Raw genomic sequence first — 57671 nt, forward strand, 5'->3', positions numbered from 1 at the left:
AACCAGTACTAATTGCCCGTGCGGCTTGATCCTATAACCGGTATGTTTCCGGCTGGGTCTGCCTTGTGCCTGATACACAAGCACAACCCCTACTACATTCCCATATTGGCGGCGTTGACACAAAGTCAGCGACGCGACAAGTCATAGCCTGGTGACCATAGCGAGTCGGTACCACCCCTTCCCATCCCGAACAGGACCGTGAAACGACTCCGCGCCGATGATAGTGCGGATTCCCGTGTGAAAGTAGGTCATCGCCAGGCTCTCCATCTAAACACCCCAGCTCCAACACAGAGCTGGGGTGTTTGCCTTTGCGCGCTCCGATTCGATATCCAGCTCCTCCTGGCGTACCCGAATCCCGGAGCCAGAGCCCAAACCTCCCTGCCAAATCCCATTTAAAAGTGATCTTTACGCCAATTTTATTGGCAAGGGAAAGACCATCACTTTTCGCGATGTTCGTTTTGAATCACCTCGATGCCAATGCTTGAGGTGGGCTATCGCTGGCTCGCGACACATTCGCAAAACTAGGCTGCGTTGAAGAAAAGTTGTGATACTGTATATTTATACAGTATTCATCACTTGCCTTGGCGTTTCCATGTTTGCGTTGTCCCCGTCTCTTTCCATCGCCGAAGGTGTGGCGGAATATCCCGTCGCCGCTGGGCACATGGCGCCTGCCTCTCGTCCGGCTGCACGGAAAGCTCCGGCGGTGTTATTGCCAGAAACGCTGCATCCGGCGTTGTGGAATGCAGGCCATCTGGCGCGAGGCGACGGACGCGTTCTGACCACTGGGTATGACGCGTTGGATGCCGAGCTACCTGGCGGTGGTTGGCCCCTCGGTGGATTGATCGAGTTGCTGTGCCCGCAATCCGGTATTGGTGAGTGCCGATTGCTGCGCCCGGCGCTGTCTACGCTCAGCATGAACGGCCGCCGCATTGCGCTGGTCGCGCCGCCGCATCTGCCGAATGCAGTGAGGCTGGTGGGCTGGGATTTTTCTCCTGAACAAATCGTCTGGGTGCGTGCTGGCGAGTCGGCTGATCTTCTATGGGCCGCCGAGCAGCTTCTACGCAGCAAGGCTTTCGATGGTGTGCTGATCTGGTTGAGCCGGGCACGTCCAGGAGCGTTGCGCAGGTTGCAAGTGTTGGCACAGGCCGGCGAGAGCGCCATCTGGGTGTTTCGGCCGACTCATGCGCAACGAGAGTCGTCGCCGGCGGTGCTGCGGCTGGGGCTGGAGCCGGCTGGCGCCGATGCCCTGTCCATCCTTTTTCATAAGCGGCGCGGGCCGTTGCGTGAATCTCCGTTGCTGTTGCCATTGGCGGATCCGCTTCGGGCCGGTCGCGCCTCCGTGCGTCCGTTGCCTGTTCCGCCCGCCGAACCCTTCATCATGGATCCGGCCACGGCGAAATTGCTGGCCGCACTTTCGTCTCCTTCGTCTTCTGTGGCGTTTGACGCTTTGTCGGACGTTTCCGATCCAAACACTCCCGATCATGCCGTTCTGGATCGCGGTGCATCTGCCCCGTCTCCCTCTCGACGCGCTTCGACCCCGGTGGTCTGATCCGGCCGCGCTGCCGTTGCCGGTGGTGGTGCTGGAGCAGGAGCGCGTGGTGTCGGCCAACCGTTTGGCGATGCGCGAAGGCGTACACGCGGGCCTGCGTCGGGCGGGTGCCCAGGCGCTGGTGCCGCACGCTATACAGCTTGATCGTGACATGGCGGCCGAGACGCGGTTGCTGCAATCGCTGGCGCTGGCGCTGCTGGCATTCACGCCGCATGTCACGTTGGACGTGGCGGATGAGGCGACTGTGTTGTTGGAGGTGGAGGCCAGCTTGCGCCTGTTCGGTGGACATCGCGCGCTGTGTCGGGCAGTGAAGTATTGCGCGGTTCGGTTGGGCGCCATGCCGCAGCTTGGCACCGGGCCGACGGCACGCGGCGCGGCATGGCTTGCCAGTGCGCGGCCGGCGCCGATGCGTGGCCGTCGTCGCACGGCAGGGCGTCACGGGCGCCCGAGGAGGGCGGTTCGGCAGGAGCGGCTGTCGGCGTTGCTTGATCAATTGCCGATCGATGCGGTGGCGAGACTCACGCGGCCCGATTGGCTTGAAGGCCTCGGCTGCCGCACGCTGGCCGATTTGCGGGAGTTACCACGTAGCGGCCTGCGGCGGCGCTGCGGGCCGTTGCTCGTAGATACGCTCGACGCGGCGTATGGCAACGGGCACGAAAGCTTTACCTGGTTTACCGCGCCGTTGCGCTTTGATGTGCCGTTGGAATTGTCTGGCCGCATCGATAACGCGGAAGGTGTGCTGGCCGCCGCGGAGCAGTTGTTGTTGCAGCTGGTCGGTTGGCTGTCGGCGCTTCAACTGGGCGCCAAGACGTACCGACTCACGCTGGAGCACGAACGCCGGCGCGGCCGGAGCAGTGAAGATGCCGCCTCCTGCACGCCGGTGGAGATCGCGCTGGCGCAGCCGGTTCGCACGCTGGCGCACTTGTCGCGGGTGCTGCACGAGCGCGTGCATCGGCTCACGCTGATCGCTCCGGTGGTCGAGCTGCGTCTGACGGTGACCGACGCTACGCCGCTCGCGCCCCCTACGGAATCGCTGTTTCCCGAGCCCGGTGGTCGCGCTGAAGACGCTGCACGCCTGATCGACACGCTGATCGCTCGGCTGGGTGCCGAGAACGTACTTCACCCGCAGCCGTGTGCCGACCATCGCCCCGAGCGTGCCAACCACTGGGTCGAGGTGAATGCCGCGACCACCGCGCAGAGCCGTGCCGCCGCGCGTCAGGCATTGGCGCAATGGCATGCGCAGCAGCCGGAGCGGCCGCTGTGGCTGCTGGAGAAGCCGATCCCGCTGCTGACACGCCAGCATTATCCGTATTACCGCGGGCGGTTGCGGCTGGTGTCGATGCCTGAGCGTATTGAATCCGGCTGGTGGGACGACGATCTCATCAAGCGCGATTACTTCATCGCCGAAGGAGGAAAAGGCGAGCGTTACTGGGTGTATCGCGAGCGCGTTTCCGCAAGCCAGGCCAACACGGGAGACGAAGACGCCCGCTGGTATCTGCACGGTTTATTCGGCTAAGCAGTCATGACTTCGGCCACGCCATTTCCCACGCTGCCTGCCTATGCAGAGCTGCATTGCATCAGCAATTTCACGTTCCTGACCGGCGCGTCGCATCCGTACGAACTGGTGGAGCGTGCCAAGTTGTATGGTTATCAAGCGCTGGCGCTGACCGACGAATGCTCTGTAGCTGGCACCGCGCGAGCGCTTGTGGCCTCCAAGGAGTATGAGCTGAAGCTCATCATCGGCAGCCGCTTTACGGTGCGTAATGCCGATGGCGAACCCTGGCTGCGGCTGGTGCTGCTGGCACAAAACATCGAGGGTTACGGCAATCTGAGCGAGATCATTACGCATGCAAGGTTGGCCGCGCCCAAGGGCGAATACCGCTTGTTGGCAGACGATTTGGCCGCGCCTAAAGGCGAACTTGCCCACCTGCGCGGCGTGCCCGATTGCCTGGCGATTTTGTTGCCCGATTACGATCCTGATCCGCAGCAATTGCTGGCGCAGGCGTGGTGGTGCCAGCGCGTGTTCGGTGACCGGTTATCGATTGCGCTGGAGCTGCCGCTGCGGCACGCGGATGATCGCCATCGCGGCACGGTCGGGGCGGTGTCGGAACAAATCGATGTGCCCATGGTTGCGACCAGCGGCGTGCAGATGCACACGCGCCAACGCAAACCGCTGCACGACGTGCTGACCGCCATCCGGTTGTCCAAACCGCTTTCCGAGTGCGGTTTGGAACTTGCGCCCAGCGCTGAACAGGCGATGCGCACGCGCGTGCAACTCTCGTACCTCTATCAAGGCGAGCGTGGGAAGAGGATCCTGCGTCGGACGGTGGAGCTGGCGGCGTTGTGCAATTTCTCTCTCGACGAGATCCAATACGAATATCCAAGCGAAGTCGTACCGGAGGGCATGACACCGGCCGAATACCTGCACGCCGAAACGCTCGCTGGTGCCGCACGACGCTATCCAAATGGTGTGTCGGAGAAGGTGCGCGAGCAGATTCAGGAGGAACTCGGACTGATTGCCGAACTGGGTTACGAGCCGTTTTTCCTGACCGTCTATGACGTGGTGAAGTTTGCGCGCAACGAGGGGATTCTCTGCCAGGGGCGCGGCTCGGCGGCCAACTCGGCGGTGTGTTATTGCCTGGGGATTACCGAGGTGAATCCGGACAGCGGCAACACGCTGTTCGCACGCTTTCTTTCGCGGGCGCGCAATGAGCCGCCCGACATCGACGTCGATTTCGAGCATCAGCGTCGCGAAGAGGTCATCCAGTACATCTACAAAAAATACGGTGTGACACGCACCGCGCTGGCAGCTGCGCTCATCACCTACCGCACGCGTAGCGCATTGCGTGACGTTGGCCGCGCGCTCGGCATCGACCTGGGCATCATCGAGCAAGTTGCCAAGGGGCAGGCGTGGTGGGACAGCCGCAAGGAATTTGTGCAGCGCGCCGGCCAGCAAGGTCTGGATCCGGAATCGCCGCTGGTGCTGCGCTGGGCCCAGCTGGTGGATCAGTTGCGTGGTTTTCCGCGCCATCTGTCGCAGCACGTGGGCGGGTTCGTGATTGCGCAAGGCAAGCTTTCGCGCCTGGTGCCGATCGAGAACGCAGCGATGGAAAACCGCCGCGTCATCCAATGGGATAAAGACGATCTCGAGTCGCTGCGCCTGCTGAAGGTGGACGTGCTGGCGCTGGGCATGCTGACGGCCATTCGCCGCACGCTCGATATGGTGGATGCGTTGCCCGGACGGCGCGAGCACTACGGCGCGACGACCAAGCTCGCCATGCAGAACCTGCACGATGGCGACAAGAAAACCTACGACATGATCTGCCGCGCCGAGACCATCGGCGTGTTCCAGATCGAATCGCGCGCGCAGCAATCGATGCTGCCGCGTCTGCGCCCGCGCGAGTATTACGACCTGGTGATCCAAGTAGCGATTGTGCGGCCTGGGCCGATCCAGGGCGGCATGGTCCACCCGTATCTGCAGCGTCGCGAGGCAAAGCGCAATGGCAACACCGATTGCGTGACTTACCCCGGCCCCGAGGTGAAAGCCGTGCTCGAACGCACGTTGGGTGTGCCGATCTTCCAAGAGCAGGTGATGGAGATCGCCATGAAGGCCGGCGATTTCACTCCAGATGACGCAGACCGCCTGCGCCGTGACATGGCTGCCTGGAAGCGCAAGGGCAATCTCACGCAGCATCAGGAGCGACTGGTGCATGCGATGGTCGAGAAGAGGGGCTACGACCCTGCCTTTGTCGAAGCGCTGTGCAAACAGATGGAAGGTTTTGCCGAATACGGCTTCCCCGAAAGCCACGCGGCAGGCTTTGCCAAGCTGGCTTACGTCAGCAGTTTCCTGAAATGCCACGAGCCGGCGGCGTTTTTTGCGGCGTTGCTCAACAGTCAGCCGATGGGGTTCTATTCACCGTCGCAACTGGTGCAGGAGGCGCGGCGCAGCCATGTGCGCGTGCTGCCGGCGGACGTGACGGCCAGCGTTTGGGACAGCACGCTGCATCTCCGCGCCGATGGCGAGGTCGGTGAGAATGGCCTGGTGCAGCCCGATATCCGCCTCGGGTTGAATCGCATTCGAGGCATGCGCAAGCCGGCTGCCGAGCGCATCGAAGCGGCTCGCGCCCAGGCGCCATTCACCAGCGTGGAGGATCTCGCCCATCGCGCCGCGCTCGACCGTCACGACCTGAACGTGCTGGCCGCAGCCAATGCGCTGAAGTCGCTGGCCGGCCACCGCCGTCAGGCGCTCTGGCAAACGCTCGCCCTGCAGGAGCCCGGCCACGATCACGCGCTGCTGCGCCAGGCCCGTCCGGTGGAGGCGCCGCTCGAGCTACCCGCGCCGCCCATTGGTGAAGAGGTGATGGCTGATTACGGCAGCCTTGGTTTGTCACTGCAGAGCCATCCGCTAAGGCTGCTGCGCGCACGGCTCGAACGTATGCGATTTGCCACTGCGGCCACGCTGGCCGGTTACCGCAACGGACAATTGGCGCGCGCTTGCGGCATTGTCACGGTTCGGCAGCGACCAGGCACAGCCAACGGCACGATCTTCGTTTCCATTGAAGACGAAACAGGTGCCATCAACGTCATCCTCTGGCCTCACTTGATCGAGCGTCAGCGACGCGAAGTGTTGAACGCCCAACTGCTCGGCGTCTACGGCAAGTGGCAATGTGAGCGCGAAACCCGTCACCTTGTCGCCCAGCATCTGGTGGATCTGACCCCACTTTTGGGACGGCTCGCCACTTCTAGCCGCGATTTCCATTAATCCGGCCCCTCCCACAACTGCCCGTCGCATCACCTCCGGCACGGCAATTGCGTGATGAGAGGCACGCGCCGTCGCCTGCCCGTGACGCAGGAGGCTCAAGCGGTTCTCTCCCGCCGAGCCCCCTCCGATTGGTGGATAGGGCAAGCGCGGATCGACGAAACGTGGTGCGGGTGCAAGGATTTGCGCTTGAGGGATCACAAAAACGGTCTGCCAAGCGAAGAAAGCGGCATCTACGAGGGAACTGACCCTCAAGCCGCCTTGTCACCATAAACATGGTGGATGAGATGCGCTTTCATCACGCGTCGATATTGGGTGCAGTCGAAATTACGTCTACTCTGTAGAAAACACATCACGGAGGCCACCCCCCAAAAACGTGTGCAACGGCGTGCATAGATCAGACGCATGCCGTCGTCGCGCTGTGTATGACGGCGGATGAAGGTGCAGTTCAACCCAATCCGCATATTTTCAGCCCATCGTTCGGGTCCAGACCCGGCGGTGTTTCCCATCTCAGGTGCAGGAGCGAACAGATGGAACAGCCTTTCAAGCAGTTACACAGTCTGCGCAAGTCGCGCAAGCTCAAACAGGAAGATGTCGCCAAGATGGCCGGTATCTCTCGCGAAGCGTATCTGCGCGCGGAATCCGGTCGTGCCGATCCCCGCCTGTCGACGCTGATGGCCGTGGCCGGTGCGCTGGGGCTGGAGGTCGTTCTGGCTCCGCGCGAAGCCGTCGCCGAAATTGAGCGCGTGATCGCCAATCACCCGGCTCAGCCGACGCAAGGTGGCGGCGGGGCGGATGCCGGCCACGAGCGATCGGAGCACGGCTCGGTGGGCGGCACGGGCGGCGGTCATGGCCTGGCTGGCCAATATCGCGGGCCGGAGCGCCATCCGCAGTCGGCGTATCATCCGGGCGCCTCGCATAGCCAGGCTGGCCAGCAAGGCGCACCGCATGCAGGCGGCAGCGCAGAGGACCGCTCTCGCATGACGTCCTCGGACCGGCCAGGTGCAGGCGGTTCGTCGGGTGGCTCAGACCGTCCAGGCGGTTCGGGTTCGCGCGAATCGTAAGCAAAGTCCTTTGGTAGGCGGCCGGGCACGTTAGCGCGCGCCCGGCTCGCGATTGAGCGCAAGAGGCAGCCGCTCTACAATCGGCCTGCAAACTGCGCTCCGTTGGTTTGTGCGCGCCCGCGCCAACGTTTCCTTTTTCTTCTCGTATGCACGGCGATCCGCCACGCAAGCACATGGCGCAAGCCGTGCCCCAACACCCGCCGTTCTGGCACAACCTCAAGCAAGACGTTTTCTTTTGGGCGCTGCTCGTCATCTGCGGCGTGCTGACCCTCGTAGCGCCCAAGCGCATCGTTGAATATCCGTCGCTGATTGACTGGCACACCATTGCGGCCTTGGCCGGCTTGCTCATCCTGACCAAAGCGGTTGAGGCCAGCGGCATGCTTCAGTTGCTCGGCCGCCGCCTCGTCGAAGTGGTCAGCAGCCAGCGTGTTCTGGCCCTCAGCCTGGTCGCGGCTTCGGCCGCGCTGTCGACCGTGTTGACCAACGACGTGGCGTTGTTCGTGATCGTGCCGCTCACCGTCGGTTTGCGGCAGGTGGCCAGCCTGCCGGTGGCGCGGCTGGTGATATTCGAAGCGCTGGCGGTCAACGCGGGCTCGGCGCTCACGCCGATCGGCAACCCGCAGAACCTCTTCCTGTGGCATCAATCGGGGCTGTCGTTTGGTGCGTTCGTCTGGCAGATGGCGCCGATGGTCGTACTGCTGATGGCCTTGCTGCTGGCGGCGACGTGGCTGGCCTTTGCCTCGCACGAAATCCACCTGCATGCCGAAACCGCCGACGTGGAATTGCACAAGCGCCTGTTGGTGCCTGCGCTCTTGTTGTACGTGCCGTTTCTGGTGCTGACCGATCTGGGCCACCCGTTGGTGGCGGCAGCCGGGTTGATCGTCCTGTACCTCATCGGCGCGCGTTATGTGCTGGCGCGGGTGGACTGGGGCCTGCTGCTCGTGTTCATGCTGATGTTCATCGACCTGCGGCTGGTGGCGCAGCTTGGCATCGTGCGGCAGGCGCTGGATGCACTGGCGTTGAGCAATCCGATGCATCTGTATTGGGCCGGCATTGGCGTGTCGCAGATCATCAGCAACGTGCCGGCGGCAATCTTGCTGGCCGAGTATTCGCATGACTGGCCGATGATTGCCTTTGCGGTGAGCGTGGGCGGCTTCGGCACGCTTATCGGGTCGTTGGCCAACCTCATTGCGTTGCGCATGCTGGGCGACCGCCGTGCGTGGTGGGTGTTTCACGCGTACTCGATGCCGTTTCTACTGGCTGCGGCGGGCATCGTGTACGCGTGGCTGATGTGGCTGCGTTAGGCCGGCACGGCATCCCAATCCGGCGCAAAGGCCGGTTGGACGTAACGCAGCGTCTTTGGCAAGGCGGCAATGGCGGCACGATCGGCGTCGTCCAGGCGCAGCCGCAGTGCGTCGTGGTTCGCCTGCTGGCTTTCGCGACGCTGGGCCTTGGGAATGGCGATCACATTAGGCTGTTCCAGCAACCATGCAATAGCCACCTGTGATGCCGACGCGCCATGCTTGCGGCCAATCGCCTGCAGCGTGGCGTCTTCGGCCGCGCGCCCCTGGGCCAGCGGCGCGTAGGCGGTCAGCGGAATGCCCTTGCCGCGCAGGTAGCCCAGTAGCGCCGATTGGTCCAAAAACGGGTGGTATTCCACCTGCACGCACGCGAGGGGCGCTCCGATCGTGTCGATGGCGGTTTTGAGCATCGGCAGGTTGAAATTACACACGCCAATGGCCCGCACGCGGCCGCTTTCACGCAGCGCCATCATCGCTTTCATCGTTGCCGCCATGTCCATGCCGGGCGCGGGCCAGTGGACGAGATACAAGTCGACGTAATCGAGTTTCAGCTTGGCAAGGCTCTGCTCCAACGCCAGAGGAACGGCGCGCGGCGCCAGCTGGTCATGCCAGACCTTGGTGGTGACGAACACCTCTTCCCGCGGCAGGCCCGAGGCAGCGATGGCCGCGCCGACAGCGTCTTCGTTGGCATACATCGCGGCGGTGTCGATGTGTCGATAACCGAGCGCGAGCGCGCTCTCGACGGCGGGTTGGCACACGTTGCTGGCCATGCGGAATGTGCCGAGCCCCAGCCGGGGAATGGAAACACCTTGCGTCTTCAATGCGTGTTGCATGTGCAGCTCCTTCGGTTGTCATGAATGACGGACGCCATGGTGCCGATTGCCGATCTTTGAATAAAGTGCGTACCATGCAAATCATTCGTGAAAAAACTCCCGTAATAGCTGCGGAAGGGAAGGGATTGCATGACGTTTGATGGGCAATTGTTCTCCGGCATTACGCTGCTGGCGGCCGTCGTGGAAAGCGGCAGCTTCGTGCGCGCGGCCGATGCGCTCGCGTTGTCACCGTCTGGAGTGAGTCGTGCCGTCAGCCGGTTGGAAGCGCGCATCGGCGTGCGGCTGATTGAGCGGACGACGCGTTCGCTCACGCTCACCGACGAAGGCCGCCGCCTCTACGAACAGGTCAGCCCACACCTGACGGGCATCGCCGACGCCGCAGCGATGGCCTCCGGTGCGGTGGGGGCGGCGGGTGCGGTGCGAGGGCGCTTGCGCGTGAATGTCGATCCGTTTTTCTCGCGGATGGCCCTCGCGACGCCGGTGGCCGGTTTTCTGGAGCGCCATCCGGACTTGTCGCTGGAACTCATCATGCGGGACGACGTCGGCGATCTGGTTGCCGACGGGTTTGATCTGGCCATCCGCTTCGGGCCGCCGCCCGTGGGTTCCTTCGTGGCGCGCAAGCTGGTCGAGACGCGCATCGTGACAGTGGCATCGCCGGATTACATCGCGCGGCGCGGCAAGCCGGCGCACCCGCGCGATGTGCCCTCACACGAGCGCATCCTGTTCTACAACCCGGTGACGGGGCGTCCGTACGAATGGGAGTTCTGGCGCCAGAATGAACGCATCGAGATCCGGCCCGCCGGGCGGTTGATGGTGTCGGACGTGCGCACGATGCACGCAGCATGCGTCGCCGGCGCCGGCATCGCCCAGGTGATGGCGCTCGGTACAGAAGCGTTGCGGCGCAGCGGTCAGCTGGTCGACCTGTTCCCTGATTGGCCGGATGAGCGCTTTGCGTTGTACGCGCTGTATCCGTCGCGCCGTTACCTGCCGGCGAAGGTGCATGCGTTTATCGACTTCTGCGTCGAGAACCTGCCTGCGGACTAACGCACAAAGCACTGCGGCCGCGCTAGGCGGCCGCAGCAGATCAAGCAAAAAAACGTCAGACCTTCTTGGCTGCCATCACGGCTTCCGACACGTTGCGCGGTGCTTCCGCGTAGTGCTTGAACTCCATCGTGTACGTCGCGCGGCCCTGGCTGAGCGACCGCAGGTTGGTGGAGTAGCCGAACATCTCGGCGAGCGGCACCTCGGCGTGCACGACCTTGCCGCCGCCGCCCGGAATGTCTTCCGTGCCTTGCACCATGCCGCGCCGTGACGACAGGTCGCCGATCACGTTGCCCATGTAGTCTTCCGGCGTTTCCACTTCCACCGCCATCATCGGTTCGAGCAGGATGGGACCGGCCTTGCGCATGGCCTCTTTGAAGGCCATCGAGCCCGCCATGCGGAACGCGTTTTCGTTCGAATCCACATCGTGGTACGAGCCGAAAGTCAGACGCACCTTCACGTCCACCACCGGATAGCCCGCCAGCACGCCCGTGTTGAGCGTGTCACGAATGCCCTTGTCCACCGCCGGGATGAACTCGCGCGGGATCACGCCGCCCTTGATCTCGTCGACGAACTCGTAGCCCTTGCCGTCGTTGGGCTCCAGCGTGATGACCGCGTGGCCGTACTGGCCCCGTCCGCCCGATTGTTTGACGAACTTGCCTTCGACGTCTTCCGCGGCCTTCTTGATGGTTTCGCGGTAGGCCACCTGCGGCTTGCCGACGGTCGCTTCCACGCCAAACTCGCGCTTCATGCGGTCGACCAGGATTTCCAGGTGCAGTTCGCCCATGCCCGAAATGATGGTCTGGCCGGATTCCTCGTCCGTCTTCACGCGGAACGACGGGTCTTCCTGCGCCAGTCGGTTCAGGGCGATGCCCATCTTTTCCTGGTCGGCCTTGGTCTTGGGCTCGACAGCCTGGCTGATGACGGGCTCAGGAAATTCCATGCGCTCCAGCACGATGACGTGCTCCGGATCGCACAGCGTTTCGCCGGTCGTCACATCTTTCAGGCCGACCGCAGCCGCGATGTCGCCGGCCAGCACTTCCTTGATCTCTTCGCGCTGGTTGGCGTGCATCTGCAGGATCCGGCCCAGGCGCTCGCGCTTGCCCTTGACCGAGTTGTAGACCGTGTCGCCCGAGTTGATCTTGCCCGAGTACACGCGGAAGAACGCGAGCTGGCCGACGAACGGGTCGGTCATGATCTTGAAGGCGAGGGCGGCGAAGGGTTCGGTGTCGCTGGCATGGCGCTCGAGGGGTTCGTCCTTCTCGCCGTGGCCCTGGATGGATGGAATGTCCACCGGAGACGGCAGGTAGTCGACCACCGCATCGAGCATCGCCTGCACGCCCTTGTTCTTGAACGCGGAGCCACAGAGCATCGGCACGATCTCGCCGGCGATGGTGCGCTGGCGCAGGGCCCGCTTGATCTCGGCCTCGGAGAGCGTCTCGCCGCCAAGGTATTTGTCGAGCAGGGCCTCATCGGCCTCGGCAGCGGCTTCGACCATCTTGTCGTGCCATTCCTGCGCGGTGGCCTTCAGCTCTTCGGGAATGTCGGTGTACTCGAACTTGACGCCCTGGCTGGCGTCATCCCACACGATGGCCTTCATCTTGACGAGGTCCACCACGCCGCGGAAACCGTCTTCCGCGCCAACGGGAATCTGGATCGGTACCGGGTTGCCCTTCAGGCGATCGCGCATCTGGCGCTCAACGCGGAAAAAGTCCGCACCGATGCGGTCCATCTTGTTGACGAACGCGATGCGCGGCACCTTGTACTTGTTGGCCTGGCGCCAGACGGTTTCCGACTGCGGCTGCACGCCGCCCACGGAGTCGTAGACCATGCACGCGCCGTCGAGCACGCGCATGGAGCGCTCCACCTCGATGGTGAAATCGACGTGGCCGGGGGTGTCGATGATGTTGATGCGGTATTCCGGGCGGTCCCCCGCCATGCCGCGCCACATGCAGTGCGTCGCGGCGGACGTGATGGTGATGCCGCGCTCCTGCTCCTGCTCCATCCAGTCCATCGTGGCCGCGCCGTCATGCACCTCGCCTATCTTGTGATTGACCCCGGTGTAGAACAGGATGCGCTCGGTCGTGGTGGTTTTGCCGGCGTCGATGTGCGCCGAGATGCCGATGTTGCGATAGCGCTCGATGGGGGTCTGGCGGGGCATGATGTTTCTCTTCCGTTGAAGGACACTCGCATCGCCGACTCCGCACCATGCGAAGGGCGAATGTGCGAGTGGGAACACATTATAGGATCGGTCCTAACCCATCGCATGTAGGGGTATTGGACGAAATTTCACCCCCTGTCCATCTCATATCCGAGCTGGTGGAGGCGCGCAAAGTCCAGCAGTTCGATTTCTCCGTAGGCCAGCCTGAGGATGCCGCGCGCTTCGAAATCCTTCAAAACCTGGTTCACGGTCTGACGGGACAGGGAGAGCAACTGCGCAAGCTGCTCCTGTGGCACGTGCAGCACACGCCGCGTGCCGAGGCGCAGGTCGCCGTAGCCGTCGGCCATCAGTAGCAGGCGCCGCGCCACCCGCACGGGGGCGGGCAGGAGGGCGGTTTCTTCCAGCACGATGAATGTCAGGCGCAGCTTGTGAGTCAGCAGCAGGGCAAACGCATGCAGCAGCGCGGGCGAGCCGTCCAGCAGGGCAATCAGCGCCGCCTGCGGCATATGGAGCAAAGTCGTAGGCCCGTCGGCGCGGGCGTCATGCGTGCGGGGCTGCCGGTCGAATACGCCGATCTCGCCAAACCAGTTGACCGGCTCCAGCACGGCCAGCAAGGCTTCGCGCCCGTCTGCGCTGGTGGCGCCGATCCGGATCGTGCCTTCCACCACGCAGTACAGACCGTCAGGCGCGTCGCCACGCTGGAAGAGAATCTCCCCGGCCCCCAGGCGCCGCACGGTGGCAATGTCGATCAAAGCGTCCTGCAAGGTGGCGTCGAGCGTGCCAAACCAACTGCTGGCGTGCAGGCGTTCGCGGTAGGAGTGGGCGTCCAGCGTGCCGGATGGGGCGACGGGGTGGTCCATGGGGGCGGCTGAAGGGCGCTTCGGAAACGTCGAATGTGTCGGCTACGCGACAGAGCGGCGTGCCGTTCACTGACTAGGATGAAACGATCATAACGAGCGTGCGGCTGGAGCGTCCATGCTGCAAACGCACAAAACCGGAGGCCCCATGCGCAACCTGTCTGACCATCTTTCCAACTACGCCGCCTACCACCAGGACGGCCGCAATATCGCCACGCACTTTGTCGGCATCCCGGCGATCGTGCTGGCGGTTGCGGTGTTGCTGTCGCGGCCGGTGCTGGCAGACCTGTCAGGCGTGCCCGTGACACCCGCGCTGATCGTGCTGGCGCTGACGACGCTGTTCTACCTGCGTTTGGACGCGATGTTCGGCGTGGTGATGTTCGGGCTGATCGCCGCGTGCGTTTGGGTCGGCAACCATGTCGCCGCGCATTCGACGGCGGCCTGGTTGTCAGTGGGTATCGGCCTGTTCGTGATCGGCTGGATCATCCAGTTCGTCGGCCACTATTACGAGGGGCGCAAGCCGGCGTTTGTCGATGATCTCGCAGGTCTGGTGATCGGCCCGCTCTTCCTCGTGGCCGAGACGGCGTTTGCCTTGGGTTTGCGCGCCAAGCTGCGTGACGAGGTGGTCAGCCGCTCGCACGCCATGCGCGCCGCGATGGGCGTCAAGCACGCCACCGCCTGAGCTGCCAGCGTCAGGCTATTTCTCGTTTCTATTCAGACTTCGCGGCCGGCTGAAAAACCGGTGCGCGATTCTGCATGCCGGCCAGCACCGCCTCGCGCTGATTGGCCGTGCCGATCAGCCGGTCCTGCTCGACCGACTCGGCCAGCAGAATGGCAGCGGTGTCGCCGTCTTCCGCAACGCGCATCAAGCGCTTGCCCGCGCGAATCGCGTCGGGACTCTTCTGGGCAATGTCGCGCGCCGCCTCCAGCGCCGCCGTGCGCGGATCGTCCACCACGTGCGTCGCCAAGCCCAGGGCGCAGGCTTCTTCGCCGTGGACAATGCGGCCGCTGTAAATCAGCTCGCGCAGCCGATCCGGACGGACCAGCCCGCGCATCAGCGCCATACCGCCCATGTCGGGCACCAGGCCCCATTTGATTTCCATGATCGAGAGGCGCGTGTCGGCGGTCACGTACCGCACGTCCGCGCCCAGCGCGATCTGCAAGCCGCCGCCGTACGCGACACCATGCACCGCAGCCAACACCGGCACCGGAAGATCGCGCCACACCGTGCAGGCGTACTGCGGCAGATTGGCCACGCCATGCGTGCGCTTGGCAAGACGGCCGGCGCTGATGTCGGAACCTGCATCGCTGCTGCCCAGGCTCGCCATGCTGCCCATATCCAACCCCGCGCAGAAGGCGCGACCCTCGCCTGACAACACCACGGCACGCACATCCGGCTCGCTCATCAGGCGTTCCCCCACGGTGACGAGCGCTTCGAACATGGCCGGGTCGATGGCGTTCATCTTCTCGGGCCGGTTGAGCCGGACTTCAGCCACGCCGGCGTCGATGCTGAGCAGGATGCGGTCAGTCATGGAGAGGTGTTCTGTGTGAGGTCAACGTCGAATCAATCGGGAGCGATGACCAATGCGTCGCGCTTGTCCTTCACCTGCGCCCAGTGCGCATGATCGGGCAGCGGCGGTTGCACCTTGGTCAGGCGGGGCCAGTCGGCGCGGCGCGAGAGCTGTGCATTCAGTGCGATGAAGTCCTGCTGATCGGCCGGCACCTCGGCTGCCGGATAGATGGCGCCCACCGGGCATTCCGGCACGCAGATCGAGCAATCGATGCATTCATCCGGGTCGATGACCAGGAAATTGGGACCGGCGTGGAAGCAGTCCATGGGGCAGACGGCGACGCAGTCGGTGTATTTGCATTGGATGCAGGATTCGGTGACTACATATGGCATAACTACGCGGGGTGTTCAAAACCTGTTCAAAATTCGTTCAAAATTATGCAGCATCAATCTGAACTCTGACAGAGATCAGGCCGCTTGAGTTTGCATTGAGGGCGGCCATTTCGTCGGAGGTGTGACCCGGGGGCGGGGCTGCCTTTTGGTATAGGTTTAGCAAGTATCCCGACGGCGTAGAGCAAAGCAAAAGGCAATCAGATTGGTAGGAGAGCACGCGAGTCAGGCCCACGCCGGCCACCGCCGCGTCGATTGCGGCTTCGGCAGTGCTCACCACCGGCTGGTGGGCCATCAGCTTTCCGATGGCGGCCTTCGCAAGTGCCGCGGTGAAATACTCGATGTTCGTCCAGGCTTGGCCCGTGACGTTGATTGCGATCCTCCTCCTTGCCATGCTGAGCATCGCGATCGTGGTTCTTTTTGTCAAAACCCTGCACATGCTTCTCAACGGGAAGCTGCTGGCCGGCTGAGGTAGCCACCGCACCGGCGCCCGTGCAAAGTCAGTCAGCGCGTAGGCGGGCTTGGGTCGTATGCGCTATGTAACGGCTCCTAGCTTTTCCTTCCGGGCGCCGCGATCGGAGCAAGGTCTTCGGCGACTTGCTTGCCCAGCAAAATTGCGGCGCTCAGCGCCATTCCTTCGGTGATGAATCCCTCCGGCGAGCTTGCCGGCATCCATTCGGTGGGTGACGCTCCTTCGGGCACGTACCTGAATTCGCTGTCACAGCGCTGACCCTCACGGCGGTGCGTGCGCACCTCCACGTGCCCACTTTTTGCCTTCACAATCAATTCCACGTGTACCCCCAAGGCTCAAGTTTCTCCCGCCCCGTTTTTTTATCGAGTGGCGCCTTTCTGATGCAGTGCACACTACGCGTACAAAATAGAAACGATCGATTGCCTTGTCCAGAGAACCACGCTGTACACGGTTGGATAGCCGCACGGAGCGTGCGTAAGCGGCCGATACGGAGAAGGCGGCCGACCGCTACTTGCTGTGGCAATTCAAGGATCTGACGGCGCAAGCCTGTGTGCGAAATAGAGACTTGGCCGATCTTCCAGAATCGCGTCGGGGGCTTTCAAGTCATGTTCGGCAGGTTGCAGCCACGTGTCGACGTTCTCGGGCTTGACTGGAGGCAGCACGCGGTCGTGCCCGGTTGCCGCAATTTCCTCGGCAGATTCTCGGTGATGATGGCGAACGAAAACGGCTCCTTCTCGCCGGACTTGGCCGCGCGCCAGTGTGACCACACGCAGGCGACGAGCAGCGTCTGCGGTGGGTCGCGGCGGCATTCGAGGATGGCGTTTGTGCTCCGCTGCGAAAAGAGCGACCAGCGTGTCAATGCCACAGACCGCGTCGACCCGAACCACGCCGTCGTAGAAAACAGGCTTTCCGAACTCTTGCCTTGGGCCTGCTGCGCCTGTGCGAGCTGGCCCTGCGCGGTTTCAATCGCTGCCGATACCGTGCTTCCCTCCGTCGGCAGTGCCTCAAGTTTGGCGGCCGCCTCAGTGTCGGCACTGATTTGTTTGGATGCGGGTCCTTTAGACGAAAGACGCTCTAACCGTTTGATGTACATGCGAAAAATCAGGGTCGCCAAACATTATTGAAAGCCGGGGAGGGCCGGTTCGCAAGCTTGACTCTTATATAAGATATAAGACATTTGACCGTGAAGGGTATTGCGATTAGAATCGCGCCCAAGCGGCGCCCGGAACAGCCTCGGGGTGCCCGAAAAGATTCCCCTGTAACGTCATCTCAGCAGGTCTTCCATGCTTGAAAACTATCGCGCTCACGTGGCCGCTCGCGCCGCGCTCGGTATTCCCCCGTTGCCGCTGACGGCTCAACAGACCGCCGAACTGGTCGAACTGCTGACCAATCCGCCCGCTGGCGAAGAACAGACGCTGGTCGACCTGATCACCCATCGCGTGCCCGCAGGCGTGGATGAAGCCGCTCGCGTGAAGGCCGGCTTCCTGGCCGCCGTGGCCAAGGGCGAGACCGCCTGCGCGCTGATTTCGCGTGCCCACGCCACCGAGCTGCTCGGCACGATGCTCGGCGGCTACAACATCCAGCCGCTGATCGAGCTGCTGTCCGACGCCGACGTCGGCGCGACGGCCGCAGAAGCGCTGAAGAAAACCCTGCTGATGTTCGACCAGTTCCATGACGTGAAGGAACTCGCCGACAAGGGCAACGCGAACGCGCGCGCCGTGCTGCAAAGCTGGGCCGACGCCGAATGGTTCACGAGCCGTCCGGAAGTGCCGGAAAGCCTGACCATCACTGTGTTCAAGGTCACGGGCGAAACCAACACCGACGACCTGTCGCCGGCACCGGACGCCACCACCCGGCCGGACATCCCGATGCACGCACTGGCGATGCTGAAGAACGCGCGCCCTGGCATCACGCCGGAAGAAGACGGCAAGCGCGGCCCGGTCAAGTTCATCGAATCGCTGAAGGAAAAGGGTCACCTGGTCGCCTACGTGGGCGACGTGGTCGGCACCGGCTCCTCGCGCAAGTCGGCCACCAACTCGGTCCTGTGGTTCACGGGTGAAGACATCCCGTTCGTCCCGAACAAGCGCTTTGGCGGCGTGTGCCTCGGCGGCAAGATCGCCCCGATCTTCTACAACACGATGGAAGATGCCGGCGCGCTGCCGATCGAACTCGACGTGTCGCAGATGGAAATGGGCGACGTGGTCGAACTGCGCCCGTACGAAGGCAAGGCACTGAAGGACGGCAAGGTCATCGCCGAATTCCAGGTCAAGTCCGACGTGCTGTTCGACGAAGTGCGCGCCGGCGGCCGCATTCCGTTGATCATCGGCCGCGGCCTGACCGCCAAGGCGCGTGAAGCGCTGGGCCTCGCACCGTCGACGCTGTTCCGCCTGCCGCACCAGCCGGCCGACAGCGGCAAGGGCTTCTCGCTGGCGCAGAAGATGGTCGGTCGCGCATGCGGTCTCCCAGAAGGCCAGGGCATCCGTCCGGGCACGTACTGCGAACCGAAGATGACGTCGGTGGGCTCGCAGGACACCACGGGCCCGATGACCCGCGACGAACTGAAGGACCTGGCGTGCCTCGGCTTCTCGGCCGACCTCGTGATGCAGTCGTTCTGCCACACCGCCGCGTATCCGAAGCCGGTGGACGTGAAGACGCACCAGACGCTGCCGAACTTCATCAGCACGCGTGGCGGCATCGCGCTGCGCCCGGGCGACGGCGTGATCCACTCGTGGCTGAACCGCATGCTGCTGCCCGACACCGTCGGCACCGGCGGCGATTCGCACACGCGCTTCCCGATCGGCATCAGCTTCCCCGCAGGCTCGGGCCTGGTCGCCTTCGCGGCCGCCACCGGCACGATGCCGCTGGACATGCCGGAATCGGTGCTGGTCCGTTTCAAGGGCAAGATGCAGCCGGGCGTCACGCTGCGTGACCTCGTCAATGCGATTCCGCTGTACGCCATCAAGCAAGGCATGCTGACGGTTGCCAAGCAAGGCAAGAAGAACATCTTCTCGGGCCGCATCCTCGAAATCGAAGGCCTGCCTGACCTGAAGGTCGAGCAAGCGTTCGAACTGTCGGACGCCTCTGCCGAGCGTTCGGCTGCCGGTTGCACGGTGCACCTGAACAAGGAACCGATCATTGAATACCTGAACAGCAACATCACGCTGCTCAAGTGGATGATTGCGCAGGGCTACCAGGACGCCCGCAGCCTGCAGCGCCGCATCAAGGCCATGGAGCAGTGGCTGGCCGACCCGCAACTGCTTCAGCCGGATGCCGACGCCGAGTACGCGGCCGTCATCGAGATCGACCTGGCTGACATCCACGAGCCGATCGTCGCTTGCCCGAACGACCCGGACGACGTGAAGACGCTGTCCGACGTCGCCGGCGCGAAGATCGACGAAGTGTTCATCGGCTCGTGCATGACCAACATCGGTCACTTCCGTGCCGCGTCGAAGCTGCTGGAAGGCAAGCGCGACATCCCGGTCAAGCTGTGGGTCGCGCCGCCGACCAAGATGGACCAGAAGCAGCTGACCGAAGAAGGCCATTACGGCGTGTTCGGCACGGCCGGAGCACGTACCGAAATGCCGGGCTGCTCGCTGTGCATGGGCAACCAGGCACAGGTGCGCGAAGGCGCGACGGTCATGTCGACGTCGACCCGTAACTTCCCGAACCGTCTGGGCAAGAACACGAACGTGTATCTGGGCTCGGCCGAACTGGCGGCGATCTGCTCGCGTCTGGGCAAGATCCCGACCAAGGAAGAGTACATGGCCGACATGGGCGTGCTCACCGCCAACGGCGACAAGATCTACCAGTACATGAACTTCGACCAGATCGAAGACTTCAAGGAAGTCGCCGACACCGTGCAGATGTAAATGCGTTGTCGCAGCTGCGTCGGGTCGTTCCTGACGCGCTGATGTGTGATGTGAAAAAGGCGCCGTGGGTTGAATGCCCACGGCGCCTTTTTCTTTTGGATGCGTCGCTGGATTCCGCCGCTCGGCGGCACCCGAAAGGGGAGCAGACTCCCTGAGCCTGCGTGGTGTCAGTGGATGATGATCGACACCGTGGAATACGCCGGCACCGTGATCGTCTCGCTGTACGTGCCGGCCTTCGTGCCGCGCGCCACCGGGAACTGGCCGAAGCCTTGCAGCGTGGCCGGCACGGAGGTCGGCATCGTGCGCTGGCTGCTGTAGCTCGGGCCATTCAGCGCGGGGATCGAGAAGCCGCTGTCCGAGCGCGCCGGATACGCGAAGCCCGACGGGCTGCCCGGCACCGGCAGCAGCGCGACCGCCGTGCCCCAGCGGCCCGTTGCATCGCCCAGGCCCGCACCACCGCCGGCCTGGATGGCGTTGTTCAGGACCGCAGTCGAATCCGTCGACGAGAAGTTCTGCAGCAGATTCGTGTAGTACGCAATGCCGTATTGGCGCAGCAGGAAGCCACCCAGGCTGCCCGAAATCGGATACCCGGGGCACGACGACGACAGCGACGGATCGAACGCCGTCAGCGAGCAGTCGTACGCGCTTTGCAGCCAGGCCGGGAAGCGGCTGTCGCGCACGTTGTTGAAGCTCGGGTCGATCTGGCTGGAGAGGACATCCTCCATCGTCATCGCCGTCATTTCTTCCAGCCACGTGCCGTACATGTACTGCGAGCCGTGCAGTACGCCGCGCTGATAGAAGTTGGCCATGTGCGTGAACTCATGACCGAGCGTCGAGATGACGGTGTTCAACCCGTTGGTGCCGCCCAGGTAGATGGTTTCCGAATCGACATAGAGCGACAGCGACTGGTTCGACAGCGGCTGCGAGCTGGTGGTGAAGTTGTTGCGCGCCCAGAAGTAGCCCACGCGGCCATAGGCCTGGCCATCGGGCTGGATGTTCAGCACCACGATGTCGAGCGCCTGGTTCGGATCGATCAGGCTGGCCGAGCTGGAGTAGCTGCCCCACGGCTGGCCGACCAGCGAAGTGGCCAGCGTATAGACCGACTGCGTGCCCGAAGCAAACTTGGTGATGAGCGTGTTGATGATGCCGTCGCTGATCTTGCTGGAGCCGTATTCGGTGTTTTCCACCCACAGGTTGACGATGCGGCCGTCGGTGGCGGTGGCTTGCTGGCGCAGCGTGGCCGTGCGCACGGTCGCGGTGCCGTCCGGCTGCTGGTGGTTCCACGTGCGCTGTGTGCCGACGCTGGCGACAGACTGCGGGCGCAGCACCGTATCGTTGGAGGCGCCTTGCGTCTTGAGCGGGCCGGCGCCGGTGGCGTAGCCGTCCAGCGCATGGATGTTGAAATCGGAAAGCTGCCGGTCGAACGCCGCGTTCGCGTCATTGCCTGCCACGTCGGCGGCAGTCTTGGGGACCGGCGTGCCGGTGGTGCTGAGCAGCCCCAGGCCCGAGAGGGAGACGGACGGCATCGGCTGCGCCGCCGCGCTCTGGTTGGTGTAGACCAGCGTTACGCTCTGGCCCGTCAGCCCCGCGATCGACACCGGCACCGTGCCGGCCGATCCGCCCGTATTGGTCGCTTGCCACACGCCCACGCCCGAGCCGGCGTAGGTATTGCCCAGCGCGCCGCAGTTCGACCCGCTGCATGCCGATGCCACGGTGATATTGGCGGATGAGCTTTGCGTCGCCGCCGGGGTGGCCCCCGAACCGCCGCCACCGCCGCCACCGCCACATGCGGCCAGGGCGCCTGCTGCTGCCACCATCATCGCGATGGTCCATTGTTTAGTGCCGCGTACGTTGTTGCTGCTGCGTTCCATCCACTTCTCTCCAAATCCGCAAATACCGAATGCCTGCGCGAGCGCGGCTCGTGACCGCCCAGACGCAACACGCGGACGGATTCTCAAGGCGAAGTGGCGGATTCGATCCGTGGAAATGACGGCTTCACAGCCCTCAATTCCCCCCGATGTGGGGGTACGCAAAGTTTGCGTTGTCGAAAAGGTTGAAAAAGTCGTAGCTGCGGGATGTAGAAGCAGAAAACGGACGAGGGCGCCCGAAGCCACTTTGGCGGCGGGGCCGTCCGCTAGAATGGGCCGCCCGCTCATTCACAGCGCCGCATAGGCGCTCCATACGTCACCCGCCGATGCTCGTCGCGCAGCTCAAATCGTTCTTCATGGTCGCCCGCCTGGGCAGCATCACGCTGGCCGCCAAGCAGCTTGGCCTGTCGCAGCCGACCGTGACTTCGCAGATCCGCGCCCTGGAAGAGGCCTACGGCGTCGAGCTGTTTTACAGGGGCGGGCGCCGGCTGGCGCTGTCGGACGCGGGCGTGCGGCTCATGCCGCTGGTGGACCAGCTCGTGCGCCAGGAAACTGAGATCGACTTCTTCCTGCGCAACTCCGGCGACATGGGTTCGGGCCACCTGCGCATCGGTGCCACGGCGCCGTATTACGTGCTGGACATCGTGGATCGCTTCTGCAAGAGCCATCCCGGCATCGACGTCAGCATCGAAGCCGGCAACTCGGTGCAGATGCTCGAGGCGCTGCAGGAGTACCGGGTGGACGTGGCGTCGTCGTCGCAGCGCGTGGACGACGCGCGCTTTCTGCGCATTGAACTGGCGCGCGATCCGCTGGTGCTGGTGGTGCATCGCAACCACGCGCTGGCCGACCGGACGAGCGTGCCTGTGAGCGTGCTGTCGCAATGCCGGCTGCTGGTGCGCGAAGTCGGGTCGACCACCCGCGCCATGACCGAAACGATGATGGCCCAGGCAGGCGTCACGCCGGCTTCCACGGTGGAGATCGGCAGCCGGGAATCCATCCGCGAGGCCATCACGCGCAACCTGGGCGTGAGCGTCATCGCCCGCCAGGAAGTACCAAGCCACGCCGATCTGCGTGTGCTGCCGTTCGAAGGCGGCGCGCCGGAGCTGAGCGAATACCTGTACTGCCTGCAGGATCGGCGCGATGCGCGCTTGATTGCCGCCTTCCTGAGCGAAGTCCGGCCCGTCGCGTCATAGACCGAACCAAAATCCGGAAATGCGCGCATTGGCGTTTTTGGGGTAACTGCCACAAGGGGTACATGTCGGCTGGCTACAGTGGCGACCGTTTTTGCCACTGTCTGCGCCCCCGTGCCCCTACCTCAGCCTGTTACCAATCCCGCCTCGGGTTCCGCCGCGCCGTTCCTGTCCGTGCGACACGTCTCGCGCCGCTTTGGCGCGTTCACGGCGCTCGATGGTGTATCGCTGGATGTCGCGCAGGGCGAATTCGTCTGCCTGCTGGGCCCCTCGGGCTGCGGCAAGACGACCTTGCTGCGCATCATTGCCGGGCTGGAGGCGCACGACGGCGGCCAGATCGTCGCCGGTGGCCGCGATATTTCCAACCTGCCGCCGCGCGAGCGTGACTACGGCATCGTCTTCCAGTCGTACGCGCTGTTCCCCAACCTGAACGTTGCGCAGAACGTCGGTTACGGGCTGGATGCCAGCAACGGCAACCGTGCCCGCTTGCAGACGCGGGTCTCGGAGATGCTGGCCCTGGTCGGGCTGGCCGGCAGCGAGGCGAAATACCCGTCGCAGCTGTCGGGAGGCCAGCAGCAGCGCGTGGCACTGGCCCGCGCGCTGGCGCCCGCGCCGTCGCTGTTGCTGCTGGACGAGCCGATGTCGGCGCTGGACGCGCAGGTGCGCGAACACCTGCGTATCGAGCTGCGACGCCTGCAACGCAAGCTGAACGTCACTACGCTGATGGTCACGCACGACCAGGACGAGGCCATGGCGATGGCCGACCGCATCGCGGTCATGTCCAACGGCCGCATCGAGCAGACCGGCTCGCCGGCGGAGATCTATTCGCGGCCCGCGACCGGGTTTGTCGCCGGGTTTGTCGGCCAGGCCAACTGGCTGCCGCTGGAGCGCGCCGAAGACGGCACGCCCACGCTGGCCGGTCAACCGCTGCTGCTCGATCCCGCTTTCGCAGACAGTGCTTCGACGCCAGGCCGGCTCTTCTGCCGCCCCGAGGCCGTCACGCTGCATCCCGACGACGACGCCCCCAACCGCCACCTGGCCCGCGTGGTCGACCAGATCTACCTGGGCAGCCGCACGCGCGTGACGCTGTCGATCGATGGCCTGGCCGATACACCGCTGGTGGCCGAAGTGGCATCGAGCGCGCTGCAAGCCGGCCGCAGCGGCCTGGGCGACAGCAAGCTGTGGATTGCGCTGGAGCGCGACGGCCTGCGCGTGTATGCCTGAGGCCACGATGTCAATGCTGCCTCCCGAGACCAACGTGGTTGCGGCCACGCAATCCGAACCGGTTCGCGCTGCGAGCCGGCCATTCTGGCGTACCGATGCGCCGGTGCTGACCGGCATGAAGCTCGGCTGGTTGCTGTTGCTGACCCTCGGCCTGCTGCTGCCCACCGCGATGATGCTCTTGCAGGCCACGGGCCTCGTTGCCAGTGCCCGGAGCACGGACGAGCATGGCTTCGCGCTGGTCGCGCACGTTGTGCAGGGGCCGAATTTCCTGGCCATGGTGGGGCGTACGCTGGCCGTATCGAGCGCCGTGGCCGCGATTGTGGTGCCGCTGGCGTTTGCCCTTGCCTATGCGGTGCAACGCACGCGCATGCCGTTGCGCGGCACGATGCGCACGCTGGCCATGCTGCCGCTGTTTGCGCCGTCGCTGCTGCCGGGCATTGCGCTCGTCTACCTGTTCGGCAACCAAGGCCTGTTCAAGGCGTGGATGAACGGCGGCAACATCTACGGCTTCTGGGGCATCGTGCTGGGCGAGGTGTTCTACACCTTCCCGTATGCACTGATGCTGCTGCTGGCGACGCTTACGCTGGCAGACGGTCGTTTGTATGACGCCGCACGTGCCATGGGCGCAAGCCCTTGGCGCACGTTCCGCACGGTCACGCTGCCCGGCGCGCGCTACGGCTTGTTCGGTGCCTTTGCGCTGGTCTTCACGCTGGTCGCGACCGACTTTGGCGTGCCGACCGTGGTAGGTGGCAGCTACCAGGTGCTGGCCGTGGAGGCCTACAAGGCGGTGGTGGGGCAGCAGCAGTTTGCGCGCGGCGCCGTCATCGGCTTGATGTTGCTGCTGCCTGCGCTGCTGACCTTTGCGGTAGAGCGCCTCGTGCAGCGTCGCCAGCACGCCGCGCTGGCCAGCCGCGCACAACCCTATCACCCGCAGCCGGATCGCCTGCGTGACGGGCTTTTCCTGTTGCTGAGCGCGTTGGTGGTTGGCGGGATTCTGCTGATGCTGGCCACCGCCGTAGGCGCGTCGCTGGTGAAACTCTGGCCGTACAACCTCGAGCTGTCGCTGCGCAACTACGACTTCGACAACATGGACGGCGGCGGCTGGCTCGCGTATCGCAACAGCCTGAAGCTGGCCGCGCTCACCACCGTGTTCGGGACTGCGCTGATCTTTACCGGCGCCTGGCTGGTCGAAAAAACGCGCGCCGCAGGGTGGCTGCAATCGTGGCTGCATTCGGCCATCCGCTTTGCAGTGCTGTTGCCGATGGCGGTGCCCGGCCTCGTGCTGGGTCTGGGCTACGTGTTCTTCTTCAACCATCCGGCCAATCCGCTCAACGGCCTGTATGGCGGCATGGCGCTGATGGTGCTCTGCACGATCATGCACTGCGCCACGGCAGCGCACCTCACGTCGGTGGCCTCGCTCGGGCAGCTCGATCCGGTGTTCGAGGCGGTGTCGGCCTCGCTCAAGGTGTCGGCGCTGCGCACGTACTGGCGCGTAACGCTGCCGATGTGCCTGCCCGCCGTCCTGTCTTGCGCGCGCTACTTGTTCGTGTCGGCCATGACGACCGTGTCGGCGGTGATCTTCCTCTACAGCCCGGACACCGTGTTGGCGTCCGTGGCCGTGTTGAACATGGACGACGCCGGCGACATCGGCCCCGCTGCGGCCATGTCCACGCTCATTCTCGTCACGTCGATCGTCGTATCGCTGCTGCTGGAGCTGGCTATGCGCGGCATCGTGCGCCGCACGCAGGCGTGGCGCACGGCGGCGCATTGAATTCGCAGTCCGTCATTCGTAGTCCGTCATTGCAACAGCAGAAAGGAAGCAAGAACATGGGTGATTCCTCCCCAATCACGGCGCGCCAGGCGGGCGCAGACCGCCTCAATCCCGGCAGCACGCCGTTGCGGCTGGAAGCTGCGGTGCTCGACTGGGCCGGCACCGTGGTCGACTTTGGCTCGTTTGCGCCCACGCAGATCTTCGTGGAAGCGTTCGCGGAATTTGGCGTCGCCATCACGCTGGACGAAGCGCGCGGCCCGATGGGCCTGGGCAAGTGGGACCACATCCGCACGCTGTGCAACGACGGCGCGATTGCCGCGCGCTTCTCGCTCGCGCACGGTCGCATGCCCACCGATGACGATGTCACCGCCATCTACAACCGCTTCATGCCGCTGCAGATCGAAAAGGTCGCCGCGCATTCCGCACTGATTCCGGGCGCGCTGGACACCGTCGCCGCACTGCGCGAAGCGGGTTTGAAGATCGGTACGTGCTCGGGTTACCCGCGCGTGGTGATGGACCGCGTGGTCGATCTGGCTGCCAAGGCCGGCTACACGCCCGACTGCGTGGTCGCTTGCGACGAAGTGCCCCGCGCCCGCCCGTGGCCCGCGCAGGCCCTGCGTTGCGTGGTCGATCTTGCGATTGGCGATGTGGCTGCCTGCGTAAAGGTCGACGACACCGTGCCCGGCATCGAAGAAGGCCGCCGCGCCGGCATGTGGACTGTTGCGCTGCTGATGTCGGGCAACGCGCTGGGCCTGCCGTACGCGGAATACGCCGCGCTGTCTGCGGATGAGCGCGCGCGGCATCGCGTTGCCATCTCGGCCGGCTTTGCCGCCTGCCGCCCGCACTACGAGATCGACACGATTGCCGATCTGCCTGAAGTCGTGGCCGATATCAACCGCCGCCTCGCGCGCGGTGAGCGCCCGCAGTGCATCTGAGTTTGCTGTTCTGTTTGTTGTCTTTTCCGCTGCATCACACCATACCGAGGAAACCATGACCGCACGTCTTTCCCTGCTGGCCGCTGCAATCACGTCGGCAACGATGGCGTTTGCCACGTCGGCGTTCGCCAAGACCACGCTGACCGTGTACACGGCGCTGGAAGCCGACCAAGTGAAGGCGTATCAGGATGCCTTCGAGAAGGCCAATCCGGACATCGAAATCAAATGGGTGCGCGACTCCACCGGCGTCGTCACCGCCAAGCTGCTGGCCGAGAAGAACAACCCGCGCGCCGACGTGGTGTGGGGTCTGGCTGCATCGAGCCTGGCCATCCTGGACAAGGAAGGCATGCTGACGCCGTACGCGCCGGCCGATCTGGCGAAGATCGGTGCAACGTACCGCGACAAGGCCAACCCGCCGGCCTGGGTCGGCATGGACGCCTGGGGCGCCGCCATCTGCTTCAACACCGTCGAAGCACAGAAGCAGAACCTGCCGAAGCCGACGTCGTGGGCCGACCTGACGAAGCCCGTCTATGCCGGCAAGATCGTCATGCCGAACCCGGCGTCGTCCGGCACGGGCTACCTCGACGTGAGCGCCTGGCTGCAGACGATGGGCGAGCAGAAGGGCTGGGCCTACATGGACGCGCTGCACCAGAACATCGGCCAGTACACGCACTCGGGTTCGAAGCCCTGCAAGATGGCGGCGTCGGGTGAATTCCCGATCGGTATCGCGTTCGAATACCGCGCGGTGAAGTCGAAGAAGGAAGGCGCCCCGATCGATATCGTGCTGCCGTCGGAAGGCCTGGGCTGGGACGTCGAAGCGACCGGCATCATGAAGGGTACCAAGAACCTGGAAGCGGCCAAGAAGCTGGCTGACTTCTCGGCAAGCCCCGCTGCCATGGCGCTGTACGAGAAGAACTTTGCCGTGGTGGCCACGCCGGGCTTCTCCAAGCCGGATCCGCTGCTGCCGGCCGACTACGAAAAGCGCCTGATCAAGAATGACTTCACGTGGGCCAGCGCCAACCGTGACCGCATCCTCGCCGAGTGGACGAAGCGCTACGACGGCAAGTCGGAAAAGAAGTAAGCGATGCAAGCTCCCGTGACTCTTGGGAGCCTGGATGCCAGCACCGACGTCGCCATCGTCGGGGCTGGCATTCTGGGCTTGGCGCACGCGGCCGCCGCCGTCAAACGTGGCCTGCGCGTGACGGTGTTCGAGCGCAGCGACATTGCCGTCGGCGCGTCCATCCGCAATTTTGGGCAGATGCTGGTGACTGGCCAGCCGCCCGGCATCATGCTGGACCTTGCGCGCGAAAGCCGCGCGCTCTATCTCGACTGGTCCGACAAGGCCGGCATCTTTGCGCGCGCCAACGGTGCATTGCTGTTTGCCCGCAATGCCACAGAAGAAGCCGTGCTCGATGAGTTCATGGCAACGCGCGCACCGGCCTTCGGCTACAACGTCAAGCTGTTGCGCAGCGCAGACCTGGCAAATCTCTACGATGGCCGTTTCCTGCGCCACCGCGCGGCGCTCCAGGGCTTTGACGATCTGCAGCTCTATTCGCGGGAAGCGATTCCGGCGTTGGCCTCGTGGCTGGCCACACAAGGCGTGCGTTTCCATTTCGGTACGCTCGTGCGCCATGTGGAAGGCGGCCGCCTGGAGACCACCGCCGGCGTGTGCAACGCCCAGCGCGTCGTCGTCTGCAGCGGTCACGATTACCAGACGCTGTGCGCTGACCACCTTCGGGTTCTGCAACCGCAGGTGTGCCGCCTGCAGATGCTGCGCGTCACGCCCGAAGACGGCTTCCGCCTGGAGCACGCCGTGCTGACCGGCCTGTCATGCACACACTACGGTGCATTTGCGGACTTGCCGACCGCCCGCGCGCTGGCCATGCAGATCGAGCACCAGCGCCCCGAGCTGGCGCGTCACGGCATCCACTTGCTGGTGAGCCCGACGCCGTATGGCGACTGGATCGTTGGCGATTCGCACGACTACGGCCAGGACGCCCGCCCGTTCAATGCCGAGTCGGTCGACAACATCATGCTGGATCTAGCCCGCGACACCTTCGGCAGCAAGCTGCGCGTGGTGGAGCGTTGGCAGGGCGTTTACGGCGCCAAGTGCCATGTGCCTGGCAGCGGCGCATTTTCCATCACCCGCGTCGACGACCGCACCACGGTCGCGCTGATGCACAGCGGCATTGGCATGAGCGTCGGACCGGCGCTGGCGCATCGGCATATGGATGCGCTCGTCGACGGCACCGCGCTGCCGCAGTGGACGCCGCCGGCAAGCACGCCCGCAACAATGGCTGCCTGACGGAGCGTCGTTCAGTGCAGGAACGCCCGCACGGTTCACCCGCGCGGGCGTTTTTGTTTTCATGCAGCAAAGAGTTCGACGATCGGCCAGCCGCGCGATTCGGCCACGGCACGCAAGGTGCTGTCGGGGCTCACGGCCACCGGGTGTGAAACCGCTTCGAGCAACGGCAGGTCGTTGCGGGAATCGCTGTAGAACACGGTGCGCGAGAAGTCCGTCATGCGCTGGCCGCGCTGCGCAAGCCACTCCGTCACGCGCACGATCTTGCCGGCGCCAAACGTGGTCGTGCCGAGCGGGTTGCCCGTGAAGGCGCCATCGCTGTGGCCGTTGACGGTCTCGCCCTCCACCGCCAGCAGATGCGGCACGTTGAATGCCGCCGCGATCGGCTCGGTCAGGTAGCGGTGCGTGGCGGTGACGATGCAGCACAGGTCGCCGGCGCGCAGGTGTGTGTCGACCAGTTGCCGCGCGCGCGGCAGCATGGCCGGCGTGATGATGTCGCGCAGGAACGTGGCACGCCAGGCGTCGAGCCGCGTGCGCGGATGCTGGGCGAGCAGGCCGAGCGAGAAGCGTGCGTGTCGTGCAAAGTCCAGCGTGCCGTCGCGGTATTCCCGCATCCACCGTTCGTTGGCCTGCTCGAAGACGCGTCGGTCCACCGCGCCCTGGGCGACCAGAAAGCGGCCCCATTCGTATTCGCTGTCAATGGGCAGCAGGGTGTGGTCCAGGTCGAACAGGGCAAGCGATTGCATACAGCAGGCGGGCAGGGGCGGTTGAAAAACCGCGAGGTTACGTCCCTAGCGCGTCGCGGCTGTGTCCATCGCCATAACTTTGGCGATGAACGCATCGGCCTTTTTACTGGGTGCCTGCGCAAGCTGGGGGTTCAGGCAGTCGAGGAACGCCCGCACCAGCCGTGCATCCTTGCGCTCCTTCAGGAAGTACAGGTATTCGTGGATGATCGGCGCGTTGTCGGCAAACGGCAGCACGCGCACGTCGGGCCGGCGCGGTGCTTCACGCGCGGGCACGATGCTGCAGCCCAGCCCCAGGCTGATCGCCTCGTAAATGGCTTCGCGGCTGCCGATGATGCTCGTGCTGGCGGGCTCGATGCCGGCCGCAGCGAACGCGTCTTCGGTAACGCGGCGCGTGACGGAACCCGGCTCGCGCATCAGCAGCTGGCAGCCGGTAATGTCGCCCAGCGTAATGCTCGGGCGCCGACCGAGCGCGTGGTCCAACGGCACGACCAGCACCATCGTGTCCTCAGCCAGCGTGATGCGATGCAGGCGTTCGTCATCCACCGCGTGAGACGACACCGCCAGGTCGATGCGCACCTCCGAAAGCGCCTCCAGCATCTGCTGCGAGTTGCCGAATTCGATGGTGATTTCGATGGTCGGATGGCGCGTGCGAAACGCCGCCACGCTGGGCAGGATGTAGTAAGGGCCCGTGGCGCCCACGCGCAGGTTGCCCGTGCGCAGATCGCCGGCATTGCGCAGGAGAAAATCGACGTCGCCTTCCTGCTGGGCGAGGCGTTCGACGATGGGCATGAGGCTCACACCCAGATCGGACAGGTCCAGCCGGCTGCCGCGGCGATGGAACAGCTCCACGCCGTACATCTCTTCGAGCTGGCGGATGCGCCCGGTCACGGTGGGCTGCGACAGGCGCAGGCGCTTGGCGGCGGACGTGACGCTGCCCTGGCGCGCTACCTCGAAGAACGACATCAATAGATCGCCCAGCATGGTTGTGTTTCCCTGATGTGTCTTTTTTTGATCGTCAGGCCGCCCAGTCTAGGCAGCGTTTGTGACGCTACATGCGGTGAAACCTTACGGTCAGCCATGGACAGATGCGCGGGCGGGCGGCCACTGGCGCGTGCAAGTCGGCGTGGCCTGGGCGGCATCGAAAAGGCGGTGCCCGCGAGGACGGCACGGGCGCACATCGTGCTACCGTGTTGGCCTATGCGCGGAACAGAGGAGAGGCCATGCCGGTGCTGAAGGTCGATGTCGTCACGGCAGAAGAACGGCTGTACGAAGGCAACGCCAAGTTCGTGGTGATCCCCGGCACCGAGGGTGAACTGGGCATCCTGCCCGGCCATGAGCGTCTGCTCACGCGCTTGCGCCCCGGCACTGTGCGCGTCACGCAGGAAAACGATGAAGAGGTGATCCTGTTTGTGGCCGGTGGCTTTGTCGACGTGCAACCCGAACAGGTGATCGTCCTGGCGGACACCGCTGTCCGCGCCCACGACCTGGACGAGGCCAAAGCGGAGCAGGCCCGCAAGGCGGCAGAAGAGCACATGCAAAACAGCAGCAGCAAATTCGACTACGCCCGCGCCCAGGCCGAACTGGCGGAAGCCGTTGCGCAGCTGGCCGCCATCGAACGTTTGCGCAAGCGCCGCCGCTGAATTTGCCATCACATCCGCGCTAGAGCGTCGTCCCGTCCTCGGAGGGGTAAAGAACCGCGCCGCGCCTCCGTTTTAAAGCAGAACTATCGAATTCCCGCTGAACGTCCCCCAGAGACGTGATCGGTTCTGCCGGTTCCGCTGATGCCGCCCCTTGTTGTGATTGCCCGTGCGCTTGCGCCGGGCTGCTGGAGACACCCGAGTGCCGAGCACTCAAGCACGTTGCGCAGGCACTTGCCGCGCACGCTGACCGAGCCGAAGCGAATCGCGCAAATGTTTGCGGTGGCGGGTACGTTGCTTTCCACGGGCGCGCTCGCACAGACCGATGTGGCCGACCTCACTGCGTTGCCCATCGAGCAGCTCATGCAGGTGCAGGTCGTCACGAGCGCATCCAAGTACGCACAGGCCGCCAATGAGGCGCCGGCCAACGTTTTGGTCGTCACCGCGGCGGACATCAAAGCCTATGGCTGGCGCACCCTGGCCGACATCCTCGGCAGCCTGCCGGGCCTCTACACCAACTACGATCGCAGCTACAACACGCTGGGGGCGCGCGGCTTTTTGCGTGCGGGCGACTACGACACCCGCTTCCTGCTGCTGATCGACGGCCATCGCACCAACGACCCGATCTTCGACCAGGCGGCCGTCGGCACCGAAGCCATCCTCAACGTCGACCTGATCGAGCGCGTCGAGTACGTGCCCGGAGCGGGCTCGGCGGTGTACGGATCGAACGCGCTGTTTGGCGTGATCAACATCATCACCAAGCGCGGCCGGGACATTGACGGCGTGCAGGCCAGCGCATCGACGGGCAGCGCCAATGCGCGCGACGCCCGTGTGACGTGGGGCAAGCGGGCCGAGAACGGCGCCGAGTGGCTGCTGTCGGCCAGCGTGAACGACGCCCCCGGCTGTGACCTTTACTTTCCCGCGTTCAACCAGCCGGGCGTGAGCGACGGTGTGGCCCGCGGCATGGATTTCGACCGCGCCAAGCGCCTGTTCGCCAAGGGCAGTTTCGGCGAGTTCGGGATGACGTTCGGCTACGTCGATCGCACTAAAGGCGTGCCGACCGCCCCGTACGACCAGAGCTTCAACGACCCGCGCTCGCGCGCCGTCGATACGCGGCACATGTTCAACGGCACCTGGCAGCACGCCGTGGACGACACGACCGACGTGTCGGCCCGGTTGTTCTGGGGGCGGTATGCGTCGCTGGGCGATTACACATACAACCCGCCCCCGGCCGGCATCAACCGCGATGTGTTCGATACCGCGTGGTACGGCACGGAACTGAAGCTGGTGACGCGCCGCATCGAGCGCCACACGCTGGTCATGGGCACCGAGCTGCAGCGCGACTACCGTGATGCAATGCGCAATTTCGATACGGCGCCGTACGTCAGCTACCTGGACGACCATCGCACCAACAACCGCCTGGGCGTGTACGTGCAGGACCAATTCATGCTCCATCCGGATTGGCTGCTGGATACGGGCCTGCGCTACGACCACACGAGCTTCACGCCGGGCATATTCAGCCCGCGCGTCGGCCTGATCTGGCATGCCGCTCCCACGACCACCGTCAAGGCGATCTACGGCATGGCCTATCGCGCGCCGAACGATTACGAACTGAACTATCAGACCAGTGCACCCGGCGGCCAGCAGATCACACACGGCCTGTCGGCCGAACGCATCCGGACGTATGAAACGGTTGTCGAACAGCAAGTTGCCGCGGGCGGCAAGGCCACGTTGTCGGTGTTTCAGAACAACGTTTCCAACCTGATCAGCCAGAGCGAAGACCCGAACACGGGGCTGCTCTTTTTCAGCAACGTGGCGCGCGTGCGCACGCGGGGCGCAGAACTTGGCTACGAACAGAACTGGCCGGGCGGCACGCGCCTGCGCACGAGCTACAGCTTCCAGCGTTCCGAAGACATGGACTCTGGTCAGACGCTGGCCAATTCGCCGCGTCACATGCTCAAGATCAACGCCACCGCCCCCGTCTGGCGCGACGACTGGCGCGCCGGGGTCGAGGCGCGGTACATCAGCAATCGGCTGACGACCACGGGGCAGGTCGGCGGTTACTGGATCGCCAACCTGACCTTGCTGGCGGCGCGGCTGGCACCCAATCTGGAGATGTCGGCCAGCGTCTACAACCTGTTCGATCGACGCTACGCCGATCCGGCCGGGCCGGAGCAACCGCAGTCGTCCATCGAGCAGGATGGGCGTGCCTTTCGCCTGAAATTCACCTACACCTTCCGATGAACAGCTCGCACGGCAGCGTCCGACGCGCACGAAGACGAGGCCCGCGCAGGTTCTGCGCGGTGCTCGGCGCCGTGCTGGCGGGCGTGGCATGCATGGGCGCCACGCAGGCGCAGATGCAGGCCACCGAAGTGCAGGTCAAGGCGGCGTTCATCTACAACTTTGCGCTGTTCACCAACTGGCCGGCCGACGTCATGCAGGCCGATGCCCCGATGGTGGTGTGCGTCACCGCCCAGCACCCGTTGCAGGCGGCCTTGGAAAAACTGACAGGAAAACCCGTGCGCGGACACCGCCTGGAAATCCGAAAGATCAACGATGGCACCGTCGCCGGCTGCCATGTCCTGGTGTTCGACGCGCGCGCCTCGAACGGTGTGCGTGTCGATCCGGCCACGCCCGTGCTGACGGTGTCCGACAGCCCGAAGGGCCAGCGCGCCGCCGGCAACCCCGACCCGATGATCGCGTTGGCGCTGCATGACGATCGCGTGGTGTTCGATATCGATGCCGTGGCCGCACGGCAGGCGCGTCTGCAGCTCAGTTCCCAGCTGTTGCGCCTGGCGAGGAGCGTGCAATGAGCGAGTCCATCACGACCTCTCGGCCGCGCCTGGGGCACTCGGTGGTGCGGGCCAACATGGCCGGTGCCGGTGCGGCGCTGACCATCGCCGGCTTCCTGCTGATCGTGTTCCAGTTCATCGCGCTGCATGCGGCCCTGGTGCGCGACGTGCACGTGCAGGCGCGCATCGTTGGCGCCAACAGCGTGGCCGCGCTGCTCTTCAATGATCGCCGGGCGGCCGAAGAAACGCTGGCCGCGCTGGAGGCATCGCCGTCGCTGCGAGCCGCCGGCATCTTCAGCGCACTGCGCAAGCCGTTGGCGCTGTATCAGCACGGGGACGCCGCACCCGTGCGTGCCCCCGATGCCGCCATGCTGCGCGAGTCGGACGTATCGACGCTCACCACGCTGGAGGTGGTGGAGCCGGTGGAGTCGGAACGCCGCGTGATCGGCTATGTCGTGGTGCGCTCGAGCCTCAGCGAGCTGTACATGCAACTGCTCGGCTATGCGGTGCTGACCGTATCGGTGGGCATCGGCGCGATGGGCCTCGCGTATCTGGTGATCGCACGCATGCGCCGCGCGGTGCTGCAGGCGGAGGCGCATCTGGACTACCTCGCCCATATCGACTCGGTGACGGAACTGCCGAACCGGCACGCCTTCAACGAACGCCTGCAGGTCTCGCTCAAGCGCGCAGGCCAGACGGGTGCGGTGGGGCTGCTTCTCCTGGATCTGGACAACTTCAAGGTCGTCAACGACACGCTGGGCCACAACAACGGCGACCGCCTGCTGCGCCAGGTTGCGCGGCGGCTGAACGACGTGATCGACCAGGCCAACTTGCGTGCCGTGTTGTGCCGCATCGGCGGGGATGAGTTTGCGGTCATCGCAGAACTGTCGGGGCGCGCGCAGATTGCCGAGACGGAAGCGGCAACGCTGGCCGATGGATTGGCCAAGCGCGTTCTGGCTGCGCTGGCGGCGCCGTTTGCGCTCGACCTGCACCAGATCTACGTGACGGCCAGCGTGGGCGTGAGCCTGTATCCGCATGACGCGCGCGACGTGCAGGTGCTGACGCGCAACGCCGACACGGCCATGTACCACGCCAAGAACCGCGGCAAGAATGCCGCTGCCAGTTTTACGTCGGAGATGGACCAGCAGGCGCGCCGCCGCCTGCGCGTAGAAGCCGACCTGCGGCGCGCGCTGGACCGCGACGAATTGCTGCTCGCCTACCAGCCGCAGGTGCGCTTGCGCACCGAAGGCGCACACGACGCAGCGATCTCCAAAGCAAACGTCTACGGCGTGGAGGCACTCGTGCGCTGGCGCCATCCGGAGATCGGGCTGATCGGCCCCGGCGAGTTCATCGCCGTGGCGGAAGAAACCGGTCTGATCGTGCCGCTCGGCCTCTGGGTGCTGCGTACCGCGTGCCAACAGGCGGTGCGCTGGATGCGCGAAGACGGCATCACGCTGCGGGTGGCCGTCAACCTGTCGGCACGGCAGACGCGCGACCCGGCGCTCGTCGAGAACGTTATGGACGTGCTGCGCGAAACCGGCCTGCCGCCGCATCAGTTGGAACTCGAAATTACCGAGAGCGTGCTGATGGAAGACATCGAGGCCAACATCGCGCTGCTCGAATCCCTGCACGCGGCCGGCATCAGCCTGTCCATCGACGACTTCGGCACCGGCTATTCCTCGCTCGCGTATCTGCAGCGTTTCCCGATCCAGAAGCTCAAGATCGACCGCAGCTTCGTGCAGCGCATGCCCGGCGACGGCGAGGCCATTGCCGGTGCGGTGATCGCCATGGCCCACAGCCTGCGCATGCAGGTCGTGGCCGAAGGCGTGGAAGACCCCGAGCAGCTCGCGTTGCTGCGCGACGCCGGCTGCGACCTGGGGCAGGGCTACCTGTTCTCGCGCCCGCAGCAAGCCGACGCGTTGCTGGCGTGGCTCAACCGGCTGGACAGCGCCGAGGATGAAGGCAGCGCCGCGTTTGCCGACGGCGAAGCGGCGCCCAGCGCGTCGTTGCCGTCGTCGTTGGCGGGCTAACTTCTCTCCCAGAAGAACGTTTTCGGAATTGACCTATTTGGTATACTAACCAACTAGGTTAATTTGGCGTGCATGGAAAACGTACGCCACATGCCAAGCTGTCGCTCATTCGTGAACTGATCCGATCGGGCAGCGTACGGGCGACACGCAGTGCATACGAGGGGGCGCTCGAACTCGGCATTACGGATCTGGCGGGCATGTGCGCAGTCGTCATGACGCTCACGCCGCACTGCTTCTACAAGAGCATGACGACCCATGCCGACCACCGCGTGTGGCAAGACGTCTATCACGCCAAGGCGCAGGGCCAAGACGTCTACCTGAAGCTGACAGTTGTCGATGGCGTGCTGATCGTTTCGTTCAAGGAGCTTTGACCATGAAATGCCCGAGCTGCGGTGCCGCCGAGCTGGTTCATGACACCCGCGATGTGCCGTACGCCTACAAAGGCGAGACGACTGTCATCCCGTCCGTTACTGGAGCGTTCTGCCCTGCATGCGACGAGATCGTGCTCGAACGCGGGCAGGGCGACCGGTATGGCGAACTGGTGTCGGCGTTTCAGCGCCAGGTGAATGCCGGCTATGTTGATCCGGCCTACATTGCGGCGGTGCGGCGCAAACTGAATCTGGACCAGCGCGAGGCCGCCGAGATTTTTGGCGGCGGCGTCAATGCGTTCTCGCGCTATGAGACGGGGAAGACGAAACCGTCTCTGGCGCTGGTGAAACTCTTGAAGCTTCTCGACCACCACCCCGATCTGCTGGCTGAAATCAAGACAGCTTGATCGCCCTCCAAAGAAAAAGCCCGCCAATGTGCGGGCTTTTTTTTCGACCACCATCGGGCACGTTCAAGCAGCCGCCCGCCGCGCCGCGCGCGTTGCCCCGGCCGTCAGCACCACCACGGCCGCGAGGATGATGCCCGTTGCGCCCAGCGTCTGCGGCGCGACGACTTCATCCGCCAGCCATGCGCCCATCAGCAGGGCGATGGGCGGGTTCACATACACGTAGCTTGTCGCCATGACGGTGGACACGCGTTCCACCAGCGCCATGTAGGCCGTGAAGGCGATGGCCGAGCCGAACACCACCAGGTAGCCCCACGCAAGCGCGGCATGCATGCCGATGTGGCTGGGCCACGTTTCGCCGGTGAGCAGGCTGAGCACGACGAGTGCCACGCCGCCAAAGGCCATCTCCAATACGAACGCCGTCATGCCCTTGGGCATGTCGATGCGCTTGGAGAGCTGCGAGCCGAACGACCATGACGCGATGGCGGTGGTCAGCGCGAGCACGCCGACCGTGCTGGCCTGGAACTCCGCGCCACGAAACAGCACCGCAATCCCGATGCTGCCCAGCGCGATGGCGCCAATCTCATAGGCCCGCAGGCGGCCGCCGGCCAGCAGCGTCCAGAGCGTGGAGAACAGCGGCATCGACGCGATCATCACCGTGGTCGCACCCGACGAGATGGTCTGCTCGGCCACCGCCGTCATGCCCATGCCGCCCACCAGCATGAACGCGCCGATCAATGCGCAGTTGCGGACTTGTCGCGCACTCGGCCGCTCTTCGGGCTGCTTGCGCTGTCGCAGGATGACGAGCGGGGCGAGCAGCACCGCTGCAGCCAGAAAACGCGAGCCCATCATCAGGAAGGGCGGCAGATCGGTCAGCGCAAAGCGGATGGCGAGATACGTTGTGCCCCACACCACGTAGGTGATGAGCAGGCACAGGGCGATGAAGGGCGACATGACGGAACCTCTGCGAGGAAGTCCCGATGCTACTCAACGCCGGCTTATGCGCAAAACGAGTTTTGTTATCGCTCGTTGTGAGCGGCGTTAGCAAGCAAGTGAACGGAGGCGTATGTGGAGTTCGAGACGCCAATCACGGGGTTCCAGACCTCACGTTCGGGGTTGCGAACCCGGCGTGCGGGGTTTGGAACCCCATGCATGGCGTTCAGAACCTCAATGCTGGCGTTCGGACTACGAGATATCGAGGTTCTGAACGCCTCCGGTCACGTTCCGAACGCCACCGGTGGAGTTCGGAACCTCAAGCGCGGCGTCCGGAACCTCAAGCGTGGGGTGTTGGAACCCCAAGTGTCGAGTTCAGAACGCCAAGCGTGACGTTCCGAACCTTGGCGGCCCCTCAGATGACCCGGAACCCGTGCGTTCCGTCGCGCCGAAGCTGCTCCACCAGCCCGAACTCCCAGTCGAGATAGGCCTGCATGGCGGTGCGCGGCGCGCTCGTGCCTTCATACGGGCGGCGGTAGCGGTCGATGGGGTCTGAGGCCAGGCGGGTCTCGCCGGCTTCAACGGGCAGGCCGGCGGCCACCCATGCTGCGGTACCTCCGTCTAGCACCCACACCTCGGCCTGCGTCAGCTTGGCAAGGTCGGCGGCGGCAAAGCGGGCAAGCTGGCTGGAGCCGCACGTGAGCACATAGCGGCGGGCCGCCGGGATGCGCGCCAGCGCTGCGGGCAAGTCGGAGCGCACGGCAAACCACGCCCCCGGAATATGCCGCGCAACGTAGTTGGCGCTGCGCGTGACGTCGATGACGGCGGTGTCGCCTGCTTCCAGCCAGCCGGCCAGGGCGCGGGCGTCGACCGTGCGCACGGCCGGAGGTTGTGGCGCGGGCGTCTGCCACGTGCCGGTGACGCTGCGCTCGCTGGCGTCGACCGGATCGACGACATAGACCTCCCAGCCCATCTGTGCGAGCCACGAGGCGGACATGTCGGCGCGCACACCGTCGTCATCGGCCAGGACGATACGGGCGCCGCGCACGGCGGCGGTGTGGTCGGTTTCCTGCACGAGCTGGCCGCCGGGCGCGCTGGCAAAGCCGGGCAGGTGGCCGGCGGCATATTCCTCGGGCGTGCGTACGTCGAGCTTGTAGACCGTGCGGTCCGGTGTCTCCAGTTTGGCAACTTCAGCCAGCGCAATGCGCGGCACGTTGGCGCGCTCGGCCACGGCGCGTGCATCGGCCTGGGCCTGCGCGCGCGTTTCGGCAGACACGTCCTGCGGGTGACGGCGGCTGGCGCCATGGTCCAGCACCTGATCGGCCAGCAGCCAGCCGATGGTGCCGTTGCGCAGTGCCGCCACCGGGTTGGGGATGCCGGCATTCACGAGCGATTGCGTGCCGATGATGCTGCGCGTGCGGCCTGCGCAATTAACGATGACCTGCGTGCTCGGGTCCGGCGCCAGCTCGCGGATGCGCAGCACCAGCTCGGCGCCCGGCACGCTCGTCGCCGTGGGGATGCTCATGGTCTGAAACTCTTCATAGCGGCGCGAATCGACGATCACCACGTCGCGCTTGGCATCAAGCAGCGCCTTGACCTCCTGCGCGCTGAGCGATGGCGTGTGGCGATGCGCCTCCACGTATTCGCCAAAGGATTTGCTCGGCACGTTCACGTCCTGGAACACTTCGCCGCCGGTTGCGCGCCAGCCATCGAGGCCGCCTTCGAGCAGGTACACGCGCGTATAGCCGAGTTCAGCCAGCTTGGCCGCCGCGCGCGGGGCGAGGTCCACGCCATCGTGCACGCCGTACAGCACGATCAACGTATCGCGGCGCGGAATGCGCGACCACGCTTCCAGCTCCAGCCGGGAGAGCGGCAGGTTGGCTGCCCACAGCGGATGCGCCTGGGCATACGGGTCTTCCTCGCGGACGTCGACCAGCGCGATCTCCTTGCGGGCCAGCAGGGCGGCGCGCACGTCGGCATACGCCAGTGTCGGGACGTGGGTTTCGGCCAGCGGTGCAGCGACCGGCGATTCGATGGCGTCGATGGTGGTGCTCATGATGCAGGCGTGTCCTTGGAACGGTCCCAGAGATTGGGCAGATGGGTATTCGAATAGCCGGAGACGAAAGGCTTGCGCTGGCCGTCTTCCGTATAGACGGACCGGTGGATGCCGCCGATGTTGCCGCCGTAGACATGGATGCTGATCGACGTGCGATCGTCAAAGGCGTTGTGCACGCGGTGGATGTCCCCCACGCGCGGCGAGACGTGTTCCACAGCGCCCGGCTCCAGGCGGATGGCCGGGCCGTCGGGTTGCGGTTTGCCTTGCGCGTCGAGCTTGAACGGCTGCGAGTATTCAGCGCCGCGCAGCATGCCGATCAGGCCCCACGTGGTGTGGTCGTGAATGGGGGTGCGCTGGCCGGGGCCCCAGACAAAGCTCACGATGGAAAAGCGCTCGCCCGAATCGGCATGCAGCAGGAACTGCTGGAAGTGCTCGGGGTGCGGCTGCGCGTACTCAGCGGGCAACCAGTCGTCGCGGGCGACAAGCGCGCCGAGCAGGGCACCGGCACGCGAGAGGATCTCGGCTTCGGTCGGTTGCTGATCCAGCAGGCGCGACAGCGCAGTCACGAAATCACGCAGCGGTGCGATGGACTGGGTTGCGGGCGCCGCAGAGGAAACGGCAGCGGAAATAGCAGCGGAAGCGGCAGCGAGGGCGGGCGTGCTCATCGGCGGGTTCCTGATGTGGGGTTTCGGTGCATCTTGCTGGACTTGATGGGCGGCGTCCAGCTAAACCCCGAGCGCAGTGCGGCCGGCTGCCAGCAGGATGGAATCGTTCTGCGGCGTGTGGATGCGGCTGCACAGCACATCGCGATAGTGGCGCTCGAGCGGGTTGTGGCGCGACAACCCATGGTTGCCGGACAGCTGCAGCGCCAGCTCCACGGCGCGGATCGCGTTGGTGGTGACGGTGTACTTGAGGAGCCCGCTGTCGGTCATGGAAAGCGGCGAGCCTGCATCTGCCGCTTCGGCTGCGTGATCGAGCAGGACGCGGTTAGTGCGTAGCGCGGCGGCAATCTCGCCCACGGCTTCCTGCATGCGCGGCAGCGTGGCCAGCGGCCCGCCCAGGTTGGCCGGCGCACGCGTGTTCAGGAACGCGACAAGCCAATCGCGCGCGGCCTGGGCCACGGAGTCGTACAGGCTGCCGAGCAGCACGTTCATCCAGGCTTGCTGGTCGAGCTGCGCGCTGGTGTCGGCTTGTGCGGCGCCGTGTACCGGCCATTCGGCAGCAGGGCGGATGTCGACGGCGTGGTCGAGCGGAATCTCCACATCTTCGAGGACGACGTCGTGGCTGCCCGAGGCACGCAGGCCGAGGTGGTTCCAGGTTTCTTCAATGCGGATGCCCGGTGTTTGCGGCAACGGGCGCGGCACGAGAAAGATCCCCACGCGCGGCTCGGCTTCATCGGTGCGGCCCCACACGGCAAGCCAGCGCAGCGCAGGGCTTCCGGTGCTGTAGAGCTTGCGGCCCCGGATGCGCCAGTTGCTGCCCACGCGCGTCGCCACGGTGGCGGGCAAGCCGCCGCGTGCGGGCGTGCCCAGGTCGGGCTCCACGCGCAGCGCGTTGATGAGCGCCCCTTCATTCAGGGCAGTGGCAAACACCTGTTGCCTGACATGCGCCGGCCAGCGTGTATCGGCACGTGCGATGGCGCGATGCTGCAGGTACGTCATCGTCAGCACCAGCGCGGTGGCTGCATCGGCATGTGCGATGGAGGCAATGATCTGCCGTGCCGTCTGCAGGCCGGCGCCACCACCGCCATGCGTTTGCGGGATGACCTGTGCAATCAGGCCCGAGGCGTGCAGCAGCGCGAAGTTGTCGTGCGGGAAGCTGCCCTGCAGATCATGCTCTGCGGCTGACGCGGCCAGCTGCGGAGCAATGGTGGCCAGCACTTCGGCAAGCCGGTCGGGCGGCGTTGGCAGGCGATGCAAGGGAGCAGGCGACATGGCGATGCGATGTGCGAAGCAGGTGACATTGGCGCACAGCGTATCCGGGTTGCCACGCGCCGCGAACGACCTATGCCGTATATGCAGCGTTGAAATTATTCGTTAGTGCAATGCTGGTGGTGACGTAACTTCATTCGCATTCATGGCGGGGCGCATTGCCTCGCAAGTCTTCTAACGATATGCGGAATGGAGCCAGCATGAGCGTCGATTTCATCGGCATGATCCAAAGCCAGAAGCAGTCGGAAATTCACCCGCCCGATCCGAATGGGCCCGTGGTCGACCGCGATTACGTACGTGCCTTTGCACAGGCGCACGAGCAGGCCGGCTTTGATCGCATCCTCGTGCCGCACCATTCAACGGGGCCGTCGGCCACGCTCACGATTTCGTATGCAGCCGCGTTGACGGAGCGCATCCACTTCATGCTTGCGCACCGGCCCGGGTTTACCAATCCGACGCTGGCCGCGCGCCAGATTGCCACGCTGGATCAGTTCACCGGTGGCCGCCTGGGCGTGCACTTCATCTCCGGCGGCTCCGACAGCGAGCAGCGTCGCGATGGCGATTACCTCGACCACGACCAGCGCTATGCACGCACGGACGAATACCTGGGCATCCTGCGGCGCATCTGGACAGAGTCGAAGCCGTTCGACCACGAGGGCACGTTCTATCGCTTCGAGCAAGGTTTCTCTGAAGTGAAGCCCGCGCAGAAGCCCCATGTGCCAATCTACTTCGGTGGTGCTTCGGACGTAGCCGTCGAGGTGGCCGGCAAGCATGCCGACGTGTATGCGCTGTGGGGTGAGTCGCTCGACCAGGTGCGCGATCTGACGACGCGCGTGCGGGCCGAAGCCGCCAAGCACGGGCGCAGCATCCGGTTTTCTGTGTCGTTCCGCCCGATCCTGGCGGAAACGGAAGACGCCGCCTGGGCACGGGCAGAGAACATCCTCGAGCGGACGCGCGCGCTGCGTGTGCAGCAGGGCTACAGCCGAGGCGGCCCGCAACAGAGCGAGGGCGCACGCCGCCTGCTCGCGGCAGCCGAACGAGGCGAGCGCGTCGACAAACGTTTGTGGACGGCCATCGCCAAGGAAACCGGCGGACGCTCCAATTCCACCGCGCTGGTCGGCACGCCGGAGCAGGTGGCCGATGCGCTGCTCGACTACTACGACCTGGGCGTCACCACCTTCCTGATCCGCGGTTTTGATCCGCTGGAAGACGTGCTGGATTACGGCCGCACGCTCATCCCGCGCGTGCGCGAGCTGGTTGCGCAGCGTGATGCGCAGCGCAAGGCCGCGTGAGGCACGGGCATGAGCGCAGTCCTTTCCATCGAGCGCGCGGCATCGTCCACGCTCAAGCTGAACAGCACGCCGCAGCAGAAGTTCTGGTTTGATCCGCCCGCCACGCGGCCGACGCTCGAGGCCGAGCGGCGCCATCGGCAGGAGCGCCTTGCGGGCGCGTTCCGCCTGTTTGCGCGGCACGGCTTCGACCTCGGGCTGGCGGGGCACATCACCGCACGCGATCCGGAGTTGACGGACCACTTCTGGGTCAACCCGCTGGGGGTGCATTTCTCGCGCATCAAGGTGTCGGACCTCCTGCTCGTGAACGCGCGTGGCGAGACCGTCATCGGCAACCGGCCGCTCAACAAGGCGGCGTTTGCGATTCATGCGGCGATTCACGAAGCGCATCCGCACATCGTGGCTGCGGCGCATACCCATTCGACCTACGGCAAGGCGTGGTCGACGCTGGGTCGGCCGCTGGATCCGCTCACGCAGGATGCATGCTCGTTCTATGAAGACCATGCGCTGTTCGACGACTTCACCGGCATGGTGGTCGATTCCAGTGAGGGCGAGCGCATCGCGCATGCGTTGACCAAGCCCGACGGCGGCACGCACAAGGGCGTGATCCTGAAGAACCACGGCATTCTCACGGCCGGCCCGACGGTGGAAGCCGCGGCATGGTGGTACATCGCGCTGGACAACGCTGCCCACACGCAACTGCTGGCCGAGGCCGCCGGCACGCCGCAGCCCATCGATGCCGCCACGGCGCGCCATACACACAGCCAGGTGGGCGGGCAGGAGGGGGCGCTGCACGCATTCGAGAGCCTTTACGCCGGCCTGGTCGCGGCCGAGCCGGACGTGCTCGATTAAGCCGTCGCCTCACACAACACATCGAACACATCGAACACGTCATCACGGGGAGCATTCAATGAGCGAAGAGACCGCGGGCATCTCGCGCCGCAAGATATTGCATGCAGCGGCCGCCACGGCGCTGGCCGCACCGGCATTGATCCTGGGCCGCAAAGCCTACTCGCAACAGCGCAAGCTGACGTTTGCCTGGAACCAGAACTCGTTTTGCCTGACGCCCATCGTGGTGGCGCAGGAACGCGGCTTCTTCGAAAAGAACGGGCTGCACGTCGACCTGATCAACTACAGCGGCTCGACCGATCAACTGCTTGAATCGATCGCCACCGGCAAGGCCGATGCGGCAGTCGGCATGATTCACCGCTGGCTCAAGCCGCTGGAAGCGGGCTTTGACGTGAAGATCATCGGCAGCTCGCATGGCGGCTGTGTGCGGCTTGTGGGTTCCAAGGCGGCAGGCGTCACGAACCTGGCGGCGCTCAAGGGAAAGACCGTGGGCGTGAGCGATCTTGCCGCGCCGGGCAAGCACTTCTTCACCATCTTGCTGGCCAAGAACGGCATTGACCCGGACAAGGACATCACCTGGCGCCAGTACCCGGCTGACCTGCTGGGCGTGGCGGTGGACAAGGGGGAGATCCAGGCGATTGCCGACGGCGACCCGAACCTCTACCTGCTGGAGAAGCGCACGAACGGCGCCTACGTGGAACTGGCCACGAACCTCTCCGGTGAATACGCGCGCAAGGTCTGCTGCGTGATCGGCGCACGCGGCGAGCTGGTCCGCAATGACCGCCCGACGGCATCTGCACTGGCGCGCTCGATTGTGCAGGCCACGGATTTCGTCAACGAAAACCCGAATGAGGCCGCCAAGGTGTTTGCCAAGTATTCGCCCAAGGTGGCGCTGGACGACTTGCGCAAGCTCTACGCCACGCTCACGTACACGCATCACCCGACCGGCGTCGACCTGCGCGACGAGATCGCCTTCTACGCGGAAGACTTCCGCCGCATCGGCGTTATCAAGAAGACCACCGATCCGCAGCGCCTGGCGCAGCACGTGTACGTGAATGTGCTGGCCTGACGCGCGGCGCGTGAGCACGTGAGCACATGAGGAACACATCGACATGAGCACCATCCCGCAAACACTGGAGGCGCCCGCCGCGCTCTCCAACCCATTTGCCGATGCCGCAGAGCGCGGAGGGGCATGGCGCACCGGCGCCGTGGCCGCATTGGCCTGGGCTGCCTTCGGGCTGCTGACGTGGCGCTGGCCCAACCACGTGGTCGGCTTCAGCGATTGGGCGTTCACGGCGGAGCTGGGCATTGCCGCGTTGATCGTTGGCATTGCGCTGTTCGTGGTGGCGTTGGCGGCGGGCCATGTGGCCCCGTTGCGCCCCGTGCAGGAAGCGCTGCAACCGGCCGGGCCATGGCTGATCGCCGTGCCTGCAGTGCTGGCGTTGTGGGAGGTGCTGACGGCCAAGTCCGGCGCATTGCCCACACCGTTCTTTGCGCCGCCGCAGGCGTTGATCGAGGTCTATTCGGAAGACTGGCCGCGTCTGGGCGACAGCGTGTTGAATACGCTCAAGCTGCTCGGCATCGGTTATCTGCTCGGCGCGTTGACGGGCTTTCTGGTGGGCGTGTCGATCGGCTGGTCGCGCGCGGTGGGCTACTGGGTGCATCCGGTGCTGCGCATTCTCGGGCCGTTGCCGGCGACGGCGCTGTTGCCGATCACGTTCTACTTCTTCCCGTCGAGCTATTCGGCGGCGGCTTTCCTGATCGCCCTGGCGGCCGGCTTTCCGGTGGCGGTGCTCACGTGGTCCGGCGTGGCGGGCGTGAGCAAAAGCTACTACGACGTTGCCCGCACGCTGGGCGCATCCAACGCATTCCTGGTGCTGCGTGTGGCGATTCCGGCAGCGCTGCCCCAGGTGTTCGTGGGTCTATTCATGGGGCTGGGCGCGTCGTTCACGGTGCTGGTGACGGCGGAGATGATGGGCGTGAAGTCGGGCCTCGGCTGGTACCTGACCTGGGCGCAAGGCTGGGCATCGTACGTCAACATGTATGCCGCGCTGATTGTCATGGCGCTGCTGTTCTCCAGCATCATCACGCTGCTCTTCAAGGTGCGTGACCGCGCGCTGGTCTGGCAGAAGGGGACGCTGAAATGGTAGCCGTGCTGGAACGCGAGGCACCGCCTGCGGCCACAGCTGGGGCGCGTATCGACGTGCAGGGCGTCAGCCACTGGTTTGGCAGCCGCGCCAATCCGCTGCAGGTGCTCGACGGTGTGAGCCTGACCATCCAGCCGGGCGAGTTCGTTGCGCTGCTGGGGCCAAGCGGTTGCGGCAAGTCCACGCTGCTGCGCCTGATTGCGGGGCTGGAGCCGCCCACGCGCGGCCGCATCCTGCAGGACGATGCGCCCATCAACGCGCCGGACCCGTCGCGTGTGGTGGTCTTCCAGGATCCGACGCTCTACCCATGGCGGCGCGTGTGGGACAACGTCGCGCTGGGCCTGCAAGCGCGCGGCGTGCTCAACGCAGAGCGTGACCGCGTGGACGATGCGCTGGAACGCGTGGGCCTGGGCGGCTTTCATCGGGCGTTTCCGCATGAGCTGTCGGGCGGCATGGCGCAACGTGTGGCGCTGGCGCGTGCGCTGGTCAACGATCCGCAATTGCTGGTGCTGGACGAGCCACTGGGCAAGCTGGATTCACTCACGCGGCTGGCCATGCAGAGCGAGCTGGTGACGCTGTGGCAACGCGCGCGCTTCTCGACCGTGCTGGTAACGCACGATGTGGAGGAGGCGCTGTTCCTGGCGCAGCGGGTGGTCATCTTCAGCCCGCGCCCGGCGCGCATCACGGCGGAACTGACGGTGGATCTGCCTTACCCGCGCCATCGCGGCGACCCGCGCTTGAGCGCGTTGCGGCACGAGGCGCTCGGTCATCTCGGCTTGGGCGAGACCTGGTAGATGGCGGCATCATCATGAGCGGACCGGAAGCGACGGTCTGGCTCAACGCGTTGCTTGGCTTTCTGCAATGGGCGCAGCACGGCGTGCTGGTGCTGCTGCACACGCTTGGGCTGACCGGCGAGTCTCACGGGCAGCCGGCGTGGCCGTGGGACGTGCGCATCGCGGGCGAAACCCTGTTGATCGACCTTGGGCAAGCGCGGCAGCTTGGCCTGACGCTGATTGCCTTGATGCTGGCGTTGCTGGCCGTCGTGATCGCCGTGCTCGTGCGGCGATGGCGGCCGGTGTCATCCGGCGTCGCGGCGGGCCTGCTTGTGGTGGCGCCCTGGCCGTCGGCGGTTGTGGTGGCGCCCGCCGTGCCGACGAGTTTCCATGTGAGCCCAACGGCGTTTTCGGTGGCGTCCATCACGCAGGGCACGCGCATCTACAACGCCGCGTGCGCAAGCTGCCACGGCGCAGACGGCCGGGGCGAAGGGCCCTTGGCCGCCACGCTCACGCGCTGGCCGCCCACGGTGGTCGGCCCGTTGCTTGGCCGTCATGCCGATGGCGAGCTGTTCTGGCACATCGCCCACGGCATGCAGGACACGCAAGGTGCGTCGACCATGCCCGCATTTGCCGGTCGACTGAGCGATGCCGATGTCTGGGCGGTACTCGACGCCATGAAGGTGCTGGCCGCGCGTGGCGGCGTGCGCGCCGGCGGCTGGCCGCTGCCGGTGGCGCTGCCTGCGTTGTCCGTGCGCTGCGGCGACGCGCTGCCGCAATCCCTGGCGACATGGCGCAATGGCCAACGCGTGCGGGTGGTGGCGGTGGATGCGGCATCGAGCACCGACATCCCGCTGGAAGATCCGCGTTTCCAGACGTTGCTCATTACGCCGGATGGCACGTTGCCACCGCCGACGCGCGCGTTCCAGGCGCGTTGCGTGGCGACAGGCGCCGACGCCTGGAGCGTCTTTGCCGCCATCGCCGGTGCTGCGCCGCAAGCGTTCTCCGGCACGCAGTTGCTGGCCGATCGCAATGGCTGGTTGCGCGCACGCGGCGCTCCGGGCACGACGTGGTCCGACGCCGATTTCCTCTGCACCTCGGCCGCACGCGGAACCGCCCGCAGCACAAGCGGCCTCGACTCCTTGATCGCCCGCATGGACGCCGAACCGGTGCGCTATGTGAAAGGCGGCTTCATCCACTGACCCTCGATCGCATCGCTCCATCACCATGCCGCAACATCGACGACGTTTTCTGCAATCCACGCTGGCGCTCGCTGCCGCGCCTGCCTTGTCCATCGCGCAACCCCGCCTCGTGCTCAAGGCGGGCGACCAGAAGGGTGGCCTGCGCGCGCTGCTGGAAGCGGCCGACTCGCTCAAGGGCGTGCAGTACGACATCCAATGGACCGAGTTTCCGGCGGCTGCTCCGCTGGCCGAAGCGCTCAACGCGGGCGCGGTCGACTTGGGCCCGATTGGCGATGCGCCAGCCATCTTTGCCTTGGCGGCGGGTACGCGCATCAAGCTGATCGGCGCTAACCGATCGGACCCGTACGGCACGGCGGTGCTGGTGCGGCCCGATTCTCCGTTGAAGACGGCGGCAGATCTGAAGGGCAAGTCCATCGGTACCAACCGCGGGTCGATCGGGCATTTCGTGGCGCTCAAGGCGTTGGAGTCGGCGGGGCTGGGTCCGGACGATGCCAACTTCCGCTTCCTGCCGCCGGCAGATGCCAAGCTTGCGCTGGTCAACGGGTCGATCGATGCGTGGTCAACGTGGGAGCCCTACACGGCGATGGCCGAAACGGCCAAGCATGCGCGCGTGCTCGTCAGCGGGCGCGGGTTGTGGTCGGGCCTCAGCTACCTGGCAGCGACCGACGCTGCGCTGGCGGCCAAGCGCGACGCGCTGCGCGACTTTTTGCAGCGCGTGGTGCGTGCGCAGGTGTGGTCGTACCAGCATGTCGACAGCTTTTCGGCCACGCTGGCCCGCATCATCGGCATTGCGCCGGAGGCGGCCCGGCTGCAGTTCGCACGTCGACAGACGGTGTGGCGCGCCATCGATCCGCAGGTCATTGCGGAGCAGCAGCGCACGGCCGATTTCTACGTGAAGGTGGGCCTGCTCAAACAGCGGCTGGAGGTGGCCACCACGTTTGACACGGGGTTTCCGCTGATCGCCTAGCGGGCGTTGCCCGAATGGGATTCCGCACTGGGCCGCGAGCCGCCATGCGGGCCCGCCGTACCCGGCGCTTCTGCGACGTTCTTGGGCAGGTTGGTGGCGGGCGTGACCGCGTCTGGCGCGTTGTTGCCGCCCTTGCCAAAGCGCGCCGCCAGGCGGTCCTGCACTTCGGTCAGCTGGGCCTGCTCCTGCGCTTTCTGGGCGCGTTCCGTCTCGGCCTGCTGGGCAGCGGCGGCCTGCTCAGCCGGCGTGGGCGGCGGCAGTTTGCCGTGAGCGGGATGCGGCAAGGCGACCGTGGTCAGGCCGATGGCCGCCGCGGCGAGCCAGATGGCGGTGCGTGGAATGGTCTGTGGTGTTTGCGGCATGGCGGTCTCCGGGGCGGGATCGCCATGGCTGCAGCAAATGCAGTGCCGTGTGAGTTCAGCGCCGCTCGGCAAGCGCGTTGTGGAGCACCGTCTTGAGCACGTTGAAGACGGGGTTGTCGTTGTCCTTGCGATAGGCCATCCAGAGTTCCACCGGCTTGGCCGGCGTCGTGCGCACCGGGCGATAGACCACGCCCTCGAAGTGCAGCATGGCCGCTGCTGCGGGGATGAGCGCCACGCCGATTCCCGCACGCACCAGCGCCAGCATCGAGTGGATCTGGCTGACGTATTCGACGATGTCGGGCAGCACCTCCGCACGCTCCAGCAGGCTGCTGACCATCTGGTGGAAATAGCGCGCCTCGTATGGCGAATACATCAGCAGTGGCTGGCCCTCGCAGTCGCGCAGGCTGGGGCGTTGCGGCCAACTGTCGGCCACCGCTTCCGGCAGGGCGATCACGAGCGCTTCCTGCGAGCACGGCACCGCAATCAGCTCGCCATGCTCCACCGGCGGGCGCAGCAGGCCGACGTCGATTTCACGCGCATCCAGCGCCGCGAGCTGCGCGCCGCTCACCATCTCCTTCAGCGTCAGCCGCACGCCCGGTGAAGCCGCCCGCACGGCGCTCACGAGCGAAGGCAATTTGCCGTAGCCGACCGATGCGGTAAAGCCGATCGCCAACTGTCCGGCCGCGCCCGTCGCCACGCGCCGCGCCGTGGCTGCTGCCTCGTCCGCCAGCCGCAGGATGCGCGAGGCGTCGGGCAGAAAACTGCGTCCGGCCGCCGTCAGCTTGACCGAGCGGCTGTTGCGCTCCAACAGTTCGGTGCCGACCTGATGTTCCAGCAGGCGCACCTGGCGTGACAGCGGCGGCTGCGTCATGTGCAGGCGTTCTGCTGCCCGTCCAAAGTGCAGTTCTTCGGCCACGGCGACGAAGCAGCGGAGTTGGCTGAGTTCAAACATCGATTCAAAACCTGTATGGATTGAGTCAGTGCTTATCTTGAAACGGAAAGATCGCCGGTGCAAGAATCGGCTCGCCCTTCGGCTCGAAGGGCCAATGACAACCATCAGGAGACGAGCATGTCCATGGAAAGCGCGGAAGTTGGCCGTCGCAGGTTTCTCAAGAATGTGGCAGGGGCAGGCCTTGCAGCGGCCAGCGGCCTGGCCGGCGCGCAGAAGATCGAAGGGTTCAAGCCGAACGCGCGCTACCCCGACGTGGCGGTGGAAGTGCTCGACCCGAGCTTCCTGAAATACCGGCTCTACAGCAGCTCGGTAGAGCAGCTCGCCACCGGCATGCGGTGGGCCGAGGGGCCCGTTTACTTTCCCGCCGGGCGCTACCTGCTGGTGAGCGACATTCCGAACAACCGCATCATGAAATACGACGAGACGAACGGCGCGTTCAGCGTGTTCCGCGAGCCGTCGAACTACGCCAACGGCAATACGCGCGACCGGCAAGGGCGCCTTGTCACGTGCGAACACTCGGTCACGCGCCGCATCACGCGCACCGAATTCAACGGCAGCATCACCGTGCTGGCCGATCAGTACCAGGGCAAGCGGCTGAACGCGCCCAACGACATCGTCGTCAAGTCCGACGACAGCATCTGGTTCACCGACCCAACGTTCGGCATCAACGGCAACTGGGAGGGTTTCAAGGCGCAGCCGGAGCAGGCCACCACCAACGTCTACCGGATCGATCCGAACGGCAGCCTCCGCGCGATCATCACCGACCTCGTCAACCCGAATGGGCTGGCGTTTTCGCCCGACGAGAAGAAGCTCTACGTGGTCGAGTGGAAGGGCACGCCGTCGCGCAGCATCTGGAGCTACGACATCGCGCCCGACGGCACGGCGTCCAACAAGACCAAGCTGATCGACGCCAACGGCGCGGGCGCGTTGGATGGCTTTCGCGTCGACAAGGATGGCAACCTCTGGTGCGGCTGGGGCTCGGACGGGCGCGTGGGCGTCAACTCCGCCGACTACGACGGCGTGAAAATCTTCAACGCGCATGGAAAGCCGATCGGCTTCATCCACTTGCCGGAACGCTGCCCCAACCTGACCTTCGGCGGCCCGAAGAACAACCGCCTCTATATGGCGAGCTCGCACTCGCTGTATGCCCTTTACGTGGAGGCCGAGGGCGCGGTGTAAGGCGGCACTGACGGGACGCGGCCGCGCCGTCACGTGCGGTCGCAGCATCGGAATCAGCGACCTAGGGAAGACCCTGTATCAATACAAGTTCTGTATTGATCGAGTTAGTAGTTGGCTTGGACTTGAATCGATCGCGGTGCAAGAATTCGCTCACCAACAACACGCATTCATCACGAGCGAGACATGTCCCGATACAGCCCTAAAGAATTCGCCCAACAGATCGGCTCCGGTCTGCTGTCCTTCCCGATCACGCATTTCAAGGCGTCGGACCTGTCGTTCGACGAGGCAGCGTATCGCGCCAACCTGAACTGGCTGTTCAGCCACGACGCCGCTGGCCTGTTTGCAGCGGGCGGCACGGGTGAATTCTTCTCGCTCACGGCAGCCGAGACCGATCGCGTGGTGCGCGCAGCCGTGGCGGAAACCGGCGGCAAGATTCCGGTGATCGCCCCGGCGGGCCGTGGCACGGCTGAATCGATCGAATACTGCAAGGCCGCAGAAGCTGCCGGCGCCGACGGCATCCTGCTGCTGCCGCCGTACCTGACCGAAGCGTCGGCGGACGGCGTGGCCGCGCACGTGGAGCAGGTCTGCAAATCCACCAAGCTGGGTGTGATCGTCTACAACCGCGCCAACCAGGTCCTCGACGAGAACCACCTCGAGCGCCTGGCCGACCGCTGCCCGAACCTCGTCGGCTTCAAGGATGGCGTGGGCGACCTGGAACTGATGACCCGCATTTACGCCCGCCTGGGCGACCGCTTCACCTACGTCGGTGGCCTGCCGACGGCCGAGACCTTTGCGCTGCCGTACCTGACGATGGGCGTGACGACGTATTCGTCGGCCATCTTCAACTTCGTGCCGAAGTTCGCGCTAGAGTTCTACGCCGCCGTGCGCGCGTTCGACAATGCCAAGGTCTACAAGATGCTCAACGAGTTCGTGCTGCCGTACATCCAGCTGCGCAATCGCAAGCGGGGTTATGCGGTGTCGATCGTCAAGGCCGGTATGAAGGTCATCGGCCGTGACGCAGGTCCGGTCCGTGCTCCGTTGACTGACCTGACCGACGCCGAGATTGCTGAACTGTCGACGTTGGTGTCGCGCATTGCCGAAGTGGAAAAGCTGGCGGCCTGAGCGCAACCGAAAACACAAGGAATCCTTATGCAATTGAGCGGCGAACTGTTGTTGGGTGCCGCCCGCGTAGCGGGTGGTGCCGGCAAGGTTCGCGCCATGAACCCCGCCACCGGGGAATGGCTCGAACCTGAATTCACCCTGGCCTCCAAGGCCGAGGCCGCGCGTGCCGCTGAACTGGCCGCCGCGGCTTTTGACGCTTACCGCGAGACCGCGCCGGAAACCCGCGCTGCCTTCCTGGAAGCCATCGCCAGCCAGATCGAAGCGCTGGGCGATGCGCTGATCGAACGCGCGATGGCCGAGTCGGCCTTGCCGCGTCCGCGCCTGGAAGGCGAGCGTGGCCGCACGTGCAACCAGCTGCGCCTGTTTGCAAGCGTGGTGCGTGCCGGCGATGCCGTGGGCGCGCGGCTTGATTCGGCCTTGCCGGAACGCAAGCCGCTGCCGCGCTCGGACCTGCGCATGCGCCGCATTGCGCTCGGCCCGGTGGCCGTGTTTGGTGCGAGCAACTTCCCGCTGGCGTTCTCGGTGGCGGGTGGCGATACCGCATCGGCGCTGGCAGCCGGTTGCCCGGTGGTCGTGAAGGCGCATCCGGCGCACCCGGGTACGTCCGAACTGGTGGGCCGTGCCATTCAAGCCGCGGTTGCGCAGTGTGGACTGCCGGAAGGCGTGTTCTCGCTCATCCTGGCCGACAACGATGTGGCGGGCGCGCTGGTGGCGGATCCGCATATCCAGGCCGTCGGCTTTACCGGTTCGCGCGCAGGCGGTCTGGCGCTGCTGCGCATTGCGCAGGCACGCCCGCAGCCGATTCCCGTGTATGGCGAGCTGAGCGCCATCAACCCGGTGTTCCTGCTGCCCGATGCACTCGCCAAGCGTGGTGCTGCGCTGGGTCAGCAGTACGTGGCGTCGCTGACGATGGGTGCGGGCCAGTTCTGTACGAACCCGGGTCTGCTGCTCGCCATCGATGGGCCGGAACTGGATGCCTTTGAAGCGGCTGCCGCTGCCGCCATGGGCGATGTGGCTGCACAGCCGATGCTCACCGCCGGTATCCACAGCGCCTACACGCGCGGCGTTGACAAGCTGGCCGCCGAGGCAAACGTGCGCTGCGTCGCGCGCGGGCAAGGCAGCGACCAGCCCAACCGCGGGCAAGCCGGCTTCTACGTGACCGATGCCAAGAGCTTCCAGGCGCAACCGACGCTGCACGACGAGATCTTCGGCGCGACCGGCCTGGTCGTGCGCTGCCGCGATGCAGAAGAGCTGCGCGCGCTGGCCGAATCGCTCGAAGGCCAATTGACCGCCACGCTGCATCTGGACGCGGGCGACACGGCGATCGCACGTTCGCTGCTGCCGATTCTGGAACGCAAGGCGGGGCGCATTCTCGCCAACGGCTGGCCGACCGGCGTCGAGGTGTGCCACGCCATGGTGCACGGCGGCCCCTGGCCGGCAACGACCGATGCACGCACGACTTCGGTCGGCACGGCAGCCATCGAGCGCTTCCTGCGCCCGGTGTGCTACCAGGATCTGCCGGCCGAACTGCTGCCCGAAGCGCTGCAAGACGCCAACCCGCTCAAGCTGCGCCGCTTGGTGGATGGAGGCTGGGCCTGAAGTCGCAACACGCGATTAGCAAAAAACAACACGCCGGGCCGCACAGGACCCGGCAATTTGATCCTGCTGGCACGACGGGTGCCGGCCCCAGGAGGAGACGATGGACATCAAAGCCCCCGCAGTGGGAGCACAGGCCGTGCCGCGCGCTGAGCGCATGAGCCGCGTGCGTTTCGTGATCCTCGCGATGCTGTTTATCGTGACGACCATCAATTATGCCGATCGGGCGACCATCTCCATTGCCGGCTCGGCCATGCAGAAGGAACTCGGCATCGATGCGGTGTCGCTTGGCTACATTTTTTCGGCGTTCGGCTGGGCTTATGTGATCGCGCAGATCCCAGGCGGCTGGCTGCTCGACCGCTTCGGTTCGAAGCGCGTCTACACGTTCAGCATTCTGCTGTGGTCGCTCTTCACGCTGGCGCAGGGCGCGATCGGCTTCTTTACCGGCGCCGCCGCCATCGTCATGGTGTTCTGTCTGCGCTTTCTCGTGGGCGCGGCCGAGGCGCCGTCCTTCCCGGCGAACAGCCGCATTGTGGCAGCGTGGTTTCCGGCCAATGAGCGCGGCACCGCGGCGGCCATCTTCAACTCCGCGCAATATGCCGCCACCGTGGTGTTTGCCCCGCTGATGGCGTGGCTGGTGCACGCGTTCGGCTGGCATCACGTGTTTATCGTGATGGGCGTGATCGGCATCGCCATGGCGATCGTGTGGAGAGCCTTCGTGCACGAACCGAAGGACCACCCGGGCGTGAACCGTGCCGAAATCGAATACATCGAAGCCGGCGGGGGCCTGGTCAATATGGACCGTGCGGGCGTGGCCAAGAACGAGGGTCCGAAACTCGGCTACGTGAAGCAGCTCCTGCAGAACCGCATGCTGATGGGCGTGTACATCGCGCAGTACTGCATCAATGCGCTCACCTACTTTTTCATCACGTGGTTCCCGGTGTACCTGGTGCAGGCACGCGGCATGTCGATCCTGAAAGCGGGCTTCGTTGCGTCGATTCCGGCGGTGTGCGGCTTCCTGGGCGGCATCCTCGGCGGGATCATCTCTGATGCGCTGCTCCGGCGTGGTGCCTCGCTGTCGGTGGCGCGCAAGGTCCCCATCGTGCTGGGCATGCTGCTCTCCATGACCATGGTGATCTGCAACTACGTCGACGCGCAGGCCATCGTGGTGGCGGTGATGGCGCTGTCGTTCTTCGGCAAGGGCCTCGGTGCGCTGGGCTGGGCGGTGAACTCCGATACGGCGCCCAAGCAGATCGCCGGCTTGTCGGGCGCGCTGATGAACACCTTCGGCAACCTGTCGAGCATCACCACGCCCATCGCCATCGGTTACATCGTCAACACCACGGGTTCGTTCAACGGTGCGCTGGTGTACGTGGGAATCCACGCGCTGGTCGCCATCGTCTGCTACCTGTTCATGGTCGGCGAGATCAAGCGTGTGGAACTCAAGCCGCTGTAAGCCACGGGAGCCTCGTAAGTGACGTTGCAATCGATCGAGTCCGGCGCGCGCACCCACACACCGCGGGTGACGGAGATGCAGGTGATTCCCGTCGCGGGCCGCGACAGCATGCTGCTGAACCTGTGCGGCGCGCATGCACCGTTTTTTACACGGAACCTCGTGATCCTGAAGGACAACGCCGGGCGCACCGGCGTGGGCGAGGTGCCGGGCGGGGAGGGCATCCGCCAAGCGCTGGAGCGCGTGATTCCGCTGGTGGTCGGTCAATCGATCGGACGTACCAACGGTGTGCTGAACAGCATTCGCCGCGCGCTAGCCGGCGGCGGCAATGCCGCGCATCAGGCGACGGTGCACCAGGTGACCTCTGCTTCGGAAGCGGCGGTACTGCGCCAGCCGCACGAGATCAACCTGCGCATGGACAACGTCATCACGGCGGTGGAAGCGGCGCTGCTCGATCTGCTTGGCCAGTTTCTGGAGGTGCCGGTGGCAGAGCTGCTCGGTGCCGGCCAGCAGCGCGATAGCGCCCCGATGCTCGCCTATCTGTTCTACGTGGGCGACCGCCGCAAGACCGATCTGCCGTATCTGGATGGCGGGAACGGCACCGACGACTGGCTGCGCCTGCGCCACGAAGCCGCCATGACACCCGCCGCCATCGCACGACTCGCCGAAGCCGCCACCGAGCGCTACGGTTTTGCAGATTTCAAGCTCAAGGGCGGCGTGATGCGCGGTGCGGATGAGATGGAGGCGATTGCCGCCATCAAGGCGCGCTTTCCGCACGCCCGCGTCACGCTGGACTCGAACGGCGCGTGGTCGCTCAACGAGGCGATTGCGCTGTGCAAGGGCCAAGGGCATCTGCTGGCCTATGCCGAAGACCCGTGCGGCCCCGAAGCCGGCTATTCGGGCCGCGAGGTGATGGCCGAGTTCAAGCGCGCTACCGGCATCCCGACGGCCACCAACATGATCGCGACCGACTGGCGTCAGATGGGCCACGCCGTCCAGCTTCACGCGGTCGATATTCCGCTGGCCGATCCGCATTTCTGGACCATGCAAGGCTCCGTGCGCGTCGCGCAACTGTGCGACGAGTGGGGCCTGACGTGGGGCTCGCATTCCAACAACCATTTCGATGTGTCGCTGGCGATGTTCACGCATGTGGCCGCCGCCGCGCCGGGCAACATCACGGCCATCGATACGCACTGGATCTGGCAGGAAGCCGAGGAGCGCCTGACGCGTGAGCCGTTGCGCATCCAGGGCGGCCACGTGGCCGTGCCGGAGCGCCCGGGCCTCGGCATCGAAATCGACATGGAGCGCGTCATGGCCGCCCATGCGCTGTACAAGACCCTGGGCCCCGGCGCGCGTGACGACGCCATGGCCATGCAATACCTCGTGCCGGGCTGGACGTATGACCCGAAGCGCCCGAGCCTGGGGCGCTGAAAAGAAGCCCGTTTGAGTTTGAATCAATCACGGAGTCTGTGATGTCTGAACCGACGCTGGCCCCTGAGGCCGGCAACGCAACTGAAAAGGCGCTGACGATCCGCGTGCACGACGGTGACAACGTCGCCATCGTCGTCAACGCACGCGGCTTGCCCGCCGGCACGGCGCTGGCCGATGGCACGGTGCTCGTCGAAGGCGTGCCGCAAGGCCACAAGGTGGCGCTGGTCGACTTGGCCGAAGGCGACGCGATCATTCGCTACAACGAAGTGATCGGCTATGCCGTGAAGCCGCTGCCGCGCGGTAGCTGGGTCAACGAGCATGCGGTCAAGCTGCCGTCTGCGCCCGCGTTGGATGAA

Annotated in this window: 50 protein-coding genes, 1 rRNA gene and 1 pseudogene (1 of these 52 running past the window's edge); 35 read left to right on the forward strand and 17 right to left on the reverse strand. The window is 65.1% G+C overall.

Features of this window, described 5'->3' with window-relative positions; genetic code table 11:
• The first annotated feature begins 147 nt into the window (after positions 1–147).
• The 6 genes from rrf (at position 148) to N511_RS0108325 (ending at position 8676) form a co-directional block, all read left to right on the forward strand.
• A 5S ribosomal RNA gene (gene rrf / locus N511_RS0108305) occupies positions 148–260 on the forward strand.
• Between the two features lie 332 nt (positions 261–592).
• Positions 593–1549: a translesion DNA synthesis-associated protein ImuA gene (gene imuA / locus N511_RS24865; protein WP_081785335.1), complete on the forward strand. Its 957-nt coding sequence runs from the start codon at positions 593–595 to the stop codon at positions 1547–1549.
• A complete protein-coding gene (locus N511_RS0108310) occupies positions 1482–3065 on the forward strand; it encodes a Y-family DNA polymerase (RefSeq protein WP_027678868.1) in 1584 nt (527 codons plus the stop codon). The genes imuA and N511_RS0108310 overlap by 68 nt, the downstream gene beginning before the upstream one ends.
• Positions 3066–3071: 6 nt before the next feature.
• A complete protein-coding gene (locus tag N511_RS0108315; protein WP_027678869.1) occupies positions 3072–6311 on the forward strand; it encodes an error-prone DNA polymerase in 3240 nt (1079 codons plus the stop codon).
• 527 nt (positions 6312–6838) lie between these two features.
• The gene (locus N511_RS0108320) at positions 6839–7372 is read left to right on the forward strand and encodes a helix-turn-helix domain-containing protein (RefSeq protein WP_027678870.1); all 534 of its coding nucleotides are present in this window, start codon (positions 6839–6841) and stop codon (positions 7370–7372) included.
• Positions 7373–7518: 146 nt separating this feature from the next.
• Positions 7519–8676: an SLC13 family permease gene (locus N511_RS0108325; protein ID WP_027678871.1), complete on the forward strand. Its 1158-nt coding sequence runs from the start codon at positions 7519–7521 to the stop codon at positions 8674–8676.
• Here the strand turns inward: N511_RS0108325 and N511_RS0108330 are convergent.
• Positions 8673–9506 carry an aldo/keto reductase gene (locus tag N511_RS0108330; RefSeq protein WP_037026548.1) on the reverse strand — a complete coding sequence of 278 codons (834 nt, stop codon included), beginning with the start codon at positions 9504–9506 and terminating at the stop codon, positions 8673–8675. The genes N511_RS0108325 and N511_RS0108330 overlap by 4 nt on opposite strands.
• 129 nt (positions 9507–9635) lie before the next feature.
• Between N511_RS0108330 and N511_RS0108335 the strand changes: the two genes are divergently transcribed.
• Positions 9636–10550, forward strand: a complete 915-nt coding sequence (locus N511_RS0108335) for a LysR family transcriptional regulator (protein ID WP_027678873.1) — start codon at positions 9636–9638, stop codon at positions 10548–10550.
• A gap of 55 nt (positions 10551–10605) precedes the next feature.
• Here the strand turns inward: N511_RS0108335 and fusA are convergent, their stop codons facing one another.
• Both fusA and N511_RS0108345 read right to left on the reverse strand, forming a co-directional pair.
• Positions 10606–12708 (reverse strand): elongation factor G, encoded by a 2103-nt coding sequence (gene fusA, locus N511_RS0108340; protein ID WP_027678874.1) that lies wholly within the window; start codon positions 12706–12708, stop codon positions 10606–10608.
• A gap of 128 nt (positions 12709–12836) precedes the next feature.
• Positions 12837–13568 (reverse strand): Crp/Fnr family transcriptional regulator, encoded by a 732-nt coding sequence (locus N511_RS0108345; protein WP_037026550.1) that lies wholly within the window; start codon positions 13566–13568, stop codon positions 12837–12839.
• A 145-nt stretch (positions 13569–13713) separates the two neighbouring features.
• On the opposite strand from N511_RS0108345, the gene N511_RS0108350 reads away from it, so the two are divergent.
• On the forward strand, positions 13714–14247 hold the full coding sequence (locus N511_RS0108350) for an Mpo1 family 2-hydroxy fatty acid dioxygenase (RefSeq protein WP_027678876.1): 534 nt from the start codon (positions 13714–13716) through the stop codon (positions 14245–14247).
• 28 nt (positions 14248–14275) lie between these two features.
• Here the strand turns inward: N511_RS0108350 and N511_RS0108355 are convergent, their stop codons facing one another.
• The 3 genes and pseudogenes from N511_RS0108355 to N511_RS25475 form a co-directional block, all read right to left on the reverse strand.
• Positions 14276–15097, reverse strand: coding sequence for a crotonase/enoyl-CoA hydratase family protein (locus tag N511_RS0108355; RefSeq protein ID WP_027678877.1), 822 nt, complete (start codon positions 15095–15097; stop codon positions 14276–14278).
• 32 nt (positions 15098–15129) lie between these two features.
• On the reverse strand, positions 15130–15468 hold the full coding sequence (gene fdxA / locus N511_RS0108360) for a ferredoxin FdxA (protein ID WP_027678878.1): 339 nt from the start codon (positions 15466–15468) through the stop codon (positions 15130–15132).
• A gap of 199 nt (positions 15469–15667) precedes the next feature.
• Positions 15668–15742: pseudogene (locus N511_RS25475) on the reverse strand (LysR family transcriptional regulator); the annotation flags it as partial.
• Here N511_RS25475 and N511_RS24870 point away from each other — a divergent pair.
• Positions 15735–15935 carry a hypothetical protein gene (locus N511_RS24870; protein WP_231479596.1) on the forward strand — a complete coding sequence of 67 codons (201 nt, stop codon included), beginning with the start codon at positions 15735–15737 and terminating at the stop codon, positions 15933–15935. The pseudogene N511_RS25475 and the gene N511_RS24870 sit on opposite strands and share 8 nt — an antisense overlap.
• 79 nt (positions 15936–16014) lie before the next feature.
• On the opposite strand, the gene N511_RS25215 is transcribed toward N511_RS24870, so the two are convergent.
• Together N511_RS25215 and N511_RS25480 are read right to left on the reverse strand one after the other, a co-directional pair.
• Positions 16015–16257 (reverse strand): hypothetical protein, encoded by a 243-nt coding sequence (locus N511_RS25215; protein ID WP_155954031.1) that lies wholly within the window; start codon positions 16255–16257, stop codon positions 16015–16017.
• A gap of 278 nt (positions 16258–16535) precedes the next feature.
• Positions 16536–17051, reverse strand: coding sequence for a hypothetical protein (locus N511_RS25480; protein WP_231479597.1), 516 nt, complete (start codon positions 17049–17051; stop codon positions 16536–16538).
• 169 nt (positions 17052–17220) lie between these two features.
• On the opposite strand from N511_RS25480, the gene acnB reads away from it, so the two are divergent.
• A complete protein-coding gene (acnB, locus tag N511_RS0108385; RefSeq protein ID WP_027678880.1) occupies positions 17221–19806 on the forward strand; it encodes a bifunctional aconitate hydratase 2/2-methylisocitrate dehydratase in 2586 nt (861 codons plus the stop codon).
• 167 nt (positions 19807–19973) lie between these two features.
• On the opposite strand, the gene N511_RS0108390 is transcribed toward acnB, so the two are convergent.
• A complete protein-coding gene (locus N511_RS0108390) occupies positions 19974–21677 on the reverse strand; it encodes a M30 family zinc metallopeptidase (RefSeq protein ID WP_027678881.1) in 1704 nt (567 codons plus the stop codon).
• Positions 21678–22000: 323 nt separating this feature from the next.
• Between N511_RS0108390 and N511_RS0108395 the strand changes: the two genes are divergently transcribed.
• The 6 genes from N511_RS0108395 (at position 22001) to N511_RS0108420 (ending at position 29099) form a co-directional block, all read left to right on the forward strand.
• On the forward strand, positions 22001–22867 hold the full coding sequence (locus N511_RS0108395) for a LysR family transcriptional regulator (RefSeq protein ID WP_027678882.1): 867 nt from the start codon (positions 22001–22003) through the stop codon (positions 22865–22867).
• 111 nt (positions 22868–22978) lie between these two features.
• Positions 22979–24088, forward strand: coding sequence for a putative 2-aminoethylphosphonate ABC transporter ATP-binding protein (locus N511_RS0108400; RefSeq protein WP_231479598.1), 1110 nt, complete (start codon positions 22979–22981; stop codon positions 24086–24088).
• A 7-nt stretch (positions 24089–24095) separates the two neighbouring features.
• Positions 24096–25859: a putative 2-aminoethylphosphonate ABC transporter permease subunit gene (locus tag N511_RS0108405; protein ID WP_027678884.1), complete on the forward strand. Its 1764-nt coding sequence runs from the start codon at positions 24096–24098 to the stop codon at positions 25857–25859.
• A 56-nt stretch (positions 25860–25915) separates the two neighbouring features.
• The gene (gene phnX / locus N511_RS0108410) at positions 25916–26794 is read left to right on the forward strand and encodes a phosphonoacetaldehyde hydrolase (protein ID WP_037026553.1); all 879 of its coding nucleotides are present in this window, start codon (positions 25916–25918) and stop codon (positions 26792–26794) included.
• Between the two features lie 55 nt (positions 26795–26849).
• Positions 26850–27875 (forward strand): putative 2-aminoethylphosphonate ABC transporter substrate-binding protein, encoded by a 1026-nt coding sequence (locus N511_RS0108415; RefSeq protein ID WP_027678886.1) that lies wholly within the window; start codon positions 26850–26852, stop codon positions 27873–27875.
• Positions 27876–27878: 3 nt separating this feature from the next.
• Positions 27879–29099 carry a TIGR03364 family FAD-dependent oxidoreductase gene (locus N511_RS0108420; protein WP_037026555.1) on the forward strand — a complete coding sequence of 407 codons (1221 nt, stop codon included), beginning with the start codon at positions 27879–27881 and terminating at the stop codon, positions 29097–29099.
• Between the two features lie 59 nt (positions 29100–29158).
• Here the strand turns inward: N511_RS0108420 and N511_RS0108425 are convergent, their stop codons facing one another.
• Positions 29159–29842: an HAD family hydrolase gene (locus N511_RS0108425; RefSeq protein WP_027678888.1), complete on the reverse strand. Its 684-nt coding sequence runs from the start codon at positions 29840–29842 to the stop codon at positions 29159–29161.
• 45 nt (positions 29843–29887) lie between these two features.
• Positions 29888–30823 carry a LysR substrate-binding domain-containing protein gene (locus tag N511_RS0108430; protein ID WP_027678889.1) on the reverse strand — a complete coding sequence of 312 codons (936 nt, stop codon included), beginning with the start codon at positions 30821–30823 and terminating at the stop codon, positions 29888–29890.
• Between the two features lie 239 nt (positions 30824–31062).
• On the opposite strand from N511_RS0108430, the gene N511_RS0108435 reads away from it, so the two are divergent.
• From N511_RS0108435 to N511_RS0108460, 6 genes are all read left to right on the forward strand, one after another.
• A complete protein-coding gene (locus tag N511_RS0108435; RefSeq protein WP_027678890.1) occupies positions 31063–31482 on the forward strand; it encodes a F0F1 ATP synthase subunit epsilon in 420 nt (139 codons plus the stop codon).
• Between the two features lie 270 nt (positions 31483–31752).
• On the forward strand, positions 31753–33723 hold the full coding sequence (locus N511_RS0108440) for a TonB-dependent receptor plug domain-containing protein (RefSeq protein WP_027678891.1): 1971 nt from the start codon (positions 31753–31755) through the stop codon (positions 33721–33723).
• Positions 33720–34292 carry a YfiR family protein gene (locus N511_RS0108445; RefSeq protein WP_027678892.1) on the forward strand — a complete coding sequence of 191 codons (573 nt, stop codon included), beginning with the start codon at positions 33720–33722 and terminating at the stop codon, positions 34290–34292. Before N511_RS0108440 ends, N511_RS0108445 begins: the two co-directional genes overlap by 4 nt.
• The gene (locus tag N511_RS0108450; protein WP_027678893.1) at positions 34289–36301 is read left to right on the forward strand and encodes a putative bifunctional diguanylate cyclase/phosphodiesterase; all 2013 of its coding nucleotides are present in this window, start codon (positions 34289–34291) and stop codon (positions 36299–36301) included. Before N511_RS0108445 ends, N511_RS0108450 begins: the two co-directional genes overlap by 4 nt.
• A gap of 68 nt (positions 36302–36369) precedes the next feature.
• Complete coding sequence (locus N511_RS23860) at positions 36370–36672, forward strand: type II toxin-antitoxin system MqsR family toxin (RefSeq protein WP_037026557.1); 303 nt, start codon at positions 36370–36372, stop codon at positions 36670–36672.
• A 2-nt stretch (positions 36673–36674) separates the two neighbouring features.
• Positions 36675–37076 carry a type II TA system antitoxin MqsA family protein gene (locus N511_RS0108460; RefSeq protein ID WP_027678894.1) on the forward strand — a complete coding sequence of 134 codons (402 nt, stop codon included), beginning with the start codon at positions 36675–36677 and terminating at the stop codon, positions 37074–37076.
• Between the two features lie 63 nt (positions 37077–37139).
• Here the strand turns inward: N511_RS0108460 and N511_RS0108465 are convergent, their stop codons facing one another.
• The 4 genes from N511_RS0108465 to N511_RS0108480 all read right to left on the reverse strand — a co-directional run bounded on the left by N511_RS0108465 (position 37140) and on the right by N511_RS0108480 (position 41996).
• Positions 37140–38027: an EamA family transporter gene (locus N511_RS0108465; RefSeq protein WP_027678895.1), complete on the reverse strand. Its 888-nt coding sequence runs from the start codon at positions 38025–38027 to the stop codon at positions 37140–37142.
• Positions 38028–38421: 394 nt separating this feature from the next.
• Positions 38422–40062: a rhodanese-related sulfurtransferase gene (locus N511_RS0108470; RefSeq protein ID WP_027678896.1), complete on the reverse strand. Its 1641-nt coding sequence runs from the start codon at positions 40060–40062 to the stop codon at positions 38422–38424.
• A complete protein-coding gene (locus N511_RS0108475) occupies positions 40059–40727 on the reverse strand; it encodes a cysteine dioxygenase (RefSeq protein ID WP_027678897.1) in 669 nt (222 codons plus the stop codon). Before N511_RS0108475 ends, N511_RS0108470 begins: the two co-directional genes overlap by 4 nt.
• A gap of 60 nt (positions 40728–40787) precedes the next feature.
• Positions 40788–41996 (reverse strand): acyl-CoA dehydrogenase family protein, encoded by a 1209-nt coding sequence (locus N511_RS0108480; protein ID WP_027678898.1) that lies wholly within the window; start codon positions 41994–41996, stop codon positions 40788–40790.
• 197 nt (positions 41997–42193) lie between these two features.
• Between N511_RS0108480 and N511_RS0108485 the strand changes: the two genes are divergently transcribed.
• The 7 genes from N511_RS0108485 to N511_RS0108515 are packed head-to-tail and all read left to right on the forward strand — an operon-like array spanning position 42194 to position 49220.
• Positions 42194–43285, forward strand: coding sequence for an LLM class flavin-dependent oxidoreductase (locus N511_RS0108485; RefSeq protein WP_027678899.1), 1092 nt, complete (start codon positions 42194–42196; stop codon positions 43283–43285).
• A gap of 9 nt (positions 43286–43294) precedes the next feature.
• Positions 43295–44134: a class II aldolase/adducin family protein gene (locus N511_RS0108490; protein WP_027678900.1), complete on the forward strand. Its 840-nt coding sequence runs from the start codon at positions 43295–43297 to the stop codon at positions 44132–44134.
• 58 nt (positions 44135–44192) lie between these two features.
• Positions 44193–45200, forward strand: a complete 1008-nt coding sequence (locus N511_RS0108495; RefSeq protein WP_027678901.1) for an ABC transporter substrate-binding protein — start codon at positions 44193–44195, stop codon at positions 45198–45200.
• Between the two features lie 43 nt (positions 45201–45243).
• Positions 45244–46281, forward strand: coding sequence for an ABC transporter permease (locus tag N511_RS0108500; protein WP_027678902.1), 1038 nt, complete (start codon positions 45244–45246; stop codon positions 46279–46281).
• Positions 46275–47072, forward strand: a complete 798-nt coding sequence (locus tag N511_RS0108505) for an ABC transporter ATP-binding protein (RefSeq protein WP_027678903.1) — start codon at positions 46275–46277, stop codon at positions 47070–47072. Before N511_RS0108500 ends, N511_RS0108505 begins: the two co-directional genes overlap by 7 nt.
• Before the next feature lie 14 nt (positions 47073–47086).
• Positions 47087–48253 carry a c-type cytochrome gene (locus N511_RS0108510; protein ID WP_027678904.1) on the forward strand — a complete coding sequence of 389 codons (1167 nt, stop codon included), beginning with the start codon at positions 47087–47089 and terminating at the stop codon, positions 48251–48253.
• Positions 48254–48278: 25 nt separating this feature from the next.
• The gene (locus tag N511_RS0108515) at positions 48279–49220 is read left to right on the forward strand and encodes an ABC transporter substrate-binding protein (RefSeq protein WP_027678905.1); all 942 of its coding nucleotides are present in this window, start codon (positions 48279–48281) and stop codon (positions 49218–49220) included.
• Here the strand turns inward: N511_RS0108515 and N511_RS0108520 are convergent.
• Together N511_RS0108520 and N511_RS0108525 are read right to left on the reverse strand one after the other, a co-directional pair.
• Complete coding sequence (locus tag N511_RS0108520; protein ID WP_027678906.1) at positions 49217–49582, reverse strand: hypothetical protein; 366 nt, start codon at positions 49580–49582, stop codon at positions 49217–49219. The genes N511_RS0108515 and N511_RS0108520 overlap by 4 nt on opposite strands.
• Positions 49583–49637: 55 nt before the next feature.
• Positions 49638–50534 carry a LysR substrate-binding domain-containing protein gene (locus N511_RS0108525; RefSeq protein WP_027678907.1) on the reverse strand — a complete coding sequence of 299 codons (897 nt, stop codon included), beginning with the start codon at positions 50532–50534 and terminating at the stop codon, positions 49638–49640.
• Between the two features lie 117 nt (positions 50535–50651).
• On the opposite strand from N511_RS0108525, the gene N511_RS0108530 reads away from it, so the two are divergent.
• From N511_RS0108530 to garD, 6 genes are all read left to right on the forward strand, one after another.
• Complete coding sequence (locus N511_RS0108530) at positions 50652–51713, forward strand: SMP-30/gluconolactonase/LRE family protein (RefSeq protein ID WP_027678908.1); 1062 nt, start codon at positions 50652–50654, stop codon at positions 51711–51713.
• 183 nt (positions 51714–51896) lie between these two features.
• The gene (gene kdgD / locus N511_RS0108535) at positions 51897–52835 is read left to right on the forward strand and encodes a 5-dehydro-4-deoxyglucarate dehydratase (protein ID WP_027678909.1); all 939 of its coding nucleotides are present in this window, start codon (positions 51897–51899) and stop codon (positions 52833–52835) included.
• 27 nt (positions 52836–52862) lie between these two features.
• A complete protein-coding gene (locus N511_RS0108540) occupies positions 52863–54434 on the forward strand; it encodes an aldehyde dehydrogenase (NADP(+)) (protein WP_027678910.1) in 1572 nt (523 codons plus the stop codon).
• Between the two features lie 100 nt (positions 54435–54534).
• Positions 54535–55887 carry an MFS transporter gene (locus N511_RS0108545; RefSeq protein ID WP_027678911.1) on the forward strand — a complete coding sequence of 451 codons (1353 nt, stop codon included), beginning with the start codon at positions 54535–54537 and terminating at the stop codon, positions 55885–55887.
• Between the two features lie 18 nt (positions 55888–55905).
• Positions 55906–57315 carry an enolase C-terminal domain-like protein gene (locus N511_RS0108550; protein ID WP_027678912.1) on the forward strand — a complete coding sequence of 470 codons (1410 nt, stop codon included), beginning with the start codon at positions 55906–55908 and terminating at the stop codon, positions 57313–57315.
• Between the two features lie 41 nt (positions 57316–57356).
• Positions 57357–57671 carry the 5' portion of a galactarate dehydratase gene (gene garD / locus N511_RS0108555; RefSeq protein WP_027678913.1) on the forward strand. It continues 1287 nt past the right edge of the window, so the window shows 315 of its 1602 coding nt (coding positions 1–315); its start codon is at positions 57357–57359; its stop codon lies beyond the right edge, outside the window.

Source organism: Ralstonia sp. UNC404CL21Col, from assembly GCF_000620465.1.
Taxonomy (GTDB): Bacteria; Pseudomonadota; Gammaproteobacteria; order Burkholderiales; family Burkholderiaceae; genus Ralstonia; species Ralstonia flatus.

Coding starts and splice junctions, on each gene's coding strand:
- N511_RS0108320 (WP_027678870.1), top strand. CDS start 6,839: ATGGAACAGCCTTTCAAGCAGTTACACAGTCTGCGCAAGTCGCGCAAG.
- N511_RS0108390 (WP_027678881.1), bottom strand. CDS start 21,677: ATGGAACGCAGCAGCAACAACGTACGCGGCACTAAACAATGGACCATC.
- N511_RS0108480 (WP_027678898.1), bottom strand. CDS start 41,996: ATGTCGCCTGCTCCCTTGCATCGCCTGCCAACGCCGCCCGACCGGCTT.
- kdgD (WP_027678909.1), top strand. CDS start 51,897: ATGTCCCGATACAGCCCTAAAGAATTCGCCCAACAGATCGGCTCCGGT.
- N511_RS0108465 (WP_027678895.1), bottom strand. CDS start 38,027: ATGTCGCCCTTCATCGCCCTGTGCCTGCTCATCACCTACGTGGTGTGG.
- N511_RS0108395 (WP_027678882.1), top strand. CDS start 22,001: ATGCTCGTCGCGCAGCTCAAATCGTTCTTCATGGTCGCCCGCCTGGGC.
- fdxA (WP_027678878.1), bottom strand. CDS start 15,468: ATGCCATATGTAGTCACCGAATCCTGCATCCAATGCAAATACACCGAC.
- N511_RS0108500 (WP_027678902.1), top strand. CDS start 45,244: ATGAGCACCATCCCGCAAACACTGGAGGCGCCCGCCGCGCTCTCCAAC.
- imuA (WP_081785335.1), top strand. CDS start 593: ATGTTTGCGTTGTCCCCGTCTCTTTCCATCGCCGAAGGTGTGGCGGAA.
- N511_RS0108355 (WP_027678877.1), bottom strand. CDS start 15,097: ATGACTGACCGCATCCTGCTCAGCATCGACGCCGGCGTGGCTGAAGTC.
- N511_RS0108435 (WP_027678890.1), top strand. CDS start 31,063: ATGCCGGTGCTGAAGGTCGATGTCGTCACGGCAGAAGAACGGCTGTAC.
- N511_RS0108475 (WP_027678897.1), bottom strand. CDS start 40,727: ATGAGCACGCCCGCCCTCGCTGCCGCTTCCGCTGCTATTTCCGCTGCC.
- N511_RS0108525 (WP_027678907.1), bottom strand. CDS start 50,534: ATGTTTGAACTCAGCCAACTCCGCTGCTTCGTCGCCGTGGCCGAAGAA.
- N511_RS0108335 (WP_027678873.1), top strand. CDS start 9,636: ATGACGTTTGATGGGCAATTGTTCTCCGGCATTACGCTGCTGGCGGCC.
- N511_RS0108545 (WP_027678911.1), top strand. CDS start 54,535: ATGGACATCAAAGCCCCCGCAGTGGGAGCACAGGCCGTGCCGCGCGCT.
- N511_RS0108310 (WP_027678868.1), top strand. CDS start 1,482: ATGCCGTTCTGGATCGCGGTGCATCTGCCCCGTCTCCCTCTCGACGCG.
- N511_RS0108440 (WP_027678891.1), top strand. CDS start 31,753: ATGTTTGCGGTGGCGGGTACGTTGCTTTCCACGGGCGCGCTCGCACAG.
- N511_RS0108330 (WP_037026548.1), bottom strand. CDS start 9,506: ATGCAACACGCATTGAAGACGCAAGGTGTTTCCATTCCCCGGCTGGGG.
- acnB (WP_027678880.1), top strand. CDS start 17,221: ATGCTTGAAAACTATCGCGCTCACGTGGCCGCTCGCGCCGCGCTCGGT.
- N511_RS0108485 (WP_027678899.1), top strand. CDS start 42,194: ATGAGCGTCGATTTCATCGGCATGATCCAAAGCCAGAAGCAGTCGGAA.
- N511_RS0108540 (WP_027678910.1), top strand. CDS start 52,863: ATGCAATTGAGCGGCGAACTGTTGTTGGGTGCCGCCCGCGTAGCGGGT.
- N511_RS0108420 (WP_037026555.1), top strand. CDS start 27,879: ATGCAAGCTCCCGTGACTCTTGGGAGCCTGGATGCCAGCACCGACGTC.
- N511_RS0108490 (WP_027678900.1), top strand. CDS start 43,295: ATGAGCGCAGTCCTTTCCATCGAGCGCGCGGCATCGTCCACGCTCAAG.
- N511_RS0108460 (WP_027678894.1), top strand. CDS start 36,675: ATGAAATGCCCGAGCTGCGGTGCCGCCGAGCTGGTTCATGACACCCGC.
- N511_RS0108515 (WP_027678905.1), top strand. CDS start 48,279: ATGCCGCAACATCGACGACGTTTTCTGCAATCCACGCTGGCGCTCGCT.
- N511_RS0108405 (WP_027678884.1), top strand. CDS start 24,096: ATGTCAATGCTGCCTCCCGAGACCAACGTGGTTGCGGCCACGCAATCC.
- N511_RS0108520 (WP_027678906.1), bottom strand. CDS start 49,582: ATGCCGCAAACACCACAGACCATTCCACGCACCGCCATCTGGCTCGCC.
- N511_RS0108450 (WP_027678893.1), top strand. CDS start 34,289: ATGAGCGAGTCCATCACGACCTCTCGGCCGCGCCTGGGGCACTCGGTG.
- N511_RS0108530 (WP_027678908.1), top strand. CDS start 50,652: ATGTCCATGGAAAGCGCGGAAGTTGGCCGTCGCAGGTTTCTCAAGAAT.
- fusA (WP_027678874.1), bottom strand. CDS start 12,708: ATGCCCCGCCAGACCCCCATCGAGCGCTATCGCAACATCGGCATCTCG.
- N511_RS0108415 (WP_027678886.1), top strand. CDS start 26,850: ATGACCGCACGTCTTTCCCTGCTGGCCGCTGCAATCACGTCGGCAACG.
- N511_RS0108430 (WP_027678889.1), bottom strand. CDS start 30,823: ATGCTGGGCGATCTATTGATGTCGTTCTTCGAGGTAGCGCGCCAGGGC.
- N511_RS0108315 (WP_027678869.1), top strand. CDS start 3,072: ATGACTTCGGCCACGCCATTTCCCACGCTGCCTGCCTATGCAGAGCTG.
- N511_RS0108495 (WP_027678901.1), top strand. CDS start 44,193: ATGAGCGAAGAGACCGCGGGCATCTCGCGCCGCAAGATATTGCATGCA.
- N511_RS0108350 (WP_027678876.1), top strand. CDS start 13,714: ATGCGCAACCTGTCTGACCATCTTTCCAACTACGCCGCCTACCACCAG.
- N511_RS0108445 (WP_027678892.1), top strand. CDS start 33,720: ATGAACAGCTCGCACGGCAGCGTCCGACGCGCACGAAGACGAGGCCCG.
- N511_RS0108510 (WP_027678904.1), top strand. CDS start 47,087: ATGAGCGGACCGGAAGCGACGGTCTGGCTCAACGCGTTGCTTGGCTTT.
- N511_RS0108470 (WP_027678896.1), bottom strand. CDS start 40,062: ATGAGCACCACCATCGACGCCATCGAATCGCCGGTCGCTGCACCGCTG.
- N511_RS0108345 (WP_037026550.1), bottom strand. CDS start 13,568: ATGGACCACCCCGTCGCCCCATCCGGCACGCTGGACGCCCACTCCTAC.
- N511_RS0108325 (WP_027678871.1), top strand. CDS start 7,519: ATGCACGGCGATCCGCCACGCAAGCACATGGCGCAAGCCGTGCCCCAA.
- phnX (WP_037026553.1), top strand. CDS start 25,916: ATGGGTGATTCCTCCCCAATCACGGCGCGCCAGGCGGGCGCAGACCGC.
- N511_RS0108425 (WP_027678888.1), bottom strand. CDS start 29,842: ATGCAATCGCTTGCCCTGTTCGACCTGGACCACACCCTGCTGCCCATT.
- N511_RS0108505 (WP_027678903.1), top strand. CDS start 46,275: ATGGTAGCCGTGCTGGAACGCGAGGCACCGCCTGCGGCCACAGCTGGG.